This is a genomic window from Micromonospora sp. NPDC085948 (assembly GCF_040686315.1).
Classification (GTDB): domain Bacteria; phylum Actinomycetota; class Actinomycetes; order Mycobacteriales; family Micromonosporaceae; genus Micromonospora.
The window spans coordinates 285636-340518 of record NZ_JBFBJW010000004.1; the positions used below are offsets into that span (position 1 = coordinate 285636).

Sequence of the window (54883 nt, forward strand, 5' to 3'; positions counted from 1 at the left end):
TGCTGGTGCTGGACGCGGTGGAGCATGCGCCGGACCCGGTGGCCGCGACGCTGCACCGGCTGATCGGTGCGGTGCCGTCACTTCGGGTGCTGGTCACCGGGCGGCATCCGGTCGGACTGCCCGGCGAGAGGGTCTGGCCGGTCGCACCACTCGATGTGCCGCCGCCGGGCGACGGACGCGCTGGAGCGGCCCCGCTCGAATCGTGGCCGGCGATCGCGTTGTTCACCACCCGACTGGCTCAGGTGCGTCGGGAGCCGCCCAGTCCCGATGAGCTGCCCGCCCTTGTCGCGCTGGTCCGCCGGCTGGGAGGGCTGCCGCTGGCCATCGAGCTGATGGCCGCCCGAGGTCGACTGCTCGACCTCACCGAGCTGCTGGACCGGTACGGCGACCACGTGCTCGACCTCGCCACTCCCGCCGATCCGGTGGTCCACCCCGGCGCGGCGGCGGCGGTGTCGGTCACCCTGCGCGACGCGGTGGCGACCAGCTACCGATTGCTGGCCCCCGACGAGCGGGCGGCGCTGCGGCAGCTCGCCGTGTTCGGCGACCGCTGGTCGGTGGAGTTGGCCGAGGAGATGCTCGGCGACCGGGCCGACCGGGACGGCGCGGTGGCGATCGACCCGGTTCCGCTGTTGGACCGGCTCGTCGAGCTGGGGTTGCTGGGCGTGCGCGGCACCGGGCCGTTCCGGTTCCGCCTGCTCGACGCGGTCCGCGACTACGCCATCGAGCAGGCGGCCGCCGCGGGTGAGCTGACCTGCATCCGACGTCGGCACGCCGAGGTGATCGCGCGCCTGGTGGCGCGGATCGCGAGCGACCTGGTCGGCCCCCGGCTGCCCGACGCGGTGCACCGGCTGGACGAGATGAGCAGTGACATCAGCTCGTCGCTGGCCCACGCGACCACGGACGACCCGCTCACCGCGCTGCGGCTGGCGGCGTGCCTGACCCGCTGGTGGCGGTTCCGTGGGCGAGACGTCGCCGGGCGACAGTGGCTGCGGCGGTTGCTGGCGGACCCCCGGACCGCCGACGCCGATCCGATCCTGCGTGGCTGGGCAGCGCTCGGGGTTGCCCAGCTCGCGGCCGAGCACGGTGCGGGCGCCGAGGAACTGTCGACGGCGCGTACGGCGTTGGACATCTTCCGACAGGCCGGCGACGTCACCGGGGAGCTGGAGGCGCGAAACATCCTCGGCATCCTGCTGAGCTCCGTCGGCGGGCAGGACGAGGCTCGCGAGCAGGCCGAGACGGCGCTGCGGTTGGCCGCCCGTAACGGACGTACCCGGGATCTGGCGGTGGCCCAGAACAGTCTTGCCTGGCACGAGATCCGGACCGGTGACCTGGCCGCCGCCCGTCGCAGGCTGGCGGCGGTGGACCGCCTCGCCGCCGAGAGTGGCGAGCAGCGCCTCCGGGTGCTGGCCTGGGCCAATCGAGCCGAGGTCGCCCGCCTGGAGGGCTGGTACGCGGACGCCGTCGACCAGGGCCGGCGGGCGCTCGCGGCGTTGTCCGAGCTGGGTGATCCGAGACGCCGTCGCCGGGTGCTCGGGAAGATCGGGTTGGCGCTCGCTCAGGACGGGCGTGCCGCGGAAGCGACAGAGGTGCTCACCGAGCTGCGCGCGGGGACCGCTGAGGCGGTGGCAGCCGAATCACCGCGAGCGCCGGCTCGCCGGGCCGTGGCACCGAGGCAACGCTCGGGGGAGTCGGCGCTGTCCGCGGGCGGGCCGGAGGTGGGTCTCGGTGCGTTGATCGAAGGGAATCTGGCGCTGCACCGGGGTGACCGGGAGTTGGCCGCCGAGTGGTTCGCCGCGGCCGTCGACGCCAAAGGTCAGGAGCGCCGAGACGTGGTGGAGGCGCTTGTGGGACTGGCTGCGAGCACCGCGGACCCGGCGGTCCTGGAGCGGCTGGAACGGGTCTGCGAGGAGAGCGGCATTCGGCTGCTGCCGCAGGAGTCGGGACTGCTCTACGCGCTGACGGCGACCCGTAGTGGGCCGGAAGCACCGTAGGTGCCCGTGCGCGGGCGGGGAGAGTGGCGCGGACGAAGAGCCCCCTTGGTGCTACCCCTCGCTGTTCGCCCGCGCCGTCACCCCCCGGTGATTCCCCGGTGCAGGAAGCCTGCCACCGCCAGCAGAGCGAAAAGTCTGATTAGCCGAAATTCTTCGCCTTGGCTCGCTCAGTTCTGCCGGTCTTTCTGCCGGTGCGGACAGCCGGTGCTCAGGGCTGGGTGGCGGCGGACTCCTGCTCGGGGCTGACGTCGTCGCTGCCGGCGGTGGCGCACGGGTGTGCGGCGTCGCGTACCCGGCGCAGCCCGTCGAGCAGGGCGGTCAGCGCCTCCGGGTCGAGTTGGCCGGTGAACCACTGCTCGATCATCTGGAGATGCCCGGGTAGCGTCTCGTTCAGGCGTTGCATCCCGGCGGCGGTGACCACCGCGTACGAGCTGCGCCTGTCGTTCGGGCAGGCCCGCCGGGTGAGCAACCCGTCGCGTTCCATCCGGTCCACCACACGGGTCACGCCGCTCGTCGACAACGAGGTCTGCGCGGCGAGGTCGGTCATGCGTAGTTGGTTGCCCGGCGAGCGGGCCAGTCGGGTGATGACCTCGAACTCGACCGAGGACAGGCCGTGCTCCTCCAGTTGAGCGTTGAACCGGGCTGACAGCCCGGCGTGTGCCTCGAAGAGCAGGCCGACGGCGGTGATCCGGGGATCGTCGAAGACGTTGGTCACTCGTTAATCCTAGCAGTACTTGACAGGAGGAATATTGTTGGGGTTATATTTGCTCAAGCAGTCGTTGGGCTACTAAACAATCTCCTGGAGGACAGCAGCATGACCAGCAGCATCGATGCCGTTACCCGCGAATGGGACGGCCTCACCATCCCGGCGGCTGGCACCTACGTCCTCGACGTGGCGCACAAGCGGGTGGGCTTCGTGGCCCGGCACATGATGGTGAGCAAGGTTCGCGGTGAGTTCAAGGACGCGACCGCCACCATCACCATCGCCGAGGACCCGCTGCAGACGTCGGTCGTCGCGACCATCCAGGCGGCCAGCATCGACACCACCCAGACCGACCGGGACGCACACCTGCGCAGCCCCGAGTTCCTGGACGCCGAGAAGTTCCCGACGCTCGAGTTCCGCAGCACCGGGGTCAAGTCCCGTAGTGGCAGCGAGTTCGTGCTCACCGGTGAGCTGAGCATCAAGGGCGTCACCCGGCCGGTCGAGCTGGAGGTGGAGTTCGAGGGTGTCGGCCGCAGCCCGTTCGGTCAGGACATCTTCGGTTTCTCCGCGAGCACCGAGATCGACCGCGAGGAGTTCGGCCTGACCTGGAACGTCGCCCTGGAGACCGGGGGCGTGCTGGTCAGCCGCAAGATCAAGATTGAGATCGAGGGCGAGGCTGTCCGCCAGGCCTGATCTTCCCCGCATCGCCGGTACACCGGGCCCACGCCGCACGTCGGCGTGGGCCCGGTGTCGTCTCCACCTCCGACGCCGATGTCGTGGTATTTGTCACGAGCGGCTCGCGCCGCCATCGCGTCCGCTCGCTCGGTGAACGGGGTACAGATGGCGCCACGAGCGCGCCCGCTCCGGTCGATGTCGGATCACCGCCGTCGGCCTCTGGCTCCGGTCAGGTGGGCGCTCTTACCGTGGAGGGTTCACAATGCGCTTTCCGGGACGGACGAATCCCGACCGCGCCGGCTGTCGGGAGGACACATGGGCAGGGACGTCGCACAGGGCGCCTTCACCCGGGATGACCGCGTCCGCTACCGGCAGAAGGTACGACGCTGCCTGGACGTCTTCGCCCTCATGTTGGACGACTTCGGGTTCGACGCCGACCGGCCGATGACCGGCCTGGAGATCGAGCTCAACCTGGTCGACTCGGCGGCCGAGCCGGCGATGCGCAACGAGGAGATCCTCGCCGACATCGCCGACCCGCTGTTCCAGACCGAGTTGGGGCAGTTCAACCTGGAACTCAACGCCGAACCCCGACTGATCGAGGGCACCGGCTTCGCCGACTACGAGCACGACCTGCGCGGCAGCCTCTCCAGGGCCGACGAACGCGCGGCGAAGTCCGACGCGAAGATCGTCCTGGTCGGCATCCTGCCCACCCTCACCGAGGGGCACCTGGTCGAGGACAATCTCTCCACCAACGAGCGCTACCGGGTGCTCAACGACCAGATCGTCGGCGCCCGTGGCGAGGACATCGAGCTGGACATCCGCGGCGTCGAGCAGTTACGGACGCACACCGACTCGATCGCCCCCGAGGCTGCCTGCACCAGCCTCCAGTTCCACCTCCAGGTCGCACCGGACAGCTTCGCCGACTACTGGAACGCCTCCCAGGCCATCGCCGGGGTCCAGGTGGCGATCGGAGCGAACAGCCCCTACCTGTACGGGCGCCACCTGTGGGCCGAAACCCGGATCGCGCTGTTCCAGCAGGCCACCGACACGCGTCCCGACGAGCTGAAGGCCCAGGGCGTACGGCCCCGGGTGTGGTTCGGCGAACGGTGGATCACCTCGATCTTCGATCTCTTCGAGGAGAACGTCAGGTACTTCCCGCCGCTGCTGCCGATCTGCGAGGACGAGGACCCGGTGGAGGTGTTGCACGCCGGCGGCGTCCCGAAACTCGGGGAGTTGAGGCTGCACAACGGCACGGTCTACCGGTGGAACCGCCCGGTCTACGACATCATGAACGGCCGGCCGCACCTGCGGGTGGAGAACCGGGTGTTGCCGGCCGGCCCGACGGTGGTGGACATGCTCGCCAACGCGGCCTTCTACTTCGGGCTCGCACGGGGTCTGGCCGAGGCGGACCGCCCGATCTGGAGCCAACTCACCTTCTCCTCCGCCGAGGAGAACTTCCAAGCCGCCGCCCGACGTGGTCTCGACGCCGTGCTGCACTGGCCCGGGCTCGGCGACGTACCGGTCACCAAGCTGGTGCTGGAGCAGTTGCTGCCCACCGCCGCGGCCGGCCTGGACGGCTTCGGCGTCTCCCCGGCGCAGCGGGACCGGCTGCTCGGCATCATCGAGCAGCGCTGCCGCACCGGCCGCAACGGTGCCGTCTGGCAGACCGAGGCGGTGTGGGCGGCGGAGCGGCGGCACGGCATGGACCGGGCGGCTGCGCTGCACCACATGGTCCAGCGCTACGCGGAACTCCAGCGCGCCAACGAACCAGTCCACACCTGGCCGGTCCCCTGACCCCACCCCACCCCCCGATCGCGTTGATCATGGGGTTTATTGCCGCGACACGCCGCTCGGGGTCGCCGAGGGGCCGGGGGCCGGGGGTGGTTAGTCGGAGGTGGGGCGGGTGGGGCGGCGAGTTGCGCGGCTGCGGCGGGCGCTTGGTGTCGGATCCTCTGCGGGGGCGGAGATGGATGGTTCGGTGCGCGGCGCGGGCACCCTGGGCGCGGGCACCCGCGGCGTGGCATCCGTACCTGGCGTGGCATCCGCACGAGGTGCGGCGCCTGTCGTGGTTGTCCGGTGCGCGGCGTCGGTCCTGCCGCGTCGGCCCGCGGTGGTGATGGACGAGCGGAAAGTCGACGGCTCGGGCTCGGCGTTGGGAGCCGGATCGGTCCGAGGCCCGTCGACGGTGATCTGCGTCGAGTCGGCCTGAACTGCCGGGTGCGGCTCGGGTTTCGGGGCCGCGACTGAGGCGCTCCGGTGGGCCGCCCGACTCCGCTCGGCGCGATCGGCGAGGACAGCGGCGAGTACGGAGCCGCCGATCCCGGCGATCACCGCGTACGGGGCGATCAGTTGGGTGGAGAGCTGCGCGGGACCCAGCGTCGACCAGTGCGGCAGGGTGGTCAGGTAGGCGAGCGCGACGAGCAGCGGACCAGCGGCCCCGGAGGCAGCGGCCCCGACGCGGTGCCCGGCCGATCGGGCCGTCCGCCGAGCGGCCAGCACGCCGATCAGCAGCGCCGGCACGAGTGCCAACAGCGCACCTGGCCAGTAGAGCTGGTCGGAGATCCAGTACCGCGGGTGGTCCGGATCAAGCTGCCAGGTGCCGAGCTGGGCTCCGGTCAGCCCTCGTCCGACGCGTACCCCGTCGATCACCGAGACCACCGCGAGCAGCCAGAGCCAGGCGGCCGTCGCGGTCACGTTGATCGCGGCGGCCCGGGAGCGAAGCGCCCAGCCGGCGACGAGCACGCCGATCAGGATGCCCAGCATCGCCTGCACGGCGGCGGTCCGTTGCGGTGCCCCGGTGTCGGCGCCGGTGGCGACCCGCGCGGGAACGGCGATCAGCAGCACGGTGACCAGCCCGCCGATCCCGGCACCGAGCGCCAGGACCACCCGTCGCAGCAGGCCCGCCCGGTCGGCGGACGGCACCTCGGCCACCTGCGGTGATCGGCTGTCCGTCGGCTCCGGGTCGGGCCGGTCGGCGGCAGGTGGATCCATGGCGGTGGCCGGGTCGGACTCCTCGGTCGCTGCCGGGTCGGTCGCCGGTGGCGTGGCCGTCACTGGCGGCGTGGGCGTCACCGGTGCGCCGCCGCGCTGGTGGAGCCGCTGCGCGCAGACCGCGCCGAGGACCGTCGAGCTGGCGGCGAGCCAGGTGGCCCAGGCGAGGCCGTCGGCCCAGGCCGTGTCGCTGGCGCCGGCATCGCTGGGCGTCCAGGTGATGACGCCGAGCCCGTAGCCGAAGCCCAGTTGCGCGGCACCCGCGCCGGCAGCGACCCCGATCGCGGTCGCGATCGACACTCCCCAGCCCTGTCTGGCCATGCCGGGCAGCGTAACGTCCCGTCGTCGGCGCGGCGAGTCGCAACGACCCGCCGGTGTGGGCCGACCGTCGGTGCGGCGGATTGGGCGGCGGGCGGTACCGTCGCCGGTGATGAGGCGGTGGACGGTATGACGGACACGAGCACGAACCCGCAGGATGCCGCGGGCGGCGGTGCGAGCCGGGCCAGTATGTGGCTGGGTGGTGGGTTGGCCGTCGTGCTGCTCGCCGCGATCGGCGCGACCGGCGGTTGGCTGCTGGCCGGCGACGGCGAGAAATCCCCGGGGGACCCGCTGGCCGCCGCGACCACGACCAACCCGCCGAGCAGCCGGGCCACCTCGGCTCGACCGAGCACCGGTCGGGCCACGCCGTCGGCCGTCCGGACCTCCGCCACACCGACCAAGGGCACCGGCCTGACCGTGCCACCGGTGATCGGCGTCGAGTTCGTGCAGGCGCGGGACATGCTGCGCGAGCATCGGCTGGGCTGGCGGCTGGTCTTCGGCGGCGGAGCCGGTAGCACTGTCGAGAGCGCCGTACCCGCCGTGGGCACCGAGGTCGCCCGGGGCACGACCGTGCAACTTCAGGTGACGGGGCCAGCGCCAGCGGCCGAGGTGCCGGACGTGGTCGGCAAGGACTGCGCCAAGGCCGTCGACGAGCTGATCGACGAGGGCCTATACCCGCGTTACATCAGCGGTCGCAACGGAAAGGTCGCCCGGCAGGAGCCGGTCGAGGACGGCTCGGCCCGGTGGAACGACGAGGTCAGCATCTGGTGCGGGGCGGGCGCCCCCGAACAACCCTCGACGAAACCCACTCCCTGAGCTGAGGCCGGTGCGCCGATCGTCGACGCAGCCGAGGCGGAGCGACGTACCCGCGAACGGCGCGGCACGGCACGCTGATCCCCACCGATGGCAGGTTGGGCGACTAGGTTGACGGTCGAGGGCCATGCCGCCCGTCCGGTTCGCGGAAAGGACGTGCGATGAGCGACGACCGCCAGGAGCCTCCCGCCGGCGAGCACGAGGACGACCGGACCCGCCCACTGCCACCGTCCGCCGACCGGGCGGAGCCACCGCAACCGACCCGACCCACCGGCGAGCCGGACGAGACGGCGCCGATCGACCGGACGGTCCCGGCTCGTCCCACCGGGTCGCCCGACCAGACCATGCCGATCGACCGTGCCGCCGCCACCGCGCCGCCCAGCCCGGGTACGCCGCCCAGCCCGGGTACGCCTTCGTGGGCCGGGCGGGCCGAGGTCCGGCCGCCCCGGCCGGATGAGGCATCCGGGGATTGGTACGTCGAGGAGCAGGGCGGTCGGCGCTGGTGGCTGCCGATCCTGTGGGGTGTGCTCGCGCTGCTGCTCGCCGGCCTGCTCGGCGGGGCGCTCTGGTTGGTGCTCGCCAAGCAGGATGACGACCGGGACGATCCCGACCCCACCCCGTCGGCCAGTGCCACAAGTGCCGCACCGACCAGCGCATCGCCCACCTCGGCCGCGCCGACGAGCGAGGCACCGAGCAGCGCGCCGGCCACCAGCGCGCCGGTCCAGGTGCCCGTGCCGCCGCTCGTCGGCCTGCCGCAGGCGACCGCCGAGGGGTTACTGGGCCGGCTCGGCCTTGCCTACCAGGTGGTGTACCGGTCCTCGGAGTTGCCGCCCGGAACTGTGGTGGGCACCGAGCCGGGAACGGGCACGCCGGTGTCGACCGACGACGAGGTGCTGTTGATCATCTCTCAGGCCCGGCCCTCGACCGGGGTGAGTCCGACCCTGCCGAGTCCGACCGCGCCGAGCCCGACGGTGACCAGTACGCCCTGACCGGTGGTCACCACATTCGCCGGCGGGTGCCGACCAGGCCGAGGCCGGCCAGTGCGATGGCGAGGCCGAAGATGCCGGACCAGAACAGGGAGCGGCGGGTGTCCGCCGCGGTGCGTCCGGCCGGAGCCGCTTCGGTGACCTGCGGACGGTCGTCGGACTGGCTGCCGGCGCCACGGCCGGCCGCCGACCCGGTTGGAGTGGTGACGCCGGCCTGGCTGCCCGGGGCATCCGCGCCGGTCCGGTCGGAGTTCCCGGCTGCCGGTGGAGAGTCCTCCGTCGGTGGGTGGTCGTCGACCACGGTGATCTCCGGTGCGGGCACCGGTGCGGTCAGCCGGGTGGACGACATCGCCGGGTCGCGGACGAGAACCAGGGCTGTGACCATCGCCCCGAGGAGGACGAGCAGTCCACATGCATAGGCGATACGGGAGCGGTGGTGCCGCAGGGCGGGCTGATTGACCATGACCATCCCAGGGTCAGGGTCCTGGACGCGCGGGTGGAACGGTGCCGGGGTGGGCGTACCGATTCTATGGCGACGGCACGCCCACCGGCGGCGGATCGGGTCGGTCAGCCGACCCGGAGCGGGGTACGGGTGACCGGTCGCCGGGCCCGTACGGTGTGCGGGCGGGGCTCGGGGGCGGCCTGTAGTTGCTCCAGCCCGTCGCGCTGGACGAAGATCGATCGTCGGTTGACCGCGTCGCCCGCGGCGTTCAGCTCATAGCCGTCGAGCCAGAGCCAACCGTCGTAGGTGGGCCAGTCCAGCACCCGGATCACCCGGAACTTGATGGGCTTGAGGAACTGGACACTCGCCGCGCGAGTCACGAGCAGTACGTCACCGGTGCGGGGAAGCACATGGGCTCCTGGGGAGGATGGCCGGCAACTGTGCCGGCGGTGCCTGATCGGGGGACGTCTCGGCCGGTGACGGGGTCGTGCCTCGTGAACCGGTGGTGCGGATGGTGGTGGCCGGGCCGTACCTCGCTGGTGGCGTGCCGCCACCCGACCATCACCCGGATGCTTCCGGGAACCGCGCCCGCCGCCGCAGCTTGCCGGCTTGCAGCGGCGGGGTCATTACCCCGGAGCACGTCTCGGTTGTGCCGGCCGGGTCCGCGCCGCGTCGGGCTTCCCCGCCTCGGTGGGTTCACCACTGCGAGGGAGCGGATCGAGACGCTGAGTAACCCGTGCCATACGGACAGAGTGCATGAGGGACGTGCTGCATGCAAGTTGCACGTCGACTTTTGCCGATACGTGAGCGAGTCCCGCGAAAGGCCTATTGAAGCCTTCCGCGTACGGGCGGCACACTGGGAGCCGGTTTCGCCCGTCGCGGCCGGCCGAGGACCGGCACCACCCCCTTCGTCGCGAACGTTCGCCGGACGACGGTCGCGCCCCCGGCGGGTGTCAGCCAGTGGCGCGTCGACCGGAGGTAGCCCGAGTGGGGCCGAGCAGCCAGCCGCGGGGATCAGCGACTCACGGGTTGCGCGATGAGTGAGCGGCGCAGTCCCACCATCAGAAGGCGGCGGCTCGGTGCCGAGCTGCGGCGGCAGCGGGAGTCCGCCGGGATCACCATCGAGATGGTCGCCGAGCAGTTGGAGTGCTCGGCGTCGAAGGTCTCCCGGATCGAGACCGGGCACACCACCGCCACCCCTCGCGACGTCCGGGACATGCTGCGGATCTACGGGGTGGTCGGTGCCGAGAGCGACGAGCTGGTGCAGATCGCCAGGGAGGCCCGACAAAAAGGTTGGTGGCATCCGTACAGCACGGTGCTCGTCGGCGCGTACGTCGGGCTGGAGGCGGCCGCGAGTTCGATCCGGGCGTACGAACAGCAGGTCGTACCGGGTCTTCTGGAGACCGAGGAGTACGCCGGAGCGATGATCCGCGCGGCTCGGCCAGACTTCACCGCCGATCAGGTGCACCAGAGGGTGCGTGTCCGTCTGGGCCGTCAGTCGTTATTGACCCAGGACGATCCGGTCGATCTGTGGGTGGTACTCGATGAGGCGGTGGTACGTCGGCCGGTAGGCGGGGACGAGGTGATGCGTGGCCAACTCAAGCGGTTGGTCGAGGTGGCCGAGTTGCCGAACGTGACGTTGCAGATCCTGCCCTTCGAGGTGGGCGCGCACGCCGGCATGGACGGCACCTTCACGATCCTCAGCTTCCCTGAGCCCGGTGATCCTGATGTTGTGTACGCGGAGAACGCCACGGGTGGGCTTTTCCTCGAGAAGAGCGACGAACTGCAGAAGTACAGCTTCATCTTCGATCACATCCGCGCTGCGGCCATACGTCCAGAGGAGTCCGTCGCACACATCGCAAAACTGGCAGAGGAGCCGTTGTGGAAATGGCGACCAAAAGGTTCCCCGTGGACCTGACGCAGGCAGCATGGTTCAAGAGCTCAAAAAGCGGGCCGAACTGTGACAACTGCGTGGAGGTGGCGTACGTGACGGGGGCGGTCGGAGTGCGGGACTCGAAGGACAAGACAGGCCCGGCCCTGGTTTTCGCACCGAGTGACTGGCACGCCTTCGTCGGCGGCACCCGAGGCGGTGCGTTCGGCGAGGTCTGACCGAGTGGTCAACTGAGGCCCTCGTCCGGATTCGGATCCGGACGAGGGCCTTGCCGTGTCCGGGGCGGGCCGGGCGGGTGGGGCGGTCGGCGAGGTTCCGCCGGGATTCCCGTCGCCACAGGCCGCCCGTCTCGTTGAACTGGTCGGTACGGCGCAGGTCGACGACCCGTCGCACCGACCGGCAACCGAGCGAGGTAGGCGAGACGGATGACGACGATCGGGTCAGACAATCTCACCAGCGGTCCGGGTAAACCGGAGCGGTTCGGTGGCAAGTACCGCGGAGCGCGTCGGGACAGCGTACTGACCGAGGTGGTGTCGACCGACCAGGAGATGAGTGGGCGGGACACGTCGGCCTCCGAGTCGGCGGACCTGCCGCTCTCGCTGCCCTCGCTGGACACGAACCCACTTGTCGAGCCGTCGTTTCCGCCCACCGGCTGGCCGATGGAGCCCCGCGGGTCGCTGGCCGACCATCCGCTGCTTCGCGGCCTGCTGATGGAGTTGCCGCCGAAGGGCAGCCTGCCGCCAGCGGAGTGGCTGGACCGCTGGTTCGAGGCGACCAGGGCGATCCTGGAGTTGCTATACGTGCAGGGGGCCGGTCGTCCGCGCTGATCGCGGAACGGCGGGCTGTGCCCGCTCGGCGAACCGGCTGTGCCGCAGCGCGTGCCGGACTCCGATGGCGATCACCGCGAGCGCGCCCACGGTGATCGCCGGCCCGGTGACCCCCGGGTTGGCGCTCAGGTCGGTGCCGACCGCCTCGATCACCGCCGGCACCGTGGCCAGGGCGGTCACCTGTAGTGGCAGGCCGACGAGTGGGTGGGCCGCGGCGGCGCGCAGCCCGTGGGGCGCAGGCGTGCCGGGGGCGTTGGCGAACGCGCCCGCCCCGGCCCGCAGCCGGCGGATCCGCCGTAGGGAGCAGACCGTCGCCACCAGCGCCGGACCGGCGGCCAGGGTGAGCCCGGCGGCGGCCCGGTCGACGGGCGCGGTGCCGGCACTGAGCAGGCCGCCACCGACCACGGCCGCGGTGAGCGCCACGCCGATGAGGGACAGCACCAGCAACCATCCGGTACGCCGGCGCAGCATGCGGGTGTTACGCAGCCGGGGAAGCCCGTCGGCGAGGACTCCGGCGGCCAGCCAGACGGCGGCGATCGGAAGCAGGATGGTGAGGTGACTCTCCATGTTCGAGAGTCTTTCCCGAATCACGGTCGGGCGAATCCGGGCCGGTCCCCAGTTCGCCCCGGACGACTGGCCCGTAGGGGTCATCCCACGGAGATATGGACGTTCCGGCATGTCCAACAGCCCGCTCACTGACCTACTCTCAGCTAGATCGGCAAGCGTCGATTGATGTTGGGACCGGTGGTCACGTTCCGCCGCCGGTCAGAGGGAGGTAGGAAATGGGTCTTCCACGAAGGTCCGTACTGGTCGGGGTGGCCGCGGCGACGGTGCTGGCCGTCGGCACGCCGGCCCTGGCCGCCGAACCTGCCGGTGTGGTCAGGGCGGCCGGCGGAGCCACCGCCGTGCCGGACAGCTACATCGTCGTTCTCAAGGACAGCGCCGTGGCCCGCGACCGCGTCGGCGACACCGCGAAGCGGCTCTCCGGCCGCCACGGCGGCACGGTGGCCCGCACCTACGGCGCGGCGCTGCGCGGCTTCGAGGTCACGGTGAGCGCGAGCGCGGCGGCGCGGATCGCGGCCGACCCGGCGGTGGCGTACGTCGAGCAGAACCACACCGTGTCCATCTTCGGCACGCAGGCCAACCCGCCCTCCTGGGGCCTGGACCGGATCGACCAGCGCAACCTGCCGCTGGACAGCTCCTACACCTACCCCAACACGGCGAGCAACGTGCACGCCTACATCATCGACACCGGCATCCGGTTCTCCCACAACGACTTCGGCGGCCGGGCCACCTCCGGCTACGACGCGGTCGACGGCGGGTCGGCCGACGACTGCAACGGGCACGGCACGCATGTCGCCGGCACCGTCGGCGGGTCCGCGTACGGGGTGGCCAAGGCCGTCCAACTCGTCGGCGTACGGGTGCTCAACTGCTCCGGCAGCGGCACCAACGCCGGTGTGATTGCCGGCGTCGACTGGGTCACCGCGAACGCGATCAAGCCGGCGGTGGCGAACATGAGCCTCGGCGGCGGCGCGAACACCTCACTCGACAACGCGGTCCGCAACTCGATCGCCTCGGGCGTCACGTACGGCCTGGCGGCCGGCAACGACAACGGCGCGAACGCCTGCAACACCTCGCCGGCACGTACCACCGAGGCCATCACGGTGGGCTCGACGACGAGCTCGGATGCCCGCTCGTCGTTCTCCAACGTCGGCACCTGCCTGGACATCTTCGCGCCCGGCTCGTCGATCACCTCGGCCTGGTACAACAGCAACACCGCGACCAACACGATCAGCGGCACCTCGATGGCCACGCCGCACGTGGTCGGAGCGGCGGCCCTGGTGGCCAGCGCCAACCCGGGCTGGACGCCCGCGCAGGTCCGCAACCAACTGGTGGCCAACGCGACACCCAACGTGGTGAGCAACCCCGGCTCGGGCTCACCGAACCTGCTGCTCTACGTGGGTACCGGCACCACCCCGCCGCCGCCCACCGGCTGCACCGGCACCAACGGCACCGACGTGTCGATCCCGGACGTCGGCTCGGCGGTGACCAGCTCCATCACCATCTCCGGCTGTGGACGCAACGCCTCGTCGGCCTCCACCGTCGCGGTGAACATCGTCCACACCTACCGGGGTGACCTGGTCATCGACCTGCTCGCGCCGGACGGCAGCGCGTACCGGCTGAAGAACAGCAGCACCTCGGACAGCGCCGACAACGTGAACGCCACATACACGGTGAACGTCTCCGGTGAGGCCGCCGACGGCATCTGGCGGCTTCAGGTGCGGGACACCTACTCGGCCGACACCGGCTACATCAACACCTGGACCCTGACCGTCTGACGGTTTCTGACGGCCGAGGCCCCATCCGGTGGACCGGGTGGGGCCTCGTGCCGTACGGATCGATCAGACCGAGAAGGTCGCCGGCCGCTCGCTGGCCGGCGCCGGCGGGCGGGCCTTCCACAGGCCGAGCTTCTGGGCGGCGAGCCGGCTCAGGTAGGCCGGGTTGAGGATGACGTAGCGCCGCCAGAGCCGCTTCGGCTCCAGACCGAGACGCCAGAACCACTCCAGACCGGCACGCTGCATCCAGCGCGGGGGCTGACGGAGCAAGCCGGCGTGGTAGTCGAAGGCCGCGCCGACCGCCATCAACGGCATGTCCAGCAGCGGTCGCATGGCGTACGCGAAGACCTCCTGGCGCGGGCAACCCAGCCCGACCAGGACCAGCCGGGCACCGCTGGATCGGATGCGGTCGGCGATCTCGGCGTCCTCGCCCGGCTGGGCGGCCCGGAACTTGGACGGCTCCACCCCGGCGATCTTCAGGGCCGGGAACATCCGCTCCAGCGCCGGAATCAACCGGGAGAGGGTCTCCTCGGTCGACCCGTACAGGTAGATCGGCAGCCCCTCGTCGGCGAAGCGCGACAGCACGTGCAGGGTCAACGTCGGCCCGTAGACCCGGTCGGAGAGCCCGGCGTGGTGCAGCAGGTTGAGCGCCCACCGCACCGGCTGCCCGTCCGGGGTGACCACGTCGAAGGAGTTGAGCCGCGCGTTGTGCGCCGGATCGAGCACCCCGGTCATCACGCCGTGCACGGCCAACGCGGTGAGCGCGAGCGGACGCCGCTCATGTGCCGCGGTCACCACCGCATCGGTCGCCGTCGCGTAGTCGGTGGCGTCGACCAGGACGCCGAGTACGTTGCGCTTGGTTCGCGCGGTCATGCCTTGACTACCCACTTACCCACGTTGGCCTCGTAGATCTCCCGCAGGATCATCGGCACGTCGTAAGTGATCTTCCAGTCCGGGTACTGCTCCTCGAACCGGGCCATGCTGCTGACATACCACTGGTGGTCGCCGGTGCGGGCCTGCTCGACGTAGTTGATCCGCGCCTCGCGGCCGGTGATCTCCTCCGCGATGCGGAACGCCTCGATGTGCGAGGTGTTGGAGTGCCGGCCGCCGCCGAGGTTGTAGACCTCCGCGGAGCGCGGGGCCCGGAAGAACGCCTCGAAGGCGGTCAGTACGTCCCGGGAGTGGATCGCGTCCCGGACCATCTTGCCCTTGTAACCGAACAGGTTGTATGTCCGGCCCTCCATCACGCAGCGCATCAGGTACGCCAGGAACCCGTGCAACTCGGCCGCCGAGTGCGCCGGACCGGTGAGCGTGCCACCCCGGAAGCAGGCGGTCTTCATGTCGAAGTAGCGCCCGTACTCCTGAACCATCACGTCCGCCGCGACCTTCGAGGCGCCGAAGACCGAGTGCAGCGAGTGGTCGATCGACATCTCTTCGGTGATGCCCTGGTACCAGCGGTGGTCCTCGGGCAGCTCGTACCGTGTCTCCAGCTCGACGAGCGGCAGGGTGTTCGGCCGGTCGCCGTAGACCTTGTTCGTCGAGCAGTGGATGAACGGCGCGTCGATCGCGTGCCGGCGGGTGTTCTCCAGGATGTTGAGCGTGCCGCCGGCGTTCACGTCGAAGTCCGTGTACGGCTCCTTGGCCGCCCAGTCGTGGCTCGGCTGAGCCGCGCTGTGGATCACCACGGCGATGTCCGAGCCGTACTTCTTGAACACCTGCTCCAAGCCGTCCCGGTCCCGGATGTCCACCGCGAAATGGGTGTACGCCCCGCCCAGGTCACGGGTGAGCCGATCCAGGCTCCAGGATGTGGAGCCGTCCTCGCCGAAGAAATACCGGCGCATGTCGTTGTCGATGCCGACGACGTCCAGACCGAGGCCGGCGAAGTGCCGGACCGCCTCGGAGCCGATCAGGCCACCCGACCCTGTCACCAACGCGACACTCACACGCCACTCCTGGTCCATCGGAGACAGAATCCATCGCAGCATAGCCTGGCGTCCGACACGCCCCGATATGACGGAAGGGCCCCGCGGTAAGCGGAGCCCTCGTCGCTGGTGGGGATGGGGGGAGTTGAACCCCCACGCCCTTTCGGGCACACGGACCTGAACCGTGCGCGTCTGCCATTCCGCCACATCCCCGTGGCACAACCCGGAACACTGTAGCCGCCCCGGCCCCGCTGTCTCCAACGGCCTCGGGAATACTACGCTGTCCCAGGTGCTCGCCACGAGCGGTTACCGTTCGTGGCGGACGAAAGATTAGCACGGCAGTCCCGACCCTTCCGAACGGGTCGGGAGCAGGTGGCCGAGCGGCGTGTGAGCTGCGCGCGCGCCGGCCGGATACCATCATGTCCTCGGGACCCGAGGAGGAGCCGGTGAGCGTGCTGCAACGCTTCGAGAAGCGTCTGGAAGGCCTGGTCGAAGGGGCCTTCGCCAAGGTCTTCAAAGGGGTGGTCCACCCCGTGGAGATCCTCAACGCCATGCAGCGGGAGGCCGAGGCGCACAAGGCGATCCTGGCCGGTGGGCGCACGTTGGTGCCCAACCGCTACGTGATCGATCTCTCGCCGTTCGACCACAGTCGGCTGGCGCCGTACGCCGCTGCGCTGGCCCAGGAGTTGGCCCAGTCGCAGGCGGAGTTCATCGGCGAGCAGGCCTGGACTGTCTACGGCGACGTGATCGTCGAGATCGAGCGAGGCGAGGGCCTGGACACGGGCATGTTCCGTGTCACAGCCGAGGTCTACACCGGTGGCGAGGTCGCCCCGGTGTCGGCGCCCGGCTACGACGCCGGCCCGCCCGCCTACCCGGCGTACGACCAGGGTGGTGGCTACGGCCCTCCGCCCGGGCACGGTGGCGGTCGCAACGTGCGGCTGGTCTCCGGTGACGGTCGCACCTACCCCCTCCAGATGGGGTCGACGGTGATCGGTCGCGGCGATCAGGCCAACCTGCGTCTGCCCGACGTCGGCATCTCCCGGCGACACGCCCGGTTGGATTTCGACGGGGGCCAGGTCGTGCTGACCGATCTGGGGTCGACCAACGGCACCATGGTCAACGGGCAGCGGGTCTCCGCTGTCGCACTGAACCCTGGTGACATGGTCCAGCTCGGGACGACGACGCTGACCTTCCGCGTGGACGGCTGACCCGCCTTGCCGGAACTGGTCATCACCGTTGCCCGGTTCGGGTTCCTGATCCTGCTGTGGATCTTCGTGTTCACCGTGGTGGGCGTGATCCGAAGGGATCTCTTCGCGGGCGCCCGCTCCGGTCGTCTGGTGGCCGCGCCACGCGCGGTTGGCGCCTCGACCGGTCAGGCGGCGAAGCCGGCGAAGGTGAAACGGGGCAGGGCGGCGCACCAGCTGGTAGTGACAGCCGGTCAGCTGGCCGGCACCAAGATCACTCTCGGTGACGCGCAGATCACCATTGGGCGAGCTGAGGACTCCACCCTGGTCATCACCGACGACTACGCCTCCGCGCGACACGCCCGGCTCATGGCGCGTGACGGGCAGTGGTTCGTCGAGGACCTCGGCTCGACTAACGGCACGTACCTCGATCGCGCTAAGGTCACCGGACCAACCCCCGTCCCCCTCGGCGTGCCGATCCGGATCGGCCGCACTTCCCTCGAATTACGGCCATGACTCTGACCCTGCGCTATGCGGCCCACAGCGACCGCGGTCTGATCCGAGACGGCAATCAAGACTCCGTCTACGCCGGGCCGCGGCTACTCGCCGTTGCCGACGGCATGGGCGGCATGGCCGCCGGTGACGTCGCCAGCAACATCGTCATCGGTGCCATGGCGCCGCTCGACGAGGACGTCCCCGGGGACGCTCTCGTCGACGCGTTGCGTTCGGCCGTCGGCACCGCCAACCAACAACTCCGCGACACGGTGGACGCCAACCCGCAGTTGGAGGGGATGGGCACCACACTGACGGCGACCCTCTTCACCGGCAGCAAGCTGGGGATGGTCCACATCGGTGACTCGCGGGCCTACCTGCTGCGCAACGGTGAGTTCGCGCAGATCACCAAGGACGACACGTACGTCCAGATGCTCGTCGACGAGGGTCGGATCAGCGCCGAGGAGGCGAGCAGCCACCCGCAGCGATCGCTGCTCACCCGGGCCCTCGACGGCCGGGACATCGACCCGGAATACTCGGTGCGCCAGGTGCTGCCCGGCGACCGTTACCTGATCTGCAGCGACGGCCTGTCGGGTGTGGTCAGCGCCGAGACCATCGGCGAGACCCTGCGGGAGTACACCGACCCGCAGAAGTGCGTCGAGCGGCTGGTGCAGCTCGCGCTGCGCGGCGGCGGACCGGACAACATCACCGTGATCATCGCCGATGCCACGGATCAGGACATCGTCGAGGCGAGCCCGATCGTCGGCGGTGCCGCCGCCCGGGACCGGGGTATGGCGACCTCGGCGGACGACTCCACTCCGGCCGCCCGAGCCTCGGCTCTCGCCGCGCCGCGTCCGGCCGTCCCGGAGGAGCCGGCGGCCTCGGACGACGAACCGGACCGGCCGAAGCGCCGCCCGGTGCGGACCGCCGCCATGGCGGTCGCCCTGCTGGTGATCATCGGCGGCGCGGCGTTCGGGGGCTGGACGTACACCCAGCGGCAGTACTACGTGGGAGCCACCGAGGAGGGCCAGGTCGCCGTCTTCCGTGGCGTCCAGGGTCAGATCGCCGGGATGGACCTCTCCACCGTGCACCGCCGCAGCGGCACCCGGTTGGACGACCTCACGGTCGCGGCGCAGGACACCGTCAAGGTCGGCATCCGGGCCAAGAGCGAGCCGGACGCCGAACGCCAGCTCGCCGAGCTGACCAGCGACACCCCGAGCAATCCCAACCTGAAGCCGCTCTGCGCGCTCGATCCGACCGCCGCGGCGAGCGGTACGCCGACACCGGCCGATCCGTCGCCGAGCCCGAACGGCAGTCCGAGCACCATCGCGTCGCCAACCTCCAACGGAGTTGCCAGCGCGAGCCCGACCGTCGGTGCCACCGCCGCTGTCGGTGCGACCGGTTCGTCCACCACGCCCGACAACACGCCCTCCGACTCGGCCACGCCGGCGCTCGACCCGGCCACCTGCCGGTCTCCTGAGTGAGCGTCGGCTGAGATCCCAAGGACTCCACCTGTGACCGTAGCGGCCACACCGGCACCCTCGCCCGCCACCGCGGGCGAGCAGTCCGGCGTACGCCTGGCGCGGTCGCGCCGCAACGCCGAGCTGTCCCTGCTGCTGCTCGCCATGGCGTTGGTGGCCGCGTACGGGGCGACCGTCGAGGCGAACCTGCTGGACACCGTCACCCCGGACTTCTGGATACCCGCGGCCGTGCTCGGCGCGGTCTTCCTCGGTCTGCATCTGGTCATCCGATTCCTCGCCCCGTTCGCCGACCCGGCGCTGTTGCCGGCGGTGGCCCTGCTCAACGGGCTCGGGGTGGGCTTCCTCCGCCGGATCGACCTGGGCGACGCCCCGGTGGCCGAGCGGGAGAGCCTGGCCGTCTTCGCGGGGCAGGGCGGGCGCCAGTTGGCCTGGACGCTCGGTGCGGTGATCCTCGCCGCCGGCCTGCTCGCCATCATGCGCGACCACCGGTCGATCTCGCGATACGCGTACACCCTGGGGTTGGCCGGCATCGTGCTGGTGATGCTCCCGGCGGTACTGCCGGCGAGCATCTCGGAGAGAAACGGCGCGAAGCTGTGGATCGATCTCGGCGCCTTCTCCATCCAGCCGGGTGAGTTCGCCAAGCTGGCGCTGCTTGTCTTCTTCGCCTACTACCTGGTCCGCAAGCGTGAGGTGCTCTCGCTGGCGAGCCGACGCTTCCTCGGCATCGACTTCCCGCGCGGGCGCGACCTCGGCCCGGTGGTCGGCGTCTGGCTGGTCAGCCTCCTGGTGCTCGTGTTCGAGAAGGACCTGGGCACCTCGCTGCTGTACTTCGGCATGTTCGTGGTGACGCTCTACATCGCCACCGAACGGGTCAGCTGGCTGCTGATCGGTCTCGTCCTCTTCTTCGGCGGGGCCTACCTCGCCTACGTCCTCGGCTCGACGGTCGGCGGCCCGTTCGCCAACTTCTACGTCCGGGCGGAGATCTGGCTCGACCCGTTCGCCGACCCGACCGACAAGGGCTACCAGCTTGTCCAGGGCCTGCTCGCCCTGGGCACGGGCGGGCTCTTCGGCGCCGGGCCGGGCGGCGGCCAGCCGGACATTCTGCCCGAGGTGCAGAACGACTTCATCTTCGCCGGCATGGGCGAGGAGCTCGGCCTCTTCGGCCTCTCCGCCCTGCTCGTCGTCTACCTGTTGATCGTGGAGCGTGGGCTGCGGGCTGCGCTCGCGGTCCGGGACTCGTTCGGCAAGCTCCTCGCCGGCGGTCTCGCGTTCACTCTCGGCCTCCAGGTCTTCGTGATCGTCGGCGGGATCAGCAAGCTCATCCCGCTGACCGGTCAGACCACCCCGTTCCTGTCCGCCGGTGGCTCGTCGTTGATGGCCAACTGGTTGCTCATCGCGGTGCTGCTGCGGGTCTCCGACGGCGCCCGCCGGCCGGTCGGCGGGAGCGTCAGCAAGGCCGCCCGACCCACCGGTGGTGCCCCGGAGCAGCTGCACGGTGCTCCCACGGAGGTGATCAAGCCGTGAACGCACCACTGCGCCGCGTCGGCGTCGTCGTCATGGTCCTGTTCGGTCTGCTCTTCGCCAACCTCAACTGGGTGCAGTTCCAGAAGGCCGACGAGTACCGCACCAGCGACTACAACGGTCGGGTCCAGGTCGCCGACTACAAGCGCAAGCGCGGCAACATTGAGGCCGGCGGCACGGCGGTGGCGACCAGCAAGGAGACCACGGGCAAGCTGAAGTTCCAGCGCACCTACCCGGGCGGCGCGGAGTACGCCCACGTGCTCGGCTACAAGCCGGTCAGCCTGGCCGACACGGGCATCGAGCGGGTGGAGAACGACTTCCTGGCCGGCACCAGCGACCAGCTGATCGGCGACCGGATCAAGGACATGTTCACCGGCGACGAGAGCGGTGGCGGCAACGTGCTGCTCAGCCTCTCCAAGAAGGCCCAGGACGCGGCGTACAACCAGCTGCGGAACAACCAGGTGGGGGCGAAGCGGGGCGCGGCCATCGCCATCGACCCGCGTACCGGGGCGGTGCAGGCGCTTGTCTCCATGCCCAGCTTCGACCCGAACCCGCTGGCCAGCCACACCGACAAGGAGGCGGCCGCGGCGTTCAACAAGCTGGATCAGGACCCGGCGGGTCCGTTGAAGAACCGGGCGCTCTCCGAGACGCTGCCGCCGGGCTCCACGTTCAAGATCGTGGTCGCCGCGGCGGCGCTGGAGAACGGCGTCACCAAGACCACCCAGATCCCGGCCGGCCCCAGTTGGACTCCGCCCACCTCCGGCACCCCGATCCGCAACGCCGATCCGTCGATCTGCCCGCAGCCGAAGGTCACCCTGCTGACCGCGGTCACCGACTCGTGCAACACCGGCTTCGCCCAGCTCGGCGTACGGCTCGGCGCCGACACGATCAAGGAGAAGGCCCGCCAGTTCGGTTTCGAGCAGGAGGACCTCACCGTCGGTCACCTCGGCGAGGACGGTCTGCCCACGGCGGCCAGCCGGACCGGAGACATCCAGAACCCGGACGGCACCCCCGACCAGGCCGCACTGGCCCAGTCCTCGATCGGCCAGAACAACGTCCGGATGACTCCGCTCGAAGGCGCCATGATCGTCAGCGCGATCGCCAACAACGGCAGCCAGATGCGGCCGTACCTGGTGCAGCAGCTGCTCGCCCCGGACCGGACCACCAGTTACCACACCGCGAAGCCGCGTGAGCTGCGTCAGCCCATCGAACCGCAGGTCGCCGCCGACCTGCGCGAGATGATGGTCAGCGTCGTCCAGAACGGCACCGGACGGAGGGCCGCGATCCCCGGCTACACGGTCGGTGGCAAGACCGGCACCGCCCAGTCCGCGCCGGACCGGCCCGACCACGGCTGGTTCATCGGCTTCGCGTTGGACAAGAACGGCACTCCGGTCTCCGCGGTCTGCGTGATGCTCGAGCAGGCCGGTTCCGGTGGCAGCGGCGAGGCAGCCCGGATCGCCGGCCAGATCATGAAGGCCGCCATCGCCGACCCCGGGGGCCGCTGACATGCTCAGCCCCGGCGTCCAGCTCGGCAACCGCTACCGTCTCGACGAGCGGATCGCCAGCGGCGGCATGGGCGACGTCTGGCGCGGCACCGACCAGGTGCTCGGCCGGACGGTCGCGGTCAAGAGCCTGCTTCCCGCCCTGCTCGACGACCCGGACTTCGCCGAGCGGTTCCGTGGTGAGGCCCGCACCATGGCCACGATCAACCACCCGGGCGTGGTGGACGTCTACGACTTCGGCAACGACCAGCAGATCGCGTTCCTGGTCATGGAGTACGTCGAGGGCGACGCCCTGTCGTCCACGCTGAGCCGGGTCGGCCGGCTCACCCCGGCCCGGACGATGGCCCTCGTCGCGCAGGCCGCGGACGCGTTGCACGCGGCGCACGAGAAGGGCATCGTGCATCGCGACGTGAAGCCGGGCAACCTGCTCGTCCGGCCGAACGGCACGCTTGTGCTCACCGACTTCGGCATCGCCCGCTCCGACCTGGTCGGCCAGCTCACCGCCGCTGGTTCGGTGCTCGGCACCGCCTCGTACATCTCACCCGAGCAGGCCACCGGAGGCGTGGCCACCCCGGCCTCGGATGTGTACGCGCTCGGCGTGGTCGCCTACCAGTGTCTCGCCGGGCGGCGTCCGTTCGAGGGTGACAACCCGCTCGACATCGCGATGCGGCACGTGCGGGAGACGCCCCGACCGCTGCCCGCCGACATCCCCCCGCAGGTCCGCTCGGTGGTGGAACGGGCGCTGGCCAAGGACCCGGCCGCCCGCTGGCCGAGCGCCGCCGCTCTCGCCGGGGTGGCCCGTCAGCTCAAGGCCGCGCTCTCCCAGCAGGCCCGGGCCGGCGCCAACTCCGGGCCGGTCTCCGCGGCGCCCGCCTCGCCGGCCGCGCCCGGCCGAGCCCAGGTGCCGCAGGCGCACCAGATGCGTCCGCCGACCGCCCGCCCGCCGGTGGCCGGGCCGAGGCCGACAGCGATCGCGCCCGTCCAACAGCCGCGCCCCACCGCCGTCGCGCCGTCCGTCCCGTCCGCCCGGCCGCCGGCCGCACCGAACGGGTACCCGCGCGGTGCCGCGTCGGTGCCGTCGGCACCGCCCCGGCAGCAGCAACCGGCGGCGTACGCCCGGCAGGCCGTACCGTCGGCGCCGTCCCCCGAGCCCCGGCGGTCCCGGCCTGGCCTGGTGCTCCTCGCCATCTTCCTGGCCGTGCTGGTCCTGCTCTGCTCCGGCGTGATTTCCTACTACCTGAACAAGCAGTCGCAGGCCGCCGAACCCGTCGGGACGAGTGGGCGCACCGCGACGTCCGGCGCGCTGCGACTCGACGGACGCGACGATCCGACCCAGACGTCGTACCGTCGGGAGATACGACTCCAGCCGAGCGACGGCGGGACGACGACGAGCGAAGGACGACAGACGCGATGACAGCGCAGGCCCGCCTGCTCGGTGGCAGGTATCAGGTCGGCGAGCTGCTCGGCTACGGCGGCATGGCCGAGGTGCACCGCGGTCGCGATCTCCGGCTTGGTCGGGACGTCGCGATCAAGATGCTCCGGACCGACCTCGCCCGGGACGCGACGTTCCAGATGCGGTTCCGCCGGGAGGCGCAGAACGCCGCCTCACTCAACCACCCGGCGATCGTGGCGGTCTACGACACCGGCGAGGAGACCGCGCCGACCGGCGAGACACTGCCGTTCATCGTGATGGAGTTCGTCAACGGGCGGACCCTGAAGGAGGTCCTCGGAGCCGAGGGTCGGCTGCAGCCGCGCCGGGCGCTGGAGATCTGCGCCGACATGTGTGCCGCGCTGGAGTTCAGCCACCGGCACGGGATCATCCACCGGGACATCAAGCCCGGCAACGTGATGCTCACCCAGACCGGCCAGGTCAAGGTGATGGACTTCGGCATCGCCCGCGCGTTGGCCAGCGGCGCGACCACCATGACGCAGACCAGCGCGGTGATCGGCACGGCGCAGTACCTGTCCCCGGAGCAGGCGCGGGGAGAGGCCGTCGACGCCCGCTCCGATGTGTACGCGGCCGGCTGCGTGCTCTTCGAGCTGGTGTGTGGGCACCCGCCGTTCGTCGGGGACAGCCCGGTCAGCGTTGCCTACCAGCACGTACGGGAGACGCCGCCGACGCCGAGCGACATCAACCCGGACGTCACCCCGGCGGTCGACGCGATCGTGCTGAAGGCGTTGTCGAAGAATCCGCTCAACCGCTACCAGAGCGCCGGCGAGATGCGTGCCGACCTGCTCCGCGCCGCCGCCGGCCGGCCCGTGTTGGCCACCCCGGTGCTGCGCGAGGCGGAGACGGTGGCGATGGCCCCGGCCGGCGGCCGGGGCGGTTACCCCGCTCCCGCCGGTGGGCCGCAGACCGGGCAGATGGCCCGGGTGGGCGATCCGCGCCAGCGCAAGGCGTCCTCCTGGTTGATCGCGACGTTCAGCGCGGTCGGCGTGCTGGCGGTGATCGCCCTGGTCGTCGCCCTCCTCTGGAACCAGCAGCAGGAGAAGGCCAACAAGGCGGTACCGAACGTCACCGGCAAGACCCAGGCGGTCGCGGTCACCGAGATCCAGAAGGCCAACCTGCAGCCGAAGCTGGGTGACCCGGTCCAGGACAACGACTGCACGAAGGGCACGGTCGCCAAGCAGGATCCGGCGCCGGGTACTCGGCGGGCGCAGTCCAGCACGGTGACCATCCAGCTCTGCGACGGCAAGCCCGACGTGAAGATCCCCCCCAACCTGGCCAACTCCCAGTTCGAGCTGGTCAAGTCCCAGCTTGAGGCCCAGGGGTTGAAGGTCCAGGAAAAGCCGGTGGACAATCCGGCGACGAAGGGCACCGTAATCAAGTTGACTCCGTCGTCGGGGACCACCGTCGAGCAGGACAGCACGGTGGTCGTCGAGGTCTCCAAGGGCAACGTCAGCAAGGTGCCAAACGTGCTCAACTCGACGCGGGAAGAGGCCACCGCGGAGCTTCGCGAGGCGGGTTACAACGTCGAGGTCCGCGACGGTGACGAGGTGCCGGCGGACCGGGCCGGTCGGGTCGAGAAGCAGAGTCCGAGCGCGGGCACCACACTGGCCAAGGACCGGACCGTGACCATCGAGGTCGGCGTACCGGAGAAGGTCGTCGAACCGCCGCCCTCCGGCACACCGACCAGCACGCCGTCGGCCACGCCGACCACGCCCGGCACCGGGGGCGGCGTCGGTCTGCCGTTCCCGCCCCCGCCGAGCCGGCTCCCCGAGGACTAGGGCGTGTCGAAGCCCCTGGCTGGCCGGTGGCCGCTCCAGGCGGCGGTGTGAGTGACGCCGAGGTGGCCGGCGGCGGGTCGGTGGTGCGTCGACGTCCTCGACGCCGCAGACGTCTGGTGATCCTCGGGGTCGCCGTGCTGCTGCTCGCCAGTCTTCCGTGGCTGTGGACGACGCTCGCCGCTCGCGGCCACGTGTACGCCGAGGCCGACGCGCCGGCCGCCGACGTGGTGATCGTCCTCGGTACCGCCGTGGCGACCGATCGGCAGCGGCCCGGTGAACGGCTCGCCGGCCGCCTGGAGACCGCCGCCGAGTTGGTGACCAGCGGGCGGGCCGAGGTCGTGCTCGTCTCGGGCGACGGGGGCGGCACGTCGGGTGACGAGCCCGCGGTGATGACGGCGTATCTCACCGGGCTCGGTGTCGACGCCCGTCGTGTGGTGGCCGACCCGTTCGGCCTGGACACGTACGACAGTTGCGCCCGAGCGCGCGAGGTGTACGGCGTCCAGCGGGCTCTGATCGTGACCCAGTCCTACCATCTGTCCCGGGCGGTGACGCTGTGCCGGCATCTCGGCCTCGACGTCGACGGGGTCACCGCACGATGTGACGACTGCGGCCCGTTCCTGCTGGCCGAGAAGTCGGTCCGGGACTACTTCGCCAGCGGCAAAGCGGCGTGGGACGCGGTCCGTGGTCGCCCGCCCGCGGTCCGCTCGCCCGCGGATCCGGCGGTGCGGGACGCGCTGCGCGGCTGATCCGGCCTACGTGCCGTCCACCGGCCCGCTGATCGGGCGGCGCGGCCTCAGGTGGTGACGAAGGCCGACCGGCGGCGGGCGTCGACCTCGGCGGCCAGTGCGGGCGCACGCTCCAACGCCTCCTGGTGACCGCAGCCGGCCAGCCAGTTGGCCAGCATCAGGTGACCGCCCTGGGTGAGCACCGACTCCGGGTGGAACTGGACGCCCTCGATGGGAAGGGTCCGGTGCCGCATCGCCATCACCACGCCGGAGCCGGTCCAGCCGGTGACCTCCAGCTCGTCCGGGAGCGTGTCGGGCAGCACGGCGAGCGAGTGGTACCGGGTGGCGGTGAACGGGTCGGGCAGGCCGGCGAGTACGCCCACCGACTCGTGCCGTACCTCGGAGGTCTTGCCGTGCAACAGTTCGGGCGCTCGCGTCACGGTCGCCCCGAACGCCTCACCGATCGCCTGGTGACCGAGGCAGACACCGAAGATCGGCAGCTCGCCCGCGTACTGCCGGATGACGTCCAGGCAGATGCCGGCCCGGTCCGGGCTGCCCGGCCCCGGGGAGAGCAGGATGCCGGCCGCGCCCACCCTGCCCACCGCGTCGACGTCGATCTCGTCGTTGCGGCGGACCTCGCAGGTCACGCCGAGCTGACCCAGATACTGCACGAGGTTGAAGACGAACGAGTCGTAGTTGTCGATCACCAGGATGCGCATTGTCACCTGCTTGGGGAGGGTGGCGCGGGGTTGTTCTGATCGGTGTCGTACGGAAGTTCGTGCTCGTCGCCGGCCGGGGCGTCGCCGGTCGCCGGGCCGCCGCCGCCCGATTCCGCGGGGGACTCGACCTGCACGTCGTCGAAGGGCAGCAGGGGCTCGGCCCAGGGGAAGGCGACATACCAGAGCAGGGCCACCGTGGCGGCCACCAGCAGCACCGAGCCGATCAGCTTTCCGGCCAGGCCGAAGGGAAGCTTCCGCCAGATGAACGAATACATCGGGTCAGCCTCCCAGCTCCGCCGGGCGGCCCGCCGTCTTGGGTTGGGTGCGTTCCAGTTCGGCGTGGATGATCAGGCGTTGGTAGTTGTCGAACTTCGGGTTGCACGTGGTCAGGGTGAGCATCCGCTTGGTCGGCTTCTTGTTCGGCTCGCCGGGCACCGGTGCCACCACCTCGACCTGGGTGGGCCGGACGATCTGTGACCGCGACACCAGGTAGACGTACCAGTCGGTCTTGCTCTCGACCACGATCGCGTCGCCCTCGTCGAGCTCGTCCAGCCGCCAGAAGGTCGCCCGGTTGCGGTGGCCGGCGACGGAGAAGTTGCCCACCTGGCCGGGCAGGGCGCTAGCCGGGTAGTGGCCCGGGGCGTAGCGGATGTCCTGCTGGGTGACGCCTTCGACCACGACCCAGTTCTTGTCGAGCTTGGGGATGTAGAGGCCGGCGAGCGGCTTGCCGCGTACCGGGGGCGTCGGTTTGACGCTCGGGCCGGCCGACGGAGCGACAGTCGGGTCGTCGGACGGGCCCCACTCCTGGGCCAGGGCCTTGTTGAGGTCGTTCTGGTGGGCGTCGACGATTGCCGACTTGCCCCACACCTCGTAGCCGGCGAAGAGCAGCACCACCAGGCCGAAGGTGATCAGGACTTCGCCGGTGACGCGGACACCGGTGCGGATTCGGGAGCCGAGCGACGGGCGGGTGAGCTCGGAGTAGACGCTCTTGTAGCCCTCGCCGGTCTGGTGGGGCCGGAGTTGGACCACGCGCTCGCCGCGCCGGGGCCGGGGCGGCTCGCCGGGGTTGTCGCCGCCGTCGGTCGGCTCCTGGGGGCCCGCCGTGCGGGGGACGGCACCCATCAGCGCGGTCGAGTCCAGGGTTGGTGGCCGGGTGGCGGTGGTGCCGGGCACGGCGGGAATCAACGCGGTGGCGGCCGGGTCGGCGACGCGATCCGGCCCGGTGGGCGGGACACGGCCCGGGCCGGCGGAAGAGGAGGCATCCGGGCCAGGGCCGGGCGCGGACGGAGCGACCGGGGAGCCGGTCGGGCGCGTGGGTCGGGCGGCGATCTGGGGGATGAACGCGGTCGGTGAGTCGGCCACCGGTGGGGTGGACGGGCCGGACGGGGCCTGCTGACCCGGTGTGCCGGAGGTCGTCGCCCGGGTCGGGGCGTCGTCCGGGGCAGCGGGCCGGATCGGGCCCGGATTGGCCACGGCCGGCTGGCCGGGCGCGGTCGGACCCTCGGACCCTCCGTGCGAGCCGGATCGGGGGGCGGGGCTGCCTGGCCACGGCGGGGGTGCGTCGACAGCCCGGGGGGCGGGGGTCGGGTCGGCCGGGCGGGGGGGCTCCGGCGGGGCCGGCGGACGCGACGTGCCGGGTCGGGCGGGCAGCATCGGCTCGGGCCAGTTGCCGGCCGGGGTCGGGCGGACCGGCGCCGGCTCGGGCCGGTCGACCTTGGGCAGGAAGGCGGTCGGATCGTCGGTCTGGTTCCGGTGTCGCCCGTCCCGACGCTCGTCCGGCGCGCTCACTTAGGCACCGTGGCCGAGCGTAGGGAGGTCGAATCTTCGAATGCCGGGACTCGCACCGTGGAAGCCGTTTCGTTGTAGCCGAGCTGGTAGTCGTCGACCGCGTCCTTGAACCACTGGACTCCCTCAGAGCTGGCGAGGGCCTGCTGGAGGGCAGCGGGATCGCCGATCGCTACGATCTTGAACGGTGGGGAGTACACCCGGCCGTGGAGCAGCAGGGTGTTACCGACGCAGCGTACCGCGCTGGTTGCGAGGACGCGGACGTTCATGATTGACATGGCCTCCGCTCCGCCGGCCCAGAGCGCGTTGACCACGGCCTGCACATCCGCCTGGTGCACCACCAGGTCGTCGTTGTCGGCGTCCGACTGGGTCTGGTCGAGCTGCGGCGCGTCGTTCAGCTCGACCGTGACCCCGGGTCCGCCGAGGGCGGTGAATCCGGCGGCCTGGAGGCTGCCCTGGGCGCGATCCTGCTGATCCTTGATCGGGGCGTCCGACCCGGCCAGCATGTTGGTGCGTTGCTGGACCTCGTCGCGCAGCGTGGCGGCCCGGCGTTCGCTCGCCGCCACCTGCTCGCGCCGGTCCTCGATGAACTGGTTGAGCTGGGGCCGTCGGTCCTCACGCAGCGCGGTGCCACCGGCGGTGGTCGCGGTGGTGGTGAAGAGCAGCCCCGCCGCGGCGGCGATCAGGGGCACCCCGATCGACCAGCCCGGTCGGCGTTGACGCGGTCGCCGGGGCAGTAGCCCGGCGGCGGCCCGTCGGAGGACCTTCTGCCAGGAGGTTGCGCCGGATGTGTACTCCACCGAGCGTTCCTTCCGCGTGTCGGGGATCGGTCCGCCCCGGCCGGGCCGGTGATGCGAACAGTCCCGCCTTTTTCGGTCACTCCGTGCACCGGCCTGACCCCATTCATGGTCCGGACGGGCAATCGGGACTACGCTAGCTGTCGAACATTATTGGCCATGGACCGTCGCCCCCGCGCCCGGTTGTCAGGCCGGACGAGGTCGTCACCCCTCTGGAGAGCGTCGTGCCCAAGTCTCAGGTCCGCAAGAAGAAGGTGTACACCCCGCCGACGGACGTTCGTCCGGCGACGGCGGCGTCGACGCGCAAGCCTAGCCCGGTGTGGTTGCCGGCCACCGCCGTCGCCCTGATCGTCGTCGGCATCGGCTGGCTGGTGCTCTATTACCTGTCCGAGCAGGAGTACCCGGTCGCCGCGTGGGGTTATTGGAACCTCGCGGTCGGCTTCGGCGCGATGGTCGCCTCGCTGGGGCTGCTCTCCCGCTGGCGCTGAGCCGGCTCGGGGGCCGTCGTGTCGGCGGTCCCACGTCAACCCACCGCGCCCCTGTCCGGCAGGCGCGGGTGGGGACCCCTATGGTGTCCGCAGGCAGCGTGGCCTACTGCGAGATGACTCACGTTACCGCTGGGTAACCTTCGCGTAGGCTGCACTGCATGACCGAGCTAAGCGAGGTCATCAGGCAGCAGACCGGGGAGGCCAACTCGATGGGCAGCGTCCAGATCGTCACCACGATCCTCGCGGCCGCCATCACCGCCGTGGCGGTGTGGCTTGCGGTGCGTGCGGTCCTGAAGATGGTGGCAGTCATCCGGCTCGGGCAGCCGGCACCGGAACGGTTCACCGACAAGGTCACCCGCGCCAGGACCATGCTGGTCGAGACGGCCGGCCACACCCGGATGCTCAAGTGGGGCGTGGTGGGTGCCGCGCACTGGTTCGTGATGGTCGGCTTCGTCGTCCTGTCGCTGCTGGTGCTCGAGGCGTACTTCGAGGTGGTCACCACCGACGGTGGCCTGCCGATCATCGGGCACTGGACGATCTTCGGCCTGGTCACCGAGGTCATCGGGGTGCTGGGCCTGGTCGGCATCCTGGTGCTGATGGCGATTCGGCTGCGCAACAGGCCGACGCGGCCGGGCGGGCGGTCCCGGTTCACCGGCTCGACCATGTGGCAGGGCTACTTCGTCGAGTGGATCGTGCTGCTGGTCCTGATCTTCGGGTTCGTGATCCGGGGCTTCAAGGTCGCCACCGACCACTTCGAGTTCCCGTTCTGGGCCACCCCGGTCAGTCACGCGGTCGGCGCGGTGCTTCCCGACTGGGCGGACGGCGTCAGCGTCGCCGCCGCCATCAAGATCATCATTTCGATGACCTGGCTGATCGTCATCTCGCTGAACGTCACCATGGGTGTCGCCTGGCACCGCTTCCTGGCGTTCCCCAACATCTTCTTCAAGCGTGAGCCGGCCCGGCCGGCCGGCTCCGGCCTCGGCGCGCTGCGCCCGATGACGAGCCAGGGCAAGCCGCTCGACTTCGAGGAGGCCGACCCGGAGAAGGACCAGTTCGGCGTCGCCCAGGTCGAGCAGTTCAGCTGGAAGGGTCTGCTGGACTTCAGCACCTGCACCGAGTGCGGCCGCTGCCAGTCGCAGTGCCCGGCCTGGAACACCGGCAAGCCCCTGTCGCCCAAGCTGCTCATCCTGAGCCTGCGCGACCACGCGTACGCCAAGGCGCCCTACCTGCTGGCCGGCGGCGGCAAGGACCTGACCGGCGAGGAGAAGGCCACCCAGGCGCAGCTCGCGCACCTGGACGTGCTGGCCCTGGCCGAGGCGGACAAGCCGTTGATCGGCACCGCCGAGGAGGGCGGTGTCATCGACCCGGACGTGCTCTGGTCCTGCACCACCTGCGGCGCCTGCGTGGAGCAGTGCCCGGTGGACATCGAGCACGTGGACCACATCGTCGACATGCGCCGCTACCAGGTGCTGATCGAGTCGAGTTTCCCCTCCGAGGCCGGCGTGATGCTGCGCAACCTGGAGAACAAGGGCAACCCGTGGGGCGCCCCGCAGAACACCCGCGAGGACTGGACGAAGGGTCTCGACTTCGAGGTGCCCCGGGTCGGCGAGGTGGACGACTTCGAGTACCTGTTCTGGGTCGGCTGCGCCGGCGCGTTCGAGGACCGGGCCAAGAAGACCACCCGCGCGGTGGCCACGCTGCTCAACGAGGCCGGGGTGTCGTTCGCGATCCTGGGCGAGGGCGAGACCTGCTCCGGCGACCCGGCGCGGCGGATCGGCAACGAGTTCGTCTTCCAGATGCTCGCCCAGCAGAACGTGGAGACGCTGAACGAGGCGTTCGAGGGTCGGGAGAAGGCCAAGCGAAAGATCGTCGCGACCTGCCCGCACTGCTTCAACACCCTGGGCAACGAGTACGGCCAGCTCGGCGGCGAGTTCGAGGTGGTCCACCACACCCAGTTGCTGGCCCACCTGGTCGCCACCGGCAAGCTCACCCCGGTGCAGCCGGTCGACGGTGGGGTCACCTACCACGACCCCTGCTACCTGGGCCGGCACAACCGGGTCTTCGCGGCCCCCCGGGAGGTCCTCGGCGACGCCATCGCGGGCGAGTTGACCGAGATGCCACGCAACAGCGAGCGTTCCTTCTGCTGCGGCGCTGGCGGCGCCCGGATGTGGATGGAAGAGAAGATCGGCAAGCGGATCAACGTGGACCGGGTCGAGGAGGCCATGGCCACCGGGGCGAAGACGGTCGCGGTCGGTTGCCCGTTCTGCTCGACGATGCTCAGCGACGGCGTCAACGGCAAGGGCGCTGGCGAGCAGGTCGAGGTGATCGACGTGGCGAGTGTGCTGCTCCGTTCGGTCAAGCCGGAGCAGCCGCAGGGCGGCAGGGAGACGGCGCCGGTCGGCGGCTGAGGCCGTACCCCCCCCCGCGGTGCGCAGATCGACGGCGGCGGCCCTCAGGGTCCGCCGCCGTCGTGCAAGAATCTCGCCGAGGTGAGGCGACATCGACGGCCTGCTCTTGATGACGCTGTTGCCCCTGGTCGGCTTCGTTACGCTGACCGCGGGCAACGCGTTCTTCGTCGCGGCCGAGTTCGCCCTGGTCACGGTCGACCGCGCGGAGATCGACAGGCGGGCCGCCGCCGGCGACCAGGCCGCCCTGACGGTACGCACCGCGCTGCGCGAACTCTCCTTCCAGCTCTCCGGCGCACAGCTCGGCATCACCATCACCGCGCTGCTCACCGGCTACCTGGCCGAGCCGGCCCTGGCGCGGCTCTTCACCCCGCTGTTGCGCCCCCTGGCCGGGGAGAGCACCGAGCGCTACACCCCGTTCCTGGCGTTGGCACTGGCCACGTTGCTCTCCATGCTCTTCGGTGAGCTGGTGCCGAAGAACGCGGCGCTGGCCCGGCCCATGCCGGCGGCGCTGGCCACGGCCGGGCCGATGCACACCTTCTCCCGGACGTTCGGCTGGCTGATCCGGGGCTTGAACGGCTCTGCGAACCGACTGGTCCGGGCGCTCGGTGTGGAACCGCAGGAGGAGTTGGCCAGCGCCCGCTCGCCGGAGGAACTGGGTCTGCTGGCGGCCATCTCGGCTCGGGCCGGCGCGCTGCCGACCGACACCGCGATGCTGCTGCGCCGCACCATCCGCTTCGGTGACAAGCGGGCCGCCGAGGCGATGACCCCCCGGGTGGACGTGGTCGCGCTGCGTGCCACGGCCACCGTGGCCGAGCTGCTCGAACAGTCCCGGCAGACCGGGCGGACCCGGTTCCCCGTGTACGAGGAGACCCTGGACCTGGTGACCGGTGTGGCCGGGGTGCCCGACGCGCTGGGCGTACCGCTTGCCGACCGGGCGTCGACCATGGTCGGCTCGGTGGCCCGGGAGCCGGTCTACGTGCCGGAGAGCCTCAACCTGGACGGCGTGCTGGCCGCGTTGAAGGCGGCCGGGGCCGACCTGGCCATCGTGGTCGACGAGTACGGCGGCACGGACGGCGTGGTGACGATCGAGGACCTCGTCGAGGAGTTGGTCGGGGAGATCGCCGACGAGTTCGACCCGGCGAGTGTGGACGACGCCGAGCCGGTCGAGTTGAGAGTGCCCGGCGGCGAGCGCACCGTGCTCGTGGACGGGGTGCTCCGCTCCGACGAGGTGGCCGAGCAGACCGGCTTCCGGCTGCCCGAGGGGCCGTACGAGACGCTGGCCGGGTTCCTGATGGCCCAGCTCGGGCACATCCCGCTGGCCGGCGAGACGGTCGAGGCGAGCGGCTGGGAGTTCACCGTGGTCGAGGTGGAGCGGCACCGGATCGAGCAGGTCCGGGTGCTGCGCCCGGCGGAACCGGACGACGATGACTGAGCTGCTGGTGACCGTCCTGCTGCTGCTCGGCAACGGTTTCTTCGTGGGCAGTGAGTTCGCGCTCATCGCGTCCCGCCGGACGGTGATCGAGCCGCTGGCCGCCGGGTCGAAACGCGCCCGGTGGGCGTTGTCGGCGATGAACCAGATCCCGTTGATGATCGCCGGCGCGCAGCTCGGCATCACGGTCTGCTCGCTGGGACTGGGCGCGATCGCCGAGCCGGCGTTGGCGCACCTGCTGGAGCCACCGTTCCACGCGGCCGGCCTGCCGGAGCGGGCGGTGCACCCGGTGGCCTTCGTGCTGGCCCTGGGTGTGGTGGTCTTCCTGCACACGGTCGTCGGTGAGATGGTGCCGAAGAACATCACGCTGGCCGGTCCGGAGGTCTCCGCGCTGTGGCTCGGCCCGGCGATGCTGGCGTTCTGCGTGGCCACGAAGCCGCTGCTGCTGGCGATGAAGTGGGCGGCCCGCCGGGTGCTCGCGATCTGGCGGATCGAGGCGTCCGAGGCGGTGAAGACGGTGTTCACCGCCGAGGAGTTGGCCGGGCTCGTCTCGCAGGCCCGCACCGAGGGGTTGCTCGACGCGGAGCAGCACGCCCGGATCACCGGCGCGCTGGCCCTGCACAGCCGTACGGCGGCGGACGCCCTGCAGCCGTGGTCGACGGTGGTGACGGTCGCCGAGGACGTCTCGCCGGCGTCGTTGGAGGTGTTGGCGACCCGGACCGGCCGGTCCCGGTTCCCGGTGGTGCAGCGGTCGACCCGGCGGGTGCTCGGCTTCGTGCACGTCAAGGACGTGCTCGGATACGCGGGGCAGGGTCGCCGGTCGCCGGTGCCGGCCCAGGTCTACCGGCCGCTGGCGGTGGTGCCGCCGGAGCGTACGCTGGCGGACCTGCTGCTGGCGATGCGCCGCGAACGGCGGCACATGGTGCTGGTCAGCGACGGCCGGCGCCCGCTCGGTGTCGTCACTCTCGACGATGTATTGACGGCAATCGTTGGCTGACGCGCCAATACCCTTGGTGTGCAAGCGGTTGCACGACAGTGACGGTTACTCCACTCGCCTTGATTACCGCCTCGCGCTTCCCTAATGTGGGGCACCGACCGCTGTGGGTCGTCTGCCTCGGCCCTTCCCTCACGCGAGGCGCCCGGCGGTCGGTTGCAAAGGAGTCGGTGCCGGTGGCAACCATGCCCCCTCATCGTCACGACCTGTCCGCGTCTGCTCGGCCGGGTGGTCTGCGCCGGGCCGGTCGTCGTCTGCTCGTCCTGGTCGCCGCCGCGGTGGTCGGCGCGGGCCTGCTTGCCGCCCCGGTGCACGCCGCGCCCACGGTCGACGAGATTGAGGCGCAGATCGACAAGAAGTGGGAGCAGTTGGAGCCCACTATCGAGCAGTACAACAAGGTCAGGGCGCAGCTGAAGGTCAATCGGCAGAAGTCGGCGGACCTGCAGAAGAAGATCGAGCCGCTGGCGTTGCAGAGCGAGTTGGCGCTCAACCGGGTCGGCGATCTCGCCTCCCGCTACTACATCTCGGGCCCGTCGCACGACATTGGCGCACTACTTGTCAGCGCCAAGCCGGACACGCTCACCGAGCAGCTCACCATCCTCGACCGGCTGGCCGCGCAGGAGCGCAAGGAGGTCGAGGGCGTCCTCGCCGTGCGGGCCAAGTACGACGGCGAGAAGCAGAAGCTGGACACCCTGATCGCCACGCAGACCAAGCAGCAGAACGAGCTGGCGGCCAAGAAGAAGCAGATCGACGCCGAGATCAAGCAGCTTGAGGCGTCGATGCCGAAGACCACGGTCAAGACCGCCGGCTGCCCGACCATCAACGGTGTGCTCGCCGTGGCCGCCCAGAAGGCGATCAAAACCGCCTGCCAGCAGGTCGGCGACCCGTACGTCTGGGGTGCCACCGGCCCGAACTCGTTCGACTGCTCGGGGCTGACCCAGTACGCCTACCGGTCGGCCGGGATCTCCCTCACCCACCACACCGGAGACCAGTGGAACGAGGGCAAGGCCGTGCCGCGATCCGAGGCTCGTCCTGGTGACCTGGTCTTCTTCTACTCGGGCCTGAGTCATGTCGGGCTGTATCTGGGTAACAACCAGATGGTGCACGCACCACGAGCCGGTAAACCGGTGCAGGTGTCCAGCATCAACACGATGCCCGTCGCCGGGTTCCGCAGACCTGGCTGATCCACCCCGTGCGACACGACGGCCCCCGGTCACCGACCGGGGGCCGTCGTCGTTGTCAGCGGGGTGCGCCCACCGGGGACGGCAGGAGCTGCACGTCGGCCAGGTCGACGTACATGATGCGGTGGCCGAACTGGATCTGCGCGTACCTGTTCTTGCCGCGGATCACCGTCCAGTCACCGGGCGAGGAGCCGTCGACAGTGCTGGCCCGGTAGTACTCGCCCGGCAGCACCGCGCCGACGGCGTACCGCTGCCCGGCGGCAAGGGTGTACTGCAGTGGCGAGATCGTCTGGTAGGGCACGCCGGCCGGGTAGGCCGCCTGTTCCGGGTAGGCCCGTCCGTACACCGGGATGGTGGTCCGGCCGGGCTTCGGAGTGGCCACCAGGCCGACCGTCCAGCTGGCGGTGGGCGCGGACGCCGGGTTGTGGAACCAGGCGCGTTGCCCGAGATACCAGATCGCCGTCCAGTCGCCCTGCCGGCCGGCCAGCGCGTACGTCTGGCCGGCGGAGGCGCGGGCGCCGTGATCCGACACCTCCATGGTGTTCGGGGTGCCGTCGGGGCGGAGCGCGACGTCGTTCACCAGTGGCGCGTCCGCGGCCGGCGCGGAGCGCAGCACCACCGCCGAGGAGCCGCGTGGCGCGCACGGCACGCCGGCGGTGACGCAGCCGACGAACGCCGGCTGGTTGGTGGCGAAGTCCGGGTCGATCCGGACCAGACCGGTGGCGGGGGTGCCGGTGTCCAACCGGGGCGCGTGCAGCAGCTCGAAGTAGTGGTTCCAGTCCCAGTACGGGCCGGTGTCCCAGTGCATTCCACGGACGTTCGCGGCGATGGTGCCGGGCACGTTGTCGTGGCCGATGATGTGCTGGCGGTCCAGCGGGACGCCCAGCCGCAGCGCGAGGTGTCGGACCAACTTCGCCGAGGTCCGGTACATCGCCTCGGTGTACCAGGTGCCCTGCGCCGCGAAGCCCTCGTGCTCCAGCCCGACCGCCTTGGCGTTGACGTACCAGTTGCCGGCGTGCCAGGCGACATCCTTGGTCTTGACGTGCTGGGCGATGTGCCCGTCCACCGAGCGCAGCGTGTAGTGCCAGCTCACGTAGGTCGGGTCTTGGACGAGTCGCAGGGTGGTGGCCCAGCTTCCCTCGGTGTCGTGGATGACGATGTACTCGATCTTCTGCCGGGCGGGCCGGTCGGACAGGTCGTGGTTGCCGTAGTCCCCGTCGCCGAACGCCGCGTAGGGCGCCGGGATCCACTCGCAGGAGATGGTCCGGGGGCATTCCAGCCCGTCCGGGCGGGCGAGCCGACGCAGACCCAGCCGGTCCAGCCACGATCGCTGCGGCCGGATCGTCCGGGCCGGCAGCGTGATCCGCTGGCCGTCGTCGGTCACCCGCGACTCGCCGCTGCCGATGGTGGTGAAGACCTCGTCGGCGAAGGCCGCCGCGGCGTCGGCGCTGTCCGCGCCGGCGTAGCGGGCCACCGCGCCGTACCAGCTGGCCGGGTCGGTGCCGGCACCGACCGGCGCGCCCAACTCCCGCTGGTACGAGGCCAGCAGCGCGGCCCCGCCCCGGATGTTGACGTCGGCGTCGGTGCGCAGCGCGTCGGGGGTCGCGCCGGTCAGCGCGGCGGCGGCATCCACGGTCTGCAAGGCGGCGGCGGGTGGCGCCGGGTCCTCGGCCGGCCGGGGCGCGGGTGCCAGCGCGGTGCGGGAGTTGTCGCCACGCGGGTCCTCGGTGCCGGTGTCGTGGTGGCCGCCCACGGGCAGGGCGGTCACGTGTCGGGCGTCGGTCAGGTGCATGGGGCCGTAGCCGCCACTGGTGCTGGGTGTGCCGGCGTTGCTGTCCCAGCGGGACTCCAGGTAGGAGACGCCGAGCAGCACGTCGGTCGGTACGCCGTACTCGGCCGCCGCGGCGGCGTACCGCTGCTGGCGGTCGGCCGTGGGTGCGGCGGCGGTTGCGGGTGGTGGGACCGCGGTCGCGGCGGCGACCACGGCGGCGGCGAGCAGCGCACGCCGGCCGAGGAGCAGGGTTGGATGGTGCATCGAACCCCCTAGATTTCACGGATGAAGGTGAGGTCACCCTCGCGCCGTCCGGGAGTCCGCGTCAATACCTTTCTATGTGTCGACTCGTTGGGAAAGAATTCTTCACCTACGGCCGGTGATCCTTTCCGATCGGTACGGAGTGTCACGGCCGCACGGGTTGCGGAGTGGTAACAAGCGTCTCTACTCTGGTCATTCGTCGGCCCGATAGCAGCTCCGTCCAGCCCGGGCGGTAACGGTCCGACACCGCCGAGTCGTTTCCGAACGAACCGGGGACCCATGTCCCCCGGGGTGAATCCGCAGTCACTGCGGTAGGGCGCCCACTTCCCGCCCGAACCCGTCAGCTAACCCGGTAGGCGGTCAGGAAGAAGGAGTACGGAACCCCGGTGGCACTCCATGCCCCGCGGCCGTCGTCCGAGCGGTCGGCAGCAGCCGGCCCGCCGTCGATCGCGCCGCGCCCACGCTGGTCCCGCTTCACCACCGCGCTCGCCGCCCTGGCCGGCGTCGCCGTCGTCCTGACCGGCAGCGCCACGGCGGCCCACGCCGACCCGTCCGTCGCCGAGATCGAACGCCAGATCGACGCCGACTGGAACAAACTCGAACCGGTCATCGAACAGCACAACGCCACCCGCATCGACCTCGCCAACAAGCGCAGGCAGGCCCAGGCGCTGGCCGCCCGGATCGCCCCGCTGGAGCGTCAGGTCGACGCCGCCATGGACAAGGTCAGTGCCCTGGCCGTACGCGCCTACAAGGGCGAGAACGTGCTGACCGTCAACGCGGTGCTGGGCAGCCAGTCACCCAGCGAGGTGGTCGGCCAGCTCGAAATGCTCGACCGCTTCGCGCACAACCAGCAGCAGGACGTCCGCGAGGTGGCCGACCTGCGCGACGAGCTGGCCAGGCAGAAGGCGCCACTCGACGAGATGGTGACCCAGCTGACCCGTACCGAGGCTCAGTTGGCGGCGAAGAAGAAGCAGATCAACGACGAGATCGACAAGCTGCAGAAGCTGCGCCTCAAGGTGTACGGCAGCGGTGGCGGCGGTCCGTTGCGCCCAGCTCCCTGCCCCGGCAGCTATCCCGGCGGCGCCGCGGGCACGGCGGTCAAGTTCGCCTGCGCGCAGATCGGCAAGCCCTACGTCTGGGGTGCCGAGGGCCCGAACTCGTACGACTGCTCCGGGCTGATGCTGGCCGCCTGGGCGAAGGCCGGTGTGTCCCTGCCGCACAACGCCGCCGCGCAGAGCCGCGTCACCAAGAACGTCAGCAAGGCCGACCTGCGCCCCGGCGACCTGGTCTTCTACTACAGCGACATCCACCACGTCGGCATGTACGTCGGTGGCGGCTGGGTGGTGCACGCCTCGCAGGCCGGTCAACCGGTCAAGATGAAGAAGGTCGACGACGGCCCGATCCACAGCTACGGCCGTCCAGGCTGATCAGGGGTACTGACCGAAGGGCCCGCCGCGACTCGTCGCGGCGGGCCCTTGTCGTTCACGGGGTCAGCGGGTGGGCCAGGTGCGCCAGTGCTGCCAGGCGCGGCTGGGCGTCGGCCCCCGCTGCCCCTGGTAGCGCGAGCCGTAGACCGCCGAGCCGTACGGGTGCTCGGCCGGCGAGGAGAGCCGGAAGATGCAGAGCTGCCCGATCTTCATGCCCGGCCAGAGAGTGATGGGCAGGTTCGCCACGTTCGAGAGTTCGAGCGTGACGTGACCGGAGAAGCCGGGGTCGATGAAGCCGGCGGTGGAGTGCGTCAGCAGCCCGAGCCGCCCCAGTGAACTCTTGCCCTCCAGCCGGCCGGCGAGCTGGTCGCCCAGCGAGATGACCTCAAGCGTCGAGGCGAGCACGAACTCCCCGGGGTGCAGCACGAACGGCTCCCCGTCGGGCACCTCGACCGCCGACGTCAGGTCGTCCTGCTGCATCGCCGGGTCAATGTGGGTGTAGAGGTGGTTGTTGAAGACCCGGAAAAGCCGGTCCAGCCGTACGTCGATGCTGGAAGGTTGGACCAGGGTGGGCTCGAACGGCTCCAGGCCCAGCGTGCCGGCCTTGATCTCGGAGACCAGGTCGCGGTCGGAGAGCAGCATCGGACCACCTTAGCCGCGGGCCTCAAAACCCCCGAATTCGGTGCCGGTGACCAGCGCGTCGAGGTCGCCGCTCGTACATTTGTTCGATAGAATGCCCACATGGCTTCCTGGTCCGAATTCGCCGCCGACGAGCCCCGACTCGCCGACGGGATCCGCGTTCTCCTCCAGCAGTACGGGCCGGGCTTCGGCTATCTGGCCACGGTCCGTGCCGACGGCGGGCCCCGGGTCCATCCGGTCTCCCCGGTCATCACCGACGAGGGTCTGTTCTGCTTCATCATCGACTCCCCGAAGCGCCGTGACCTCGAACGCGACGGCCGCTACGCGCTGCACTCGTTCCCGCCGGAGGAGAGCGACGACGAGGCGTACGTGGCGGGTCATGCCCGCCCGGTGACCGATCCGGCGCGAGTCGCCCGGTTGGCGCAGGGCGCCCGCGCCGAGCCGCAGGTCGACTGGCAGCTGTTCGAGTTCACCATCGACGTGGCGATGCTGACCCGCCGCGAGCAGCACATCACCGGCGTCCCAGGCCTCGCGCCGGGCCGGCCGGCCGTTCGGGTCTGGCTCGACCCGCAGGCGCCATCGGCGATGGCGCCCGCGCCGCTCAGCGTGCCGCAGACCCGCCCGACCCGCCGCAGCCGCGACGTCCAGTGCACGGCCGCCTAGACCACGGCCCAGCGACAGCGAATGCCGGCTCCGTGCTGACGGAGCCGGCATTCGGCTGTCCGCCCCGCGTCCGGCCGGCGGTCGCCCGGCATGACCAACTCGGTTTCGGTGATGTCGCGGTGTCCCGCCGCTCGGATACCCCGACTTCCAAGACACCGAGTGGATCAACCCGGGCCGAGCGGCGGGCGGGGTACCTGGGTGCACGGGCTCGACGACTCGGGTACAGTGGTGCCGCTTGCGGGTGTAGTTCAATGGCAGAACATCAGCTTCCCAAGCTGACAGTGCGGGTTCGATTCCCGTCACCCGCTCCACGCACGGAAGCCCTGGTCAGGACTCACGTCCTGCCGGGGCTTCCGTGGTTCTAGGCCATGCTGAACAGGGCATGGGGCCACCAGTTCAGCTTCGGTGCCTTTCCAGGGCCGAATGCACACCCGTGGAGACCGCCGAGGCGTTGGGTAGGTCCGTAAGGTCCACGGCTACCCACCGGGCCTGGGAGATCTCCCCGTTTGGGTTGAGTTCGGTCGAGGTCGCGTGCAGGCGGACAACCGTCAGGTAGCCCCGTTTGCCGCCGTTGGTGGTCACGCGTTCCTCGAGCACAAGAGCGGACGAGTCCAATTGAACGCCCAGCTCCTCGATGCACTCGCGCCTGGCTGCCTGCTGAGGTGTCTCTCGGGCCGGCCGGTATCCGCCTCCGGGCAGCCTCCAGAGGGACTGGTCACCGTAGCTGTGTCGGACGAGGAGGACTCGATCGGCGTCGACCGGGTGGATGATCAGCGCCTTCACGCCGTAGATGGTCGGCTTGACGATCCGCCAGTACGCCCGACGCAGGTGATACAGCAGCCTGAACGCGAACGGCGGAATCCTCATCTGGCCATCCAATCGGTGAGCCACGCGAGTCTGATTTTCCTCCGACGATGGCAGGATCGCATAGATGGGAACGGCCGGGAGCCCGTGGTGGCAGACAGCGAAGACGCCCAAGCAGGGTTTCCTCCTGGGAGGTGTCTGGCTCCTTCTTGTCGTGACGTACGTGGTGTTTTCCATCAGGAGGCCGATCAGTTGGTCGATATTCATCGCCGCGCTGGCAGCACTGCTTGCCGTTGGCCACCTGGTTTCAGCCGTGCTGCTGCTTCGGGCACGAGCCGGAAGGCGCCGGACCGGGGAAGAGTCCGAGTGATGAGGAATGAATTCCACACTCATTCAGGCTGATTTATGGGTTGATGGTGGCGATGCCCGGTGCGACCCGAACTGTCGGCGGCAGCAATCATCCGGGTGCGGACAGGTGCCCGTGGCGCGCTCGATGCAGGAGCGGGCAGCGGTAGCCAAAGACGTGTCGAGTAAGCGTGCTCTATCGATAGTCGGCGAACACTCGCCGTTCCACGCCGTCAACGGTGACCTGGCCGCCGTGGGGAAGGATCCACTGCGGTCGGGTGTGGCCGAAGGGGATGCCGACGCAGACGACTGCCTCCGGGTTGTAGCGGGCCACCACGTCGACGACCGTGTCGCGTTGCTGCTCGCGTAGCCGTGCCCGATCCGCGGTAGCGGGCCGCCGGGTGTGGTCGGAGACCGCCGGACGGGCTACCAGCACCGCGTCGACGGCGCTGAGGAGGCCGCGTTCACCCAGGGAGCGGACGATCCAGCCGACCTCGCGCGCGGGAAGGAGTTCCTCCGACGTCTCGATGACCAGCACCCCGCCCCGCAGAGCCTCCGGAGTGAACGGGAAACGTCCCGCCGTCAGGATCCACTGGATGACTTCCAGGCATCCACCCCAGGTGGGGCCGGTAACCGCGCGACGCGGCCCGTGCCAGCTCCACGGCTCCGTCGGTTCGCGTTCTCCGAAGGACGTCAACGCCCGCGGATCGGCCCAGTCGAACCCGACATCCTCGGACTCGCCCGGGTCGGTGATCTCCAACCGCTCGCCGGTGAGTAGCGCCGCTCGCAGCGACTGGACGTGGATGTCGTCCACGGCCGGCCCGGGGCCGAGGTGTACCTGGGACGACCCGCCGTAGAAGCTGGCGACGCCGAGGCCCCAGAGCCAGTGGTGCAGGTTGGTGTTGTCGCTGGTGCCGAGGAACGGCTTGGGATCGGCTCGGGCGAGGTCCGCGTCCAGGTGCGGGATGACCGTGATCTGGTCCTCGCCGCCGACGACGGCGAGGATGCCGCGTACCTCAGGGTCTGCGAAGGCGGCATTGATGTCCGCCGCCCGCGCCGCCGCGGTCGCACCGACCTGCCGGGTGGTGGGGTACTCGACCGGTACGAGGCCGGTCAGGTCGGCGAGCCGTCGCAGGGCCTGCTCGTGGATTTCGGGAAAGGCGCCGGCCGCGGCGAAGGACGGCGAGAGAACCGCGATCTTGTCCCCGGGTCGGGCCTTCCGAGGACGAACAAGCTCATGCGTCATGCCGAGATCCAACAGGTACGCCAGTCCGTACGCATCTCATTTCGTTACCGGTTCCAGGAGGATCACGGGGATCTCCCGCGTGGTCCGTTCTTGGTAGGCGGCGTACTCCGACCTGGCCGAAACCATCAAGCGCCACAGATGCGGACGCTCCCCGGCTGCGGCGGGGCGCGCGTACGCGCCGAAGGTCTCCGTACCGACCTGCACCGTGACGTACGGGTCGGCGAGCAGGTTGAGGTACCACGCGGGGTGCTGGTCCGCGCCGCGGTTCGAGGCGGCCAGCACGTAGTGGTCGCCATCGCGTTCGTAGACGAGCGCGGTGCGGCGCAGTTGACCGGTCTTTCGGCCTCGGGTCGTCAGGAGCAGGTCGTTCACGCCGGGCCGGGGCCGGCCGCCGGTTTCCTCGAACCGGCGGATGTGCTCGGCGATCCAGGCCGTCGGGCTGTCGTGGACCTCGGTCATCACACCTCCCGGACACTTGCGGCGGCGCGGTGGTGGCGGGGTGCCTCGATCTCGTCGACAAGTGCGATCGCGAAGTCCGCACAGCTGATCCGACTGGCCGGGTCGCCATGTTCGGCGATCCGGTAGTGGCCGGTGCGTGTGCCGCCGTGGTCGAAGTCACCGGCGGGGGCCAGGTAGGCCCAGTCGAGGTCGGAGGTCCGAAGCTCGTCAAGGCCCGCTGCGTGCCCCAGGTAGAAGGGCCGGTACTCGTTCGGGTAGCCGGGGTGGTCCATCAGGGCGGCGCCGGATGCGCCGGGCATGATCGAGGCGAGGCCGACCACCACCAGGCGACGTACACCTGCCGTGGTCAGGCCGGCGGCCAGGGCGCGTGCCGATGCGGTGAAGAAGTCGTGCGGCGGTACGGACAGGTCGACGGCAGCGCTGATGGCGGCGTCGTGCCCGGCGGCTGCCTGGGCGATGCTTCCGGCGTCGGTGACGTCGCCTGCCACCACCCGTACGTCGGTCAGGTCGCCGTGGTCAGCGGGGTTGCGCACCAGGGCGGTGACCTGGTGGCCGCGTCGTCGCGCCTCGGCGACGGCCTGCCGTCCGGCCCGACCGCCCGCGCCGAAGACCACGATCCTCATGGGTCACGCCTCTCACCAGAGGCCGGAGCCCGTGCGCCCGGCCGGTGTGCCGACGCTATCGAGGGTCGTGGTTACCACCGGGATACCAGTTATCGTTTGGTGATGAGGCAACCTCTGCCCGCCGACATGTTCGACGAGCTGTGCCCGTCCTCGCTCACCCCGATCCGATTCGGCGACAAATGGGCGGCGCTGATCGTCCGCTGTCTTGAGCAGGGGCCTCGTCGGTTCTCCGAGCTGCGCGTGCCGCTGCGCCGCGTCACCCCCAAGGTGCTCACCCAGTCGCTGCGTTCCCTCGAACGGGACGGGCTGGTCAAGCGCACCGTCCTGGCCGAGGCCACCCGGCACGTGGAGTACGAGCTGACGCCGGTGGGCCGCAGCATGCTCGAACCGATCGCGGTTGCCTGCGCCTGGACCGAGCAGCATTGGGACCAGTTGCTCGACGCCCGAGAGTCGTACGACAACGCCACCCGGCGCAACCGCGCTGGGTGACCCCGCGTGCCACCGGCGTGGCACAGGACCAGGAATGCGTGGTCGACCTCGGCCCGGAGAGCCGTTGGCAGAGCACCACGGCGACACGGATGCTTCTCACGTTCGTGGCAGGATCTGCCAGGTGCAGGTCAGGATGCTTGGTCCATTCGAGGTTCGCGCGGACGTCGGCACCGTCATCGACGTGCCGGGCGCGCGGCTGCGCGGGCTGCTGACCGCCCTCGCGCTCAACCCGGGTCGCGTGGTCCCGAAGGGGACCCTCGTCGACTGGATCTGGGGTGAACATCCGCCCTCCGATGCGGCAAACGCCCTGCACCGCCTGGTTTCCCGGTTGCGGAAGGCGCTGCCGGAGGGGTCGATCGAGGGGCAGGCGGACGGCTACCGGTTGATCGTCGAACCCGATGACGTGGACGCCGTACGGTTCGAACGGCTCGTCGGCCTGGCTCGCGATGACGAGGGCGCGCAGCGGGGACGGCGGCTGCGCGAGGCCCTCGATCTGTGGCGCGGTGCGGCGATGCAGGACGTCGGCCTGGCCGACAGCGCGGCGCTCGACGCGGCGGTCACCCGGTTCGACAGGCTGCGGCTGACCGCCCTCGAGGATCGCTTCGACGTGGAGGTCGGCGTCGGCCACGGTCCGGAGTTGATCGCGGAGCTGACCGATCTGGTGGCCGCGCACCCGGTACGGGAGCGGCTGGTCCTCTCGTTGATGCGGGCGCTCGCCGCGAGCGGCCGAGACAACGAGGCGCTGCTCGTGTATCAGCGCACGAGTGCGGCGCTGGCCGACGCGCTGGGCGTCGACCCCTCGCCGGAACTCTCGGCGTTGCACGTCGCGCTCCTGCGGGGTGAGGTGCAGCAGCGGCGCGAGGAGCACCGGAAGACCAACCTTCGTGCCGAGTTGAGCAGCTTCGTCGGCAAGGACGAGGCCGTCGCCGAGGTCGGCGCGCTCGTCGCCGAGCACCGGCTCACGACCCTGATCGGGCCGGGTGGCTCCGGGAAGACCCGGTTGGCCACCGAAACCGCGCGCAGAATGCTCGACGACCTGCCGGACGGCGCCTGGCTCGTCGAGTTCGCCGCCATCGGTGCGGACGGTGACGTGGTGCAGGCGACGCTCGCGGGGCTCGGACTCCGGGACGCCCTGCTCGGTGAGCCACCGAGCATGGAGTTGATCGACCGGCTCGTCGCCGCGATCCGCGAGCGGGAGGCGTTGCTGATCCTGGACAACTGCGAGCACGTCATCGAGCCGGCGGCGGTGCTCGCGGACCGGCTGCTCGGGGAGTGTCGGCGGCTGCGGATCATCGCGACGAGCAGGGAACCGCTCGGCATCACCGGCGAGGCGCTCTGGCCGGTCGCGCCGCTGGCCCTGCCGGACGTCGATGCCGGCCCCGGTGAGATCGAGACCTCTCCCGCTGTCCGGTTGCTGCGGGACCGAGCGGGCGCGGTGCGCAGGGATCTGGCGGTCGACGATCTCACGCTGTCCACGATGGCGCGGATCTGTCGGGCGCTGGACGGGATGCCGCTGGCCATCGAACTGGCCGCCGCCAGGTTGCGCACCATGTCCATCGACCAGCTCGCCAGGCGGCTCGACGACCGGTTCCGCCTGCTGACCGGCGGCAGCCGTACCGCGTTGCCCCGGCACCGGACGCTGCGCGCGGTGGTCGACTGGAGTTGGGAGCTGCTGACCGACGCGGAGCGGGCGGTCCTGCGCCGGCTCTCGGTGTTCTCGGGCGGGGCGAGCCTGGAAGCGGCCGAACGGGTCTGCGCCGGCGACGAGGTCGAGCCGGAGGATGTGCTCGAGTTGGTCACCGCACTGGCCGAGAAGTCGCTGGTGGTCGCCGAGGGCGATGAGGCTCCGCGCTACCGGATGCTCGGCACGATCAAGGAGTACGCCGCACACCGCCTCGCTGAGGCGGGGGAATCGGACCTGGCGCGCCATGCGCACCTGACGTACTTCATCGAACTGACCGCGACCGCGGAGCCGCAGCTTCGTCGCGCGGACCAGGTGACCTGGCTCGCCACTCTCGAGCTCGAACATGACAACATCGGATCCGCGATGCGCGGTGCGCTCGCCGCGGGCGAGGCGCACGCGGCCATGCGGCTGGCCGCGGGTGCCGGCTGGTACTGGTGGCTGGGTGGTCACCGGACCGAAGGCATGGAGTTGATCACGGCGGCCACCGAGACGCCTGGCGAGGTCAGCGACGAGATCCGGGCCACGGTGTACGCGCTCGTCGTGCTCTTCATCAACTCGGGACCGGGTGACGAACACCAGGCGGCGGAGTGGATCCACAAGGCGTACGAGTTCAGCCAACGTGGTAACGGCAGCCACCCGGGGACGGCGCTCGTCGTCCCGCTGGAACGCATGCTGCGAGCCCCGGACGCGATCCTGCAAGCGTGGGAACCGCTGCTGGACGACGAGGATCCCTGGGTACGCGCGCTGGCCCGGTTGCAGCTGGGCAAGATGCGGAACATCTTCGGCCAGGACGGTCGGGATGTGGAAGCGCATCTCGTGGCGGCGCTCGCCGAGTTCCGGGCACTCGGCGAACGGTTCGGGATCTCGTTCGCCCTGACCGAGTTGGCGGAGCTGATTGCCGTACGCGGGGAGTTCGCCCGTGCGTGCGAGCTCTACGAGGAGGCGACCGCGGTCGTCACCGAGGTCGGCACCGTCGAGGACATCATCCGGATGCGGTCCCGGCAGGCTCAGCTGTACTGGTTGCTCGGCGATGAGAAGTCCAGTGCGGCTGCCATGGCCGAGGCACGGCGATGCGCGGCGCGGGTCACGTGGCCCGGTGCGTTGGCCATGCTGGCCCTGTCCCAGGCGGAACTCGCTCGCTGGTGTGGCCAGGCCGAAGAGGTCGCCCACCAGGTCGGTGTCGCGACCAGCCTGTTGCGCGACGAGGCGACACAGGCGCACATCCGCGTGCTGACACACGACCTGCTCGGCTATGTCGCGGACGATCTCGAGGCGGCGCGCAGACACCATTCCCTGGCCTGCGAGGCGGCAGCCGCGACGGGGCACGCACCCTCGATCGCGCGGGTACTCGTCGGTGTCGCGGACCTGGCGCTGCGCCGTGACCAGCATGAGCTGGCCGCGCGGCTGCTCGCCGCGAGCGCCGGCGTGCGGGGACGGCAGGATCATTCCCAGCCGGATGTTCCCCGGATCGAGCGGGAAGTACGGCGCCGCCTCGGCGAAGTGAGATTCGCAGAGGCGGCGCGAGAAGGCGGTCGGACGGAGTGGAATCGGTTGGTCGCGGTCACGCTCGCTTCGTGAACGTGGAACGTGCCCACAGGTATCCGACGAGAGCGATCCCGACGCACCAGGCGAGGGCGGGGATCACGTCACCGCTGGACGGCGTGCCGTTGAGGAAGCCGCGCAGCGTTTCGATGATCGGCGTGAAGGGCTGGTATTCCGCGAACTGCCGCAGCCCGGGTCCCATCTTGTCCGCCGGGACGATCGCGCTGCTGAAGAACGGAAGCATGACCAACGGTACGGAAGCCAGCCCCGCCGTTTCCGGAGACTTCGCCGAGAGCCCCAGGGCGACCGTGAGCCAGCCGGCGGCGAAGCCGAGCAGCACGATGACGCCGAGCACGCCGAGCCAGCCGAGGAGGCTCGCCGACGGACTGAATCCGAGCAGGAAGGCCACCCCGACCAGGGCCGCGATGGCGACCAGGTTGGTCAGTACGCTGCCGACGACGTGACCGGTCAGCACCGCGCCCCGGGAGACGTGCATGACTTTGAACCGGTTGATGATGCCCTTCGTCATGTCGGAGTTCACCGCCGTCGCGGTGGCCCCCAGCCCGTAGCAGACTGCCAACAGCATCAGTCCCGGAGTGGCGTAGTCGATGTAGTCGACGCCGACGTTGAAGGCGTCGCCGAACATGTAGACGAACATCAACATGATCACGATCGGCATCAGGACCGCGTTGAACACCGAGGTCGGGTTGCGGGTGAGGTGCGTGAAGTTGCGACGCAGCATGACGATCGAGTGGGACTTGGTGCTCATTTCGCGGAAACCTCCGGGGTGCGGGTGCCCGTCAGGGCGAGGAAGACGTCATCGAGGTCCGGCGTCTGCACGGAGAACCCTTCGGCGCTGATCGCGTACTCGTCGAGCCGGTCCAGCAGGGCCCGCAGCGAGGCGGTTCCGCCGTCACTGGGTACCCGCAGGGTCAGCGCCTCGTCGTCCCGGGTGGCGTCGCCGAGCACCCGGGCGGCGGTGTCGAGTTCGGCGACGGTGGTGAAGCGGAGTCGGACGTGGGTGCCGGGGATCTGGCGCTTGAGCTCGTCGGGCGTGCCCTGGGCGACAACGCGCCCCTGGTCGAGGACGGCGATCCGGTCGGCGAGCTGGTCGGCTTCCTCGAGGTACTGGGTCGTGAGGAAGATCGTCACACCGTCGGCCACCAGGTCCCGGATGATCGACCACATCGTGCGGCGGCTGCGCGGATCAAGGCCCGTCGTCGGCTCGTCGAGGAAGATGATCCGCGGCTCGCCGACGAGCGTCATCGCCAGGTCCAGCTTGCGGCGCATACCGCCGGAATAGGTCGACACCGGCTTCTGCGCGGACTCCGTCAGATCGAACCGCTCCAGCAGTTCCGTGACGACCCTCCTGCCGTCCTTGGCGGGCACCTGGCTCAGGTCCACCATCAGTTGCAGGTTCTCGCGTCCGGTCAGCAGCTCGTCCACGGCCGCGAACTGACCGGTGACCCCGATCGCGGCGCGTACCGCCTTGGCCTGGGTGGCGGCGTCGTGTCCGGCGACGCGTACGGTCCCGCCGTCGGCCTTCACCAGTGTGGTCAGCACGTTCACTGTCGTCGTCTTGCCCGCCCCGTTCGGGCCGAGCAGGGAGAAGATCGTGCCCGCGGGGACATCCAGATCGATGCCGTCGAGCACGACCTTGTCCTTGTAGGCCTTTCGCAGCCCGGAGACCGCAATCGCTGAACTCGTCATGTGGCTACCATCGGCGGCCGGCCTGTCACCGCCCTGACGCGACCGTGACACGGCCACTGACACGGTGTCCCACCTCGTCCCGCCCCGCGACTTCGAACAGGACTGCAACGGATCCACCGCGACCGGCAATAGTCAGGTGTGACGAGCCAGATACAACCGTCCGACCAGGATCTGTGGTCGACCATCGCGGCCGGTGACGAGGTCGCCTTCGGCCGGCTCTTCGACAGGTACGCCCGGGCGGTCTACAACCACGTGTTCCGGCTCACCGGCTCGTGGGCGCTCGCTGAGGACGTCACGCAGGCGACCTTCCTGGTCGCGTGGCGTAGACGCGGCGAAGCGGCGGTCCTGGTGGACGGGTCGGCGTTGCCGTGGCTGCTGGTGGTCGCCACCAATACGACCCGTACCGAGTGGCGCTCGGCCCGCCGGTGGTTGGCGGCCCTGCGGAGGTTGCCACCGGAGCGGGAGGCGACCACGGACCCGGCCGGCGACATCGTCGCGCGGCTCGATGACGAACGGCAGATGACCGACGTCTTGGCGGTGGTCCGCCGATTACCTCGCGCGGAACGCGAGGCGGTGGCCCTGTGTCTGTGGTCCGGCGTGCCGTACGGCGAGGCGGCGACGGTCCTCGGCATCAGCGAGGGCGCGCTCCGTTCGCGCGTGAGTCGTGCACGGGCTCGGCTGGCACGGATGGTTACCGACGGCAACAAGGAGGAACGATGAAGGAGATTCTCGACCCGCCCGCCGAGCGCGATCTGCCGCCGGGCAGGGCGGTGCGGATGCGAGCGGACCTGATGACGTCGATCCGCCGGCCTCGACGCCGCAGGGCGGTGCGACTCGGGATCGCCACCGTGGCGACGGCTGCCGCGGTGGTGGTCGGGGTGGCGACGGTGCCGAGGGGAGACGAGGTGCGGCATCTGGCGATGGGTTCGGGTGAGCTGTCCCCGACGCTGCACCGGGCGGTGGAGAAGTGCCTGGAGTGGAACGGGCAGATGGAGCGGATTCCACTGTCAATAGACGATCTGGCCGTGGCCGCCGAACAGGACCACGACGGCGTGGCGCTGTTCATCACGGACACCGGCTATTTCACCTGCAATGTCTCGATGCGGCCGGGTGAGGAGATCAGTGGGGGTGCCACCGGTGAACGCGTCTGGCCGCAACGGGCCTGGTTGCCTGGCTCGATCCAGCGGCTCCTGCTCATGTCGACCGAAGTCGACGGGGGCGACGTCGCGGTGAGCGGCCGGGTCGCCGCTCGGGTGCAACGGCTGGTGCTGGAACACGGCGACGGGCAGACGACCACGGCGCGCTTGGCGCACGGGGTGTTCGGCCTGCTCACCGATCACGCAGAGGTCACCAGGGACGCCGAGTTGGTCAGCTATGACAGCACCGGGGCCGAGATCGACCGCCGTCCGCTGTTTCCGCCGTCCGACGAGTCAGACCACTGTTACGTGGACCCCGCCGGCACCATCGTCTACGGCAAGCCGGGAACGGACTGCCGACCCGCCGAGCCCTGGGGGCGATAGGCGAGCCCGGTGAACCGCCGCGTCGCTATCGGGCGTTCACCGGGATCAGCAGGTCGATCTCGTCGCGCCGGCGGTAGAACTCGATGCTGGGACGCGTCGAGTCGTGGTCGGCGACCTGCTTCAGCTCCGCGTACCGGGTGGGGATGTGCGAGTAGACCGCGGGCGGCTCGCCCCGCACGGTCGTCGACAGGTAGTGACCCCCGGGGATCGACCCGGACTCAAGCCCGTTCAGCGCGGCAACGTCGTCGTCCTGGACCTGCACACAGACCCGGTATGACCCGTCGGGCGGGCCGAAGACCCCGAAGAACTTCCGCCCGTGGAGTGACCCGACGATCGCCTCCAGGCGATCCCACGCCTCGGTGATCGCGTCCTGTTCGTCGGCGGTCGAGATGAACAGGACGGGTGTCTCCTGGCGCTCGACGCGCCGGGTGATCGGATCCGGTGCGGGCATCGACGCATTCATGGCCGGCAACCTATGCCACCCGTACGACAGGTCACTGCTCGTGCCCGCCCGATGGTGAGGCACCGCCCGACTGTTGGTGGCGTTGGAGGAGTTCCCGCAGCGCGTTGATCTCGGCAGTCAACGCGGCCTGCCCCTGCTCGGTGATCCTGATCCAGGTCTTGGGCCTGCGTCCGTGGTAGCCCCTCTCGATGTGGATCAGGTCGGCCTCTTCCAGCACGGCGAGGTGTCGGGAGAGGTTGCCTGCGGTGAGTTCGAGTGCCTCGCGCAGGTAGGCGACCTCCACCTGCTCGGCCTCGGCGGCGATGGTGAGGATGCCGAGCCGGTTGCGCTGGTGGACGGTGTCGCTGAGCCCGTTGGTCGGGTGCCCGCCGGGGCCGGTGCCGGTGCTCATGTCGACCTCTTACCCGTGGTGAAAAGAGCGATGATGCCACCGACGAGCAGGATCGGCGCCGGCAGCAGGGCCGCCAGCAGGACGCTGTAGCGGTTCAGGTCACCCGGCTGGAAGTCCGCGGTCTGGAAGTAGACGTTCACCAGGACGACCGCGGCGACGTAGCAGACGGTCACGACCGTCAGCCCGCGACTGCGTTCCAGTCGGGCCAGGACCAGCAGACCCACCGCGATGACCAGATGCGGAAACATGCCGCGATTGGAGACGCCCAACAGTGGTGTGGTCACCCAGCTGGTCGCGCTCGACACCGAGTTCGCCGAGTTGAGCAACAGGAACCGCAGCACGATCGGCAGCACCAGCCCGCCCAGCGTGCCGATGATGCCGGCCAGGACGTACGTCCGGGTCGGGGTCCGTACGCCCACCCGCGCGCCGTGCCATCGGTACCACCCGAGGGTGAGCAGGTAGCCGCCGACGAGTGCCACCAACCAGTACCACCCGAGGCCCGCCGAGCGTTCGAGGAAGTCCCCACCGAGGCCGGTCAGCGCGGGATTGTCCTGCGGCCCGCGCATGGCGAGCGGGTCGGCCGACTCCACGTACAGGGGTGCCGCTGCCGCGATCAGGAGACCGAACAGCAGGAGCGGCAACCAGTAGGCGTGCCGGGCGACCCGGGCGCGCCGGCGGAGCGCGGCCACCGTCGCGAGGAGTTCCGCGGGGTTGTCTCTGCTGTTCGGCGCGGTGCTCGATTGCTCCGACACGGTGACCTCCAGGCCGCTTGGCGCTGCTGCATCACCAATAGGTTTGCATCGCAAACCATTTTGCGCAAGAAGGCCACCGAACAACGCCATCCACCGGTATCGACAGTGGTGGTTCCACCGGAGCCTCGGCGCGGCTAGGGTCCGGCGTGGAGGTGGTCCGTGTTCACCGAAGCCTTTCCGATCGTGACGACACCTGACCTGCCACGACTGATCGGGTTCTACCGGGACGTGGTCGGCTTCGAGCTGACGTACCGGTTCCCCGCCGACGGCGTTCCGGAGTTCGTCGCCCTCCGCCTGGGCAACAGCGAGCTCGGCCTGGCCGCCAACCCGGAGGCTGGCGGGCCGGCCGATGCGAACCGCTGGGAGTTGTGCGTCTACGCCGATGACTGCGACGCCGCCGTGACCGCTCTGCGCTCGGCCGGCGCGACGGTCGTCGAGGAGCCGGTCGACCAACCGTGGGGTGAGCGGTCCGCCCGGGTCACCGACCCCGACGGCAACCGCATGCTGGTGCTGTCCCGCCTGTCCTAGGATCGGCTGCCGTCACCGTCGCCAGAACAGCAGGTGGGTGACCCCGCTCGGGCTGGGCACCGACTCACGGTGGAAGCGGTCGAGAAGGTCGTCCGGGCTGTCCCACAACCGCTCGCCCCGGTCGAGATCGACGGGCGCGACCACGATGTGCATCGTGTCGACCAGGTCGGCCTCGATGAACTGGCGGATGGTGTCGACCCCACCACCGAGGCGTACGTCCCGACCGTCGGCTGCCTGTTTCGCCTGGGCCAGGGCCTCGGCCGGGCTGGCGTCGAGGAAGTGGAACGTGGTGTCGGAGAGGCTGAACGACGGGCGCTCGTGGTGGGTGAGCACGAAGACCGGCGTGTGGAACGGCGGGTTGTCGCCCCACCAGCCCTGCCAGTCATGGTTCTCCCAGGGGCCACGCTGGGGGCCGAACTTGTTGCGACCCATGATCTCCGCGCCGATGTTGCACTCGGCGTCGCGGGTCAGGTAGTCGTCCAGGCCGCGAGTGCCGCCCGGCTCGGTGCGATACACGAAGCTGGCGGTGGCGGCCCGCCAGGAGAACAGCGGGGTGGGGTCCGCGTGGCCGAAGGGCCGTTCCAGGCTCTGTCCCTCTCCGGTGCCGAATCCGTCCCGCGAAACGTTGAAGCACTGCACCCGCAGCAGCTGCGGCATGGCCATCTCCTCTCGGTTCGACGTGTCGGATTCAGTTGGTGGTCGCCGTCGGGCCACCGCCGCTGCCCCGATCGTCGAGCACGAGGGGCGCCCGACCGTTCACCTCGTACCGGATGTGGGTGACCTGCGGCGTGTGGATGACCCGGGTCGGCGTCAGCTCGATCGCCTCCTTCTCGCCGAGGTCGAGGTCCGCGTCGAACAGCCGGAGTCCGGTGCCGAGAACGACGGGTACGACGTGCAGCTCCAACTCGTCGAGCAGGCCGGCCCTGAGCACCTGCCGCACCAGGGCGCCGCCTCCGGCCACGGCGACGTTCTTACCGCCGGCCGCGGCGCGCGCCTGCTCGACGGCGCTGGCCACGCCCTCGGTGACGTAGGTGAAGCTGGTGCCTCCGCCGCGCAGCAGAGTCGGACGGGGGCGGTGCGTGACGACGAAGACCGGCGCGCGAAACGGCGGCTCCTCGCCCCACGGCACCTCACCGCCGTCGGCCATCCGGCGCCCCATCACGTACGCCCCGGCGGCCCCGAACGACTCGGCGACGACCTCGGAGTTGGCGTCCCGCTCCCCGCCGGCGAAGCCCTGTCGTTCACGCCACGCCGCGACCTCGGTCGCCCAGCGGGTCACCCGGAAGAACCCGGCGCTCTCCGCCGAGTCCATCCAGTTGCCGTTCCCGTCGAACTGGGGGCCGGCGTAGAAGCCGTCCATCGACACGGACAGTTGTGCGGTCACCTTCGTCATCGCGCCTGGTCCTCTCCTCGGCTGACACCTCGACCCGGGTGTCGCTCCCCGAGGGGTCGGAGCCGAACGCCGGCGCCCTACCGAGCCGAAGTGTGACGCGCGTCACCTGTTGCTCCGGCCGGGACGGCTACGACCTGCGGTTGCGGATCGCCGCCTCGATCCGCAGACCGAGGCCGGTCAGGATGAGGAAGGTGGCGAGGATGTGCGGATCAAGCCCGCTGTAGTCGGACGCCATGGTGATGAGCGAGATCATGAACCCGGCAACCAGCGACACCGTGCCGAGTGCTCGTACGGTCTCGACCCGCTGCGCCGGTAGGTCCACGCCGGAACGGTAGCGGGAACCA

Annotated in this window: 54 protein-coding genes, 2 tRNA genes and 1 riboswitch (1 of these 57 running past the window's edge); of the genes, 30 read left to right on the forward strand and 26 right to left on the reverse strand. The window is 70.4% G+C overall.

Annotation, left to right across the window (positions count from 1 at the left end; all coding sequences use genetic code 11):
* Window positions 1-1991, forward strand: partial view of a helix-turn-helix domain-containing protein gene (locus AB0O48_RS13750; RefSeq protein ID WP_365065520.1) — the 3' portion only. The gene continues 652 nt to the left of window position 1, outside the view; only the last 1991 of its 2643 coding nucleotides appear in the window; the start codon falls outside the window, past its left edge; the stop codon is at window positions 1989-1991.
* 208 nt (window positions 1992-2199) lie between these two features.
* On the opposite strand, the gene AB0O48_RS13755 is transcribed toward AB0O48_RS13750, so the two are convergent.
* Entirely contained in the window at window positions 2200-2706 is a 507-nt protein-coding gene (locus AB0O48_RS13755; RefSeq protein WP_357243149.1) for a MarR family transcriptional regulator, read from the reverse strand.
* 99 nt (window positions 2707-2805) lie between these two features.
* On the opposite strand from AB0O48_RS13755, the gene AB0O48_RS13760 reads away from it, so the two are divergent.
* Together AB0O48_RS13760 and AB0O48_RS13765 are read left to right on the forward strand one after the other, a co-directional pair.
* Entirely contained in the window at window positions 2806-3387 is a 582-nt protein-coding gene (locus tag AB0O48_RS13760; protein ID WP_357377339.1) for a YceI family protein, read from the forward strand.
* A 297-nt stretch (window positions 3388-3684) separates the two neighbouring features.
* On the forward strand, window positions 3685-5163 hold the full coding sequence (locus AB0O48_RS13765) for a glutamate--cysteine ligase (RefSeq protein ID WP_357243155.1): 1479 nt from the start codon (window positions 3685-3687) through the stop codon (window positions 5161-5163).
* Window positions 5164-5253: 90 nt separating this feature from the next.
* On the opposite strand, the gene AB0O48_RS13770 is transcribed toward AB0O48_RS13765, so the two are convergent.
* Entirely contained in the window at window positions 5254-6681 is a 1428-nt protein-coding gene (locus AB0O48_RS13770) for a hypothetical protein (RefSeq protein ID WP_365065524.1), read from the reverse strand.
* A 126-nt stretch (window positions 6682-6807) separates the two neighbouring features.
* Between AB0O48_RS13770 and AB0O48_RS13775 the strand changes: the two genes are divergently transcribed.
* Both AB0O48_RS13775 and AB0O48_RS13780 read left to right on the forward strand, forming a co-directional pair.
* On the forward strand, window positions 6808-7494 hold the full coding sequence (locus tag AB0O48_RS13775; RefSeq protein WP_365065527.1) for a PASTA domain-containing protein: 687 nt from the start codon (window positions 6808-6810) through the stop codon (window positions 7492-7494).
* 158 nt (window positions 7495-7652) lie between these two features.
* Window positions 7653-8480, forward strand: a complete 828-nt coding sequence (locus tag AB0O48_RS13780; RefSeq protein WP_365065529.1) for a PASTA domain-containing protein — start codon at window positions 7653-7655, stop codon at window positions 8478-8480.
* Window positions 8481-8487: 7 nt separating this feature from the next.
* Here the strand turns inward: AB0O48_RS13780 and AB0O48_RS13785 are convergent, their stop codons facing one another.
* Together AB0O48_RS13785 and AB0O48_RS13790 are read right to left on the reverse strand one after the other, a co-directional pair.
* Window positions 8488-8940 (reverse strand): hypothetical protein, encoded by a 453-nt coding sequence (locus AB0O48_RS13785; protein ID WP_357243168.1) that lies wholly within the window; start codon window positions 8938-8940, stop codon window positions 8488-8490.
* A gap of 104 nt (window positions 8941-9044) precedes the next feature.
* Complete coding sequence (locus tag AB0O48_RS13790) at window positions 9045-9329, reverse strand: hypothetical protein (protein ID WP_357243171.1); 285 nt, start codon at window positions 9327-9329, stop codon at window positions 9045-9047.
* A gap of 626 nt (window positions 9330-9955) precedes the next feature.
* Between AB0O48_RS13790 and AB0O48_RS13795 the strand changes: the two genes are divergently transcribed.
* From AB0O48_RS13795 to AB0O48_RS13805, 3 genes are all read left to right on the forward strand, one after another.
* Window positions 9956-10837, forward strand: coding sequence for a helix-turn-helix transcriptional regulator (locus tag AB0O48_RS13795; RefSeq protein ID WP_357243174.1), 882 nt, complete (start codon window positions 9956-9958; stop codon window positions 10835-10837).
* The gene (locus AB0O48_RS13800) at window positions 10807-11028 is read left to right on the forward strand and encodes a DUF397 domain-containing protein (protein ID WP_357244072.1); all 222 of its coding nucleotides are present in this window, start codon (window positions 10807-10809) and stop codon (window positions 11026-11028) included. The genes AB0O48_RS13795 and AB0O48_RS13800 overlap by 31 nt, the downstream gene beginning before the upstream one ends.
* Window positions 11029-11235: 207 nt before the next feature.
* On the forward strand, window positions 11236-11637 hold the full coding sequence (locus tag AB0O48_RS13805) for a hypothetical protein (protein ID WP_357243177.1): 402 nt from the start codon (window positions 11236-11238) through the stop codon (window positions 11635-11637).
* Here AB0O48_RS13805 and AB0O48_RS13810 read toward each other — a convergent pair.
* Window positions 11605-12204: a hypothetical protein gene (locus AB0O48_RS13810; protein ID WP_357243180.1), complete on the reverse strand. Its 600-nt coding sequence runs from the start codon at window positions 12202-12204 to the stop codon at window positions 11605-11607. The genes AB0O48_RS13805 and AB0O48_RS13810 overlap by 33 nt on opposite strands.
* Before the next feature lie 215 nt (window positions 12205-12419).
* On the opposite strand from AB0O48_RS13810, the gene AB0O48_RS13815 reads away from it, so the two are divergent.
* Window positions 12420-13976, forward strand: coding sequence for a S8 family serine peptidase (locus AB0O48_RS13815; protein WP_357243183.1), 1557 nt, complete (start codon window positions 12420-12422; stop codon window positions 13974-13976).
* A gap of 63 nt (window positions 13977-14039) precedes the next feature.
* Here the strand turns inward: AB0O48_RS13815 and AB0O48_RS13820 are convergent, their stop codons facing one another.
* The 3 genes from AB0O48_RS13820 to AB0O48_RS13830 form a co-directional block, all read right to left on the reverse strand.
* On the reverse strand, window positions 14040-14846 hold the full coding sequence (locus AB0O48_RS13820) for a WecB/TagA/CpsF family glycosyltransferase (RefSeq protein WP_357243186.1): 807 nt from the start codon (window positions 14844-14846) through the stop codon (window positions 14040-14042).
* Window positions 14843-15958, reverse strand: a complete 1116-nt coding sequence (locus tag AB0O48_RS13825; RefSeq protein WP_357571634.1) for an NAD-dependent epimerase/dehydratase family protein — start codon at window positions 15956-15958, stop codon at window positions 14843-14845. Before AB0O48_RS13825 ends, AB0O48_RS13820 begins: the two co-directional genes overlap by 4 nt.
* A gap of 64 nt (window positions 15959-16022) precedes the next feature.
* Window positions 16023-16108, reverse strand: a tRNA-Leu gene (locus AB0O48_RS13830).
* Window positions 16109-16314: 206 nt separating this feature from the next.
* On the opposite strand from AB0O48_RS13830, the gene AB0O48_RS13835 reads away from it, so the two are divergent.
* From AB0O48_RS13835 to AB0O48_RS13870, 8 genes are read left to right on the forward strand one after another with little or no spacing between them, the layout of a single operon-like run.
* On the forward strand, window positions 16315-17103 hold the full coding sequence (locus AB0O48_RS13835; protein WP_007454122.1) for a DUF3662 and FHA domain-containing protein: 789 nt from the start codon (window positions 16315-16317) through the stop codon (window positions 17101-17103).
* Between the two features lie 6 nt (window positions 17104-17109).
* Window positions 17110-17595 (forward strand): FHA domain-containing protein, encoded by a 486-nt coding sequence (locus tag AB0O48_RS13840; protein ID WP_357243192.1) that lies wholly within the window; start codon window positions 17110-17112, stop codon window positions 17593-17595.
* Entirely contained in the window at window positions 17592-19055 is a 1464-nt protein-coding gene (locus AB0O48_RS13845) for a PP2C family serine/threonine-protein phosphatase (protein WP_357243195.1), read from the forward strand. Before AB0O48_RS13840 ends, AB0O48_RS13845 begins: the two co-directional genes overlap by 4 nt.
* Window positions 19056-19085: 30 nt before the next feature.
* Window positions 19086-20576: an FtsW/RodA/SpoVE family cell cycle protein gene (locus tag AB0O48_RS13850; RefSeq protein WP_357571635.1), complete on the forward strand. Its 1491-nt coding sequence runs from the start codon at window positions 19086-19088 to the stop codon at window positions 20574-20576.
* The gene (locus AB0O48_RS13855; RefSeq protein ID WP_357243201.1) at window positions 20573-22078 is read left to right on the forward strand and encodes a penicillin-binding protein 2; all 1506 of its coding nucleotides are present in this window, start codon (window positions 20573-20575) and stop codon (window positions 22076-22078) included. Before AB0O48_RS13850 ends, AB0O48_RS13855 begins: the two co-directional genes overlap by 4 nt.
* A gap of 1 nt (window position 22079) precedes the next feature.
* The gene (locus AB0O48_RS13860) at window positions 22080-23489 is read left to right on the forward strand and encodes a protein kinase (protein ID WP_357243204.1); all 1410 of its coding nucleotides are present in this window, start codon (window positions 22080-22082) and stop codon (window positions 23487-23489) included.
* Entirely contained in the window at window positions 23486-25303 is a 1818-nt protein-coding gene (gene pknB / locus AB0O48_RS13865; protein WP_365065544.1) for a Stk1 family PASTA domain-containing Ser/Thr kinase, read from the forward strand. The genes AB0O48_RS13860 and pknB overlap by 4 nt, the downstream gene beginning before the upstream one ends.
* A gap of 47 nt (window positions 25304-25350) precedes the next feature.
* Window positions 25351-26049: an ElyC/SanA/YdcF family protein gene (locus AB0O48_RS13870; protein WP_365065547.1), complete on the forward strand. Its 699-nt coding sequence runs from the start codon at window positions 25351-25353 to the stop codon at window positions 26047-26049.
* A gap of 47 nt (window positions 26050-26096) precedes the next feature.
* Here the strand turns inward: AB0O48_RS13870 and AB0O48_RS13875 are convergent, their stop codons facing one another.
* Genes AB0O48_RS13875 through AB0O48_RS13890 form a run of 4 tightly spaced genes read right to left on the reverse strand, consistent with a single transcriptional unit; the run spans window position 26097 to window position 29332 of the window.
* Window positions 26097-26747: an aminodeoxychorismate/anthranilate synthase component II gene (locus tag AB0O48_RS13875; RefSeq protein ID WP_357243213.1), complete on the reverse strand. Its 651-nt coding sequence runs from the start codon at window positions 26745-26747 to the stop codon at window positions 26097-26099.
* Window positions 26748-26749: 2 nt separating this feature from the next.
* Window positions 26750-27022 carry a hypothetical protein gene (locus AB0O48_RS13880; protein WP_357243216.1) on the reverse strand — a complete coding sequence of 91 codons (273 nt, stop codon included), beginning with the start codon at window positions 27020-27022 and terminating at the stop codon, window positions 26750-26752.
* A 4-nt stretch (window positions 27023-27026) separates the two neighbouring features.
* On the reverse strand, window positions 27027-28535 hold the full coding sequence (locus tag AB0O48_RS13885; RefSeq protein WP_357243219.1) for a class E sortase: 1509 nt from the start codon (window positions 28533-28535) through the stop codon (window positions 27027-27029).
* A complete protein-coding gene (locus AB0O48_RS13890) occupies window positions 28532-29332 on the reverse strand; it encodes a DUF881 domain-containing protein (protein WP_357243222.1) in 801 nt (266 codons plus the stop codon). The genes AB0O48_RS13885 and AB0O48_RS13890 overlap by 4 nt, the downstream gene beginning before the upstream one ends.
* A 221-nt stretch (window positions 29333-29553) precedes the next feature.
* Here AB0O48_RS13890 and AB0O48_RS13895 point away from each other — a divergent pair, with 221 nt between their 5' ends.
* The 5 genes from AB0O48_RS13895 to AB0O48_RS13915 all read left to right on the forward strand — a co-directional run bounded on the left by AB0O48_RS13895 (window position 29554) and on the right by AB0O48_RS13915 (window position 35832).
* Window positions 29554-29817, forward strand: a complete 264-nt coding sequence (locus AB0O48_RS13895) for a cell division protein CrgA (RefSeq protein ID WP_365065552.1) — start codon at window positions 29554-29556, stop codon at window positions 29815-29817.
* A 209-nt stretch (window positions 29818-30026) separates the two neighbouring features.
* A complete protein-coding gene (locus AB0O48_RS13900) occupies window positions 30027-32225 on the forward strand; it encodes a (Fe-S)-binding protein (protein ID WP_365065902.1) in 2199 nt (732 codons plus the stop codon).
* Between the two features lie 109 nt (window positions 32226-32334).
* On the forward strand, window positions 32335-33657 hold the full coding sequence (locus AB0O48_RS13905; RefSeq protein WP_365065555.1) for a hemolysin family protein: 1323 nt from the start codon (window positions 32335-32337) through the stop codon (window positions 33655-33657).
* Window positions 33650-34651 (forward strand): hemolysin family protein, encoded by a 1002-nt coding sequence (locus AB0O48_RS13910; protein WP_357243231.1) that lies wholly within the window; start codon window positions 33650-33652, stop codon window positions 34649-34651. Before AB0O48_RS13905 ends, AB0O48_RS13910 begins: the two co-directional genes overlap by 8 nt.
* A gap of 167 nt (window positions 34652-34818) precedes the next feature.
* On the forward strand, window positions 34819-35832 hold the full coding sequence (locus AB0O48_RS13915; RefSeq protein WP_357243234.1) for an NlpC/P60 family protein: 1014 nt from the start codon (window positions 34819-34821) through the stop codon (window positions 35830-35832).
* A gap of 55 nt (window positions 35833-35887) precedes the next feature.
* Here the strand turns inward: AB0O48_RS13915 and AB0O48_RS13920 are convergent, their stop codons facing one another.
* A complete protein-coding gene (locus tag AB0O48_RS13920; RefSeq protein WP_357243237.1) occupies window positions 35888-37864 on the reverse strand; it encodes an N-acetylmuramoyl-L-alanine amidase in 1977 nt (658 codons plus the stop codon).
* A 234-nt stretch (window positions 37865-38098) separates the two neighbouring features.
* A riboswitch (cyclic di-AMP (ydaO/yuaA leader) is annotated at window positions 38099-38234 on the forward strand.
* A 13-nt stretch (window positions 38235-38247) separates the two neighbouring features.
* Here AB0O48_RS13920 and AB0O48_RS13925 point away from each other — a divergent pair.
* Complete coding sequence (locus tag AB0O48_RS13925) at window positions 38248-39288, forward strand: NlpC/P60 family protein (protein ID WP_365065560.1); 1041 nt, start codon at window positions 38248-38250, stop codon at window positions 39286-39288.
* Window positions 39289-39351: 63 nt separating this feature from the next.
* Here the strand turns inward: AB0O48_RS13925 and dcd are convergent, their stop codons facing one another.
* The gene (gene dcd, locus AB0O48_RS13930) at window positions 39352-39930 is read right to left on the reverse strand and encodes a dCTP deaminase (RefSeq protein ID WP_285792496.1); all 579 of its coding nucleotides are present in this window, start codon (window positions 39928-39930) and stop codon (window positions 39352-39354) included.
* 99 nt (window positions 39931-40029) lie between these two features.
* On the opposite strand from dcd, the gene AB0O48_RS13935 reads away from it, so the two are divergent.
* Window positions 40030-40590 (forward strand): pyridoxamine 5'-phosphate oxidase family protein, encoded by a 561-nt coding sequence (locus AB0O48_RS13935; RefSeq protein WP_365065564.1) that lies wholly within the window; start codon window positions 40030-40032, stop codon window positions 40588-40590.
* 237 nt (window positions 40591-40827) lie between these two features.
* Window positions 40828-40901, forward strand: a tRNA-Gly gene (locus AB0O48_RS13940).
* 85 nt (window positions 40902-40986) lie between these two features.
* On the opposite strand, the gene AB0O48_RS13945 is transcribed toward AB0O48_RS13940, so the two are convergent.
* The 4 genes from AB0O48_RS13945 to AB0O48_RS13960 form a co-directional block, all read right to left on the reverse strand.
* Window positions 40987-41457 (reverse strand): NUDIX domain-containing protein, encoded by a 471-nt coding sequence (locus AB0O48_RS13945; RefSeq protein WP_365065567.1) that lies wholly within the window; start codon window positions 41455-41457, stop codon window positions 40987-40989.
* A gap of 478 nt (window positions 41458-41935) precedes the next feature.
* On the reverse strand, window positions 41936-42985 hold the full coding sequence (locus AB0O48_RS13950) for an LD-carboxypeptidase (RefSeq protein ID WP_357243252.1): 1050 nt from the start codon (window positions 42983-42985) through the stop codon (window positions 41936-41938).
* Window positions 42986-43021: 36 nt separating this feature from the next.
* Window positions 43022-43447: a nitroreductase family deazaflavin-dependent oxidoreductase gene (locus AB0O48_RS13955; protein ID WP_357243255.1), complete on the reverse strand. Its 426-nt coding sequence runs from the start codon at window positions 43445-43447 to the stop codon at window positions 43022-43024.
* Complete coding sequence (locus tag AB0O48_RS13960) at window positions 43444-44067, reverse strand: NAD(P)H-binding protein (RefSeq protein ID WP_357243258.1); 624 nt, start codon at window positions 44065-44067, stop codon at window positions 43444-43446. Before AB0O48_RS13960 ends, AB0O48_RS13955 begins: the two co-directional genes overlap by 4 nt.
* A gap of 102 nt (window positions 44068-44169) precedes the next feature.
* Between AB0O48_RS13960 and AB0O48_RS13965 the strand changes: the two genes are divergently transcribed.
* The gene (locus AB0O48_RS13965; protein WP_357243261.1) at window positions 44170-44556 is read left to right on the forward strand and encodes a helix-turn-helix domain-containing protein; all 387 of its coding nucleotides are present in this window, start codon (window positions 44170-44172) and stop codon (window positions 44554-44556) included.
* Window positions 44557-44677: 121 nt separating this feature from the next.
* On the forward strand, window positions 44678-47818 hold the full coding sequence (locus tag AB0O48_RS13970; protein WP_365065573.1) for a BTAD domain-containing putative transcriptional regulator: 3141 nt from the start codon (window positions 44678-44680) through the stop codon (window positions 47816-47818).
* Here the strand turns inward: AB0O48_RS13970 and AB0O48_RS13975 are convergent.
* Both AB0O48_RS13975 and AB0O48_RS13980 read right to left on the reverse strand, forming a co-directional pair.
* Complete coding sequence (locus AB0O48_RS13975) at window positions 47802-48551, reverse strand: ABC transporter permease (protein ID WP_365065576.1); 750 nt, start codon at window positions 48549-48551, stop codon at window positions 47802-47804. The two genes, AB0O48_RS13970 and AB0O48_RS13975, sit on opposite strands and share 17 nt — an antisense overlap.
* Entirely contained in the window at window positions 48548-49492 is a 945-nt protein-coding gene (locus tag AB0O48_RS13980) for an ATP-binding cassette domain-containing protein (RefSeq protein WP_365065579.1), read from the reverse strand. The genes AB0O48_RS13975 and AB0O48_RS13980 overlap by 4 nt, the downstream gene beginning before the upstream one ends.
* Before the next feature lie 138 nt (window positions 49493-49630).
* Here AB0O48_RS13980 and AB0O48_RS13985 point away from each other — a divergent pair, with 138 nt between their 5' ends.
* Both AB0O48_RS13985 and AB0O48_RS13990 read left to right on the forward strand, forming a co-directional pair.
* A complete protein-coding gene (locus AB0O48_RS13985; RefSeq protein WP_365065582.1) occupies window positions 49631-50212 on the forward strand; it encodes an RNA polymerase sigma factor in 582 nt (193 codons plus the stop codon).
* Window positions 50209-51012, forward strand: coding sequence for a hypothetical protein (locus tag AB0O48_RS13990; RefSeq protein ID WP_357571645.1), 804 nt, complete (start codon window positions 50209-50211; stop codon window positions 51010-51012). The genes AB0O48_RS13985 and AB0O48_RS13990 overlap by 4 nt, the downstream gene beginning before the upstream one ends.
* A gap of 25 nt (window positions 51013-51037) precedes the next feature.
* Here the strand turns inward: AB0O48_RS13990 and AB0O48_RS13995 are convergent, their stop codons facing one another.
* The 3 genes from AB0O48_RS13995 to AB0O48_RS14005 are packed head-to-tail and all read right to left on the reverse strand — an operon-like array spanning window position 51038 to window position 52618.
* A complete protein-coding gene (locus tag AB0O48_RS13995) occupies window positions 51038-51475 on the reverse strand; it encodes a GyrI-like domain-containing protein (RefSeq protein ID WP_365065586.1) in 438 nt (145 codons plus the stop codon).
* Window positions 51476-51506: 31 nt separating this feature from the next.
* Complete coding sequence (locus AB0O48_RS14000; RefSeq protein ID WP_365065589.1) at window positions 51507-51866, reverse strand: transcriptional regulator; 360 nt, start codon at window positions 51864-51866, stop codon at window positions 51507-51509.
* A complete protein-coding gene (locus AB0O48_RS14005; protein ID WP_357243288.1) occupies window positions 51863-52618 on the reverse strand; it encodes a hypothetical protein in 756 nt (251 codons plus the stop codon). The genes AB0O48_RS14000 and AB0O48_RS14005 overlap by 4 nt, the downstream gene beginning before the upstream one ends.
* 183 nt (window positions 52619-52801) lie before the next feature.
* Between AB0O48_RS14005 and AB0O48_RS14010 the strand changes: the two genes are divergently transcribed.
* Complete coding sequence (locus tag AB0O48_RS14010; RefSeq protein WP_357243291.1) at window positions 52802-53146, forward strand: VOC family protein; 345 nt, start codon at window positions 52802-52804, stop codon at window positions 53144-53146.
* A gap of 12 nt (window positions 53147-53158) precedes the next feature.
* Here the strand turns inward: AB0O48_RS14010 and AB0O48_RS14015 are convergent, their stop codons facing one another.
* The 3 genes from AB0O48_RS14015 to AB0O48_RS14025 form a co-directional block, all read right to left on the reverse strand.
* A complete protein-coding gene (locus tag AB0O48_RS14015) occupies window positions 53159-53803 on the reverse strand; it encodes a dihydrofolate reductase family protein (protein ID WP_357243294.1) in 645 nt (214 codons plus the stop codon).
* Window positions 53804-53834: 31 nt separating this feature from the next.
* Window positions 53835-54539, reverse strand: coding sequence for a dihydrofolate reductase family protein (locus tag AB0O48_RS14020; protein ID WP_357243297.1), 705 nt, complete (start codon window positions 54537-54539; stop codon window positions 53835-53837).
* A 127-nt stretch (window positions 54540-54666) separates the two neighbouring features.
* Window positions 54667-54861, reverse strand: a complete 195-nt coding sequence (locus tag AB0O48_RS14025) for a hypothetical protein (RefSeq protein ID WP_357243300.1) — start codon at window positions 54859-54861, stop codon at window positions 54667-54669.
* Window positions 54862-54883 lie beyond the last annotated feature (22 nt).

What these genes read in the sequence shown, in the direction of transcription:
- AB0O48_RS13760 (WP_357377339.1), top strand. Translation starts at nt 2,806, where the DNA reads ATGACCAGCAGCATCGATGCCGTTACCCGCGAATGGGACGGCCTCACC.
- AB0O48_RS13765 (WP_357243155.1), top strand. Translation starts at nt 3,685, where the DNA reads ATGGGCAGGGACGTCGCACAGGGCGCCTTCACCCGGGATGACCGCGTC.
- AB0O48_RS13770 (WP_365065524.1), bottom strand. Translation starts at nt 6,681, where the DNA reads ATGGCCAGACAGGGCTGGGGAGTGTCGATCGCGACCGCGATCGGGGTC.
- AB0O48_RS13775 (WP_365065527.1), top strand. Translation starts at nt 6,808, where the DNA reads ATGACGGACACGAGCACGAACCCGCAGGATGCCGCGGGCGGCGGTGCG.
- AB0O48_RS13780 (WP_365065529.1), top strand. Translation starts at nt 7,653, where the DNA reads ATGAGCGACGACCGCCAGGAGCCTCCCGCCGGCGAGCACGAGGACGAC.
- AB0O48_RS13785 (WP_357243168.1), bottom strand. Translation starts at nt 8,940, where the DNA reads ATGGTCAATCAGCCCGCCCTGCGGCACCACCGCTCCCGTATCGCCTAT.
- AB0O48_RS13795 (WP_357243174.1), top strand. Translation starts at nt 9,956, where the DNA reads ATGAGTGAGCGGCGCAGTCCCACCATCAGAAGGCGGCGGCTCGGTGCC.
- AB0O48_RS13800 (WP_357244072.1), top strand. Translation starts at nt 10,807, where the DNA reads ATGGCGACCAAAAGGTTCCCCGTGGACCTGACGCAGGCAGCATGGTTC.
- AB0O48_RS13805 (WP_357243177.1), top strand. Translation starts at nt 11,236, where the DNA reads ATGACGACGATCGGGTCAGACAATCTCACCAGCGGTCCGGGTAAACCG.
- AB0O48_RS13810 (WP_357243180.1), bottom strand. Translation starts at nt 12,204, where the DNA reads ATGGAGAGTCACCTCACCATCCTGCTTCCGATCGCCGCCGTCTGGCTG.
- AB0O48_RS13815 (WP_357243183.1), top strand. Translation starts at nt 12,420, where the DNA reads ATGGGTCTTCCACGAAGGTCCGTACTGGTCGGGGTGGCCGCGGCGACG.
- AB0O48_RS13820 (WP_357243186.1), bottom strand. Translation starts at nt 14,846, where the DNA reads ATGACCGCGCGAACCAAGCGCAACGTACTCGGCGTCCTGGTCGACGCC.
- AB0O48_RS13825 (WP_357571634.1), bottom strand. Translation starts at nt 15,958, where the DNA reads ATGCTGCGATGGATTCTGTCTCCGATGGACCAGGAGTGGCGTGTGAGT.
- AB0O48_RS13835 (WP_007454122.1), top strand. Translation starts at nt 16,315, where the DNA reads ATGTCCTCGGGACCCGAGGAGGAGCCGGTGAGCGTGCTGCAACGCTTC.
- AB0O48_RS13845 (WP_357243195.1), top strand. Translation starts at nt 17,592, where the DNA reads ATGACTCTGACCCTGCGCTATGCGGCCCACAGCGACCGCGGTCTGATC.
- AB0O48_RS13860 (WP_357243204.1), top strand. Translation starts at nt 22,080, where the DNA reads ATGCTCAGCCCCGGCGTCCAGCTCGGCAACCGCTACCGTCTCGACGAG.
- pknB (WP_365065544.1), top strand. Translation starts at nt 23,486, where the DNA reads ATGACAGCGCAGGCCCGCCTGCTCGGTGGCAGGTATCAGGTCGGCGAG.
- AB0O48_RS13875 (WP_357243213.1), bottom strand. Translation starts at nt 26,747, where the DNA reads ATGCGCATCCTGGTGATCGACAACTACGACTCGTTCGTCTTCAACCTC.
- AB0O48_RS13880 (WP_357243216.1), bottom strand. Translation starts at nt 27,022, where the DNA reads ATGTATTCGTTCATCTGGCGGAAGCTTCCCTTCGGCCTGGCCGGAAAG.
- AB0O48_RS13900 (WP_365065902.1), top strand. Translation starts at nt 30,027, where the DNA reads ATGGGCAGCGTCCAGATCGTCACCACGATCCTCGCGGCCGCCATCACC.
- AB0O48_RS13905 (WP_365065555.1), top strand. Translation starts at nt 32,335, where the DNA reads ATGACGCTGTTGCCCCTGGTCGGCTTCGTTACGCTGACCGCGGGCAAC.
- AB0O48_RS13910 (WP_357243231.1), top strand. Translation starts at nt 33,650, where the DNA reads ATGACTGAGCTGCTGGTGACCGTCCTGCTGCTGCTCGGCAACGGTTTC.
- AB0O48_RS13920 (WP_357243237.1), bottom strand. Translation starts at nt 37,864, where the DNA reads ATGCACCATCCAACCCTGCTCCTCGGCCGGCGTGCGCTGCTCGCCGCC.
- dcd (WP_285792496.1), bottom strand. Translation starts at nt 39,930, where the DNA reads ATGCTGCTCTCCGACCGCGACCTGGTCTCCGAGATCAAGGCCGGCACG.
- AB0O48_RS13935 (WP_365065564.1), top strand. Translation starts at nt 40,030, where the DNA reads ATGGCTTCCTGGTCCGAATTCGCCGCCGACGAGCCCCGACTCGCCGAC.
- AB0O48_RS13945 (WP_365065567.1), bottom strand. Translation starts at nt 41,457, where the DNA reads ATGAGGATTCCGCCGTTCGCGTTCAGGCTGCTGTATCACCTGCGTCGG.
- AB0O48_RS13950 (WP_357243252.1), bottom strand. Translation starts at nt 42,985, where the DNA reads ATGACGCATGAGCTTGTTCGTCCTCGGAAGGCCCGACCCGGGGACAAG.
- AB0O48_RS13960 (WP_357243258.1), bottom strand. Translation starts at nt 44,067, where the DNA reads ATGAGGATCGTGGTCTTCGGCGCGGGCGGTCGGGCCGGACGGCAGGCC.
- AB0O48_RS13965 (WP_357243261.1), top strand. Translation starts at nt 44,170, where the DNA reads ATGAGGCAACCTCTGCCCGCCGACATGTTCGACGAGCTGTGCCCGTCC.
- AB0O48_RS13975 (WP_365065576.1), bottom strand. Translation starts at nt 48,551, where the DNA reads ATGAGCACCAAGTCCCACTCGATCGTCATGCTGCGTCGCAACTTCACG.
- AB0O48_RS13980 (WP_365065579.1), bottom strand. Translation starts at nt 49,492, where the DNA reads ATGACGAGTTCAGCGATTGCGGTCTCCGGGCTGCGAAAGGCCTACAAG.
- AB0O48_RS13990 (WP_357571645.1), top strand. Translation starts at nt 50,209, where the DNA reads ATGAAGGAGATTCTCGACCCGCCCGCCGAGCGCGATCTGCCGCCGGGC.
- AB0O48_RS13995 (WP_365065586.1), bottom strand. Translation starts at nt 51,475, where the DNA reads ATGAATGCGTCGATGCCCGCACCGGATCCGATCACCCGGCGCGTCGAG.
- AB0O48_RS14000 (WP_365065589.1), bottom strand. Translation starts at nt 51,866, where the DNA reads ATGAGCACCGGCACCGGCCCCGGCGGGCACCCGACCAACGGGCTCAGC.
- AB0O48_RS14015 (WP_357243294.1), bottom strand. Translation starts at nt 53,803, where the DNA reads ATGCCGCAGCTGCTGCGGGTGCAGTGCTTCAACGTTTCGCGGGACGGA.
- AB0O48_RS14020 (WP_357243297.1), bottom strand. Translation starts at nt 54,539, where the DNA reads ATGACGAAGGTGACCGCACAACTGTCCGTGTCGATGGACGGCTTCTAC.